45 protein-coding genes, 1 tRNA gene and 1 pseudogene (2 of these 47 cut by a window edge) are annotated in these 57,671 nt (G+C 60.0%); 20 read left to right on the top strand and 27 right to left on the bottom strand.

The annotated features are described in order from the left end of the window. Positions 1–255 carry the beginning of a DUF1013 domain-containing protein gene (locus A6U87_RS07270; RefSeq protein WP_065690588.1) on the bottom strand. It extends 453 nt beyond the left edge of the window, so the window shows 255 of its 708 coding nt (coding positions 1–255); the start codon lies at positions 253–255; its stop codon lies off the left edge, out of view. A gap of 230 nt (positions 256–485) precedes the next feature. Between A6U87_RS07270 and acs the strand changes: the two genes are divergently transcribed. Then, positions 486–2,441, top strand: a complete 1,956-nt coding sequence (gene acs, locus A6U87_RS07265) for an acetate--CoA ligase (RefSeq protein ID WP_065690587.1) — start codon at positions 486–488, stop codon at positions 2,439–2,441. Between the two features lie 35 nt (positions 2,442–2,476). Here the strand turns inward: acs and A6U87_RS07260 are convergent, their stop codons facing one another. Together A6U87_RS07260 and A6U87_RS07255 are read right to left on the bottom strand one after the other, a co-directional pair. Beyond that, entirely contained in the window at positions 2,477–2,926 is a 450-nt protein-coding gene (locus A6U87_RS07260) for a thermonuclease family protein (RefSeq protein WP_065690586.1), read from the bottom strand. A 48-nt stretch (positions 2,927–2,974) separates the two neighbouring features. Continuing rightward, entirely contained in the window at positions 2,975–3,196 is a 222-nt protein-coding gene (locus A6U87_RS07255; RefSeq protein WP_065690585.1) for a DUF1674 domain-containing protein, read from the bottom strand. A gap of 118 nt (positions 3,197–3,314) precedes the next feature. Here A6U87_RS07255 and htpX point away from each other — a divergent pair, with 118 nt between their 5' ends. The 4 genes from htpX (at position 3,315) to purH (ending at position 9,157) form a co-directional block, all read left to right on the top strand. After that, entirely contained in the window at positions 3,315–4,277 is a 963-nt protein-coding gene (gene htpX, locus A6U87_RS07250) for a zinc metalloprotease HtpX (protein ID WP_065690584.1), read from the top strand. Beyond that, entirely contained in the window at positions 4,268–5,665 is a 1,398-nt protein-coding gene (locus A6U87_RS07245) for an RsmB/NOP family class I SAM-dependent RNA methyltransferase (RefSeq protein WP_198928685.1), read from the top strand. Before htpX ends, A6U87_RS07245 begins: the two co-directional genes overlap by 10 nt. A 109-nt stretch (positions 5,666–5,774) precedes the next feature. Continuing rightward, positions 5,775–7,445, top strand: coding sequence for a heparinase II/III family protein (locus A6U87_RS07240; RefSeq protein WP_083199315.1), 1,671 nt, complete (start codon positions 5,775–5,777; stop codon positions 7,443–7,445). A gap of 95 nt (positions 7,446–7,540) precedes the next feature. Beyond that, positions 7,541–9,157, top strand: a complete 1,617-nt coding sequence (gene purH / locus A6U87_RS07235; protein WP_065690582.1) for a bifunctional phosphoribosylaminoimidazolecarboxamide formyltransferase/IMP cyclohydrolase — start codon at positions 7,541–7,543, stop codon at positions 9,155–9,157. 19 nt (positions 9,158–9,176) lie between these two features. Here purH and A6U87_RS07230 read toward each other — a convergent pair whose 3' ends face one another. Both A6U87_RS07230 and A6U87_RS07225 read right to left on the bottom strand, forming a co-directional pair. Next, entirely contained in the window at positions 9,177–10,565 is a 1,389-nt protein-coding gene (locus A6U87_RS07230) for an MFS transporter (protein WP_198928684.1), read from the bottom strand. Between the two features lie 28 nt (positions 10,566–10,593). Further along, positions 10,594–15,369, bottom strand: a complete 4,776-nt coding sequence (locus A6U87_RS07225) for an NAD-glutamate dehydrogenase (protein WP_065690581.1) — start codon at positions 15,367–15,369, stop codon at positions 10,594–10,596. 259 nt (positions 15,370–15,628) lie between these two features. On the opposite strand from A6U87_RS07225, the gene pdxY reads away from it, so the two are divergent. Beyond that, positions 15,629–16,504 carry a pyridoxal kinase PdxY gene (gene pdxY, locus A6U87_RS07220; RefSeq protein ID WP_065690580.1) on the top strand — a complete coding sequence of 292 codons (876 nt, stop codon included), beginning with the start codon at positions 15,629–15,631 and terminating at the stop codon, positions 16,502–16,504. A gap of 69 nt (positions 16,505–16,573) precedes the next feature. After that, positions 16,574–17,215, top strand: a complete 642-nt coding sequence (locus tag A6U87_RS07215; RefSeq protein WP_065690579.1) for a carbonic anhydrase — start codon at positions 16,574–16,576, stop codon at positions 17,213–17,215. 59 nt (positions 17,216–17,274) lie between these two features. Here A6U87_RS07215 and A6U87_RS07210 read toward each other — a convergent pair whose 3' ends face one another. The 14 genes and pseudogenes from A6U87_RS07210 to A6U87_RS07150 all read right to left on the bottom strand — a co-directional run bounded on the left by A6U87_RS07210 (position 17,275) and on the right by A6U87_RS07150 (position 37,085). Next, a complete protein-coding gene (locus A6U87_RS07210) occupies positions 17,275–18,096 on the bottom strand; it encodes a lytic transglycosylase domain-containing protein (RefSeq protein WP_065690578.1) in 822 nt (273 codons plus the stop codon). A gap of 175 nt (positions 18,097–18,271) precedes the next feature. After that, entirely contained in the window at positions 18,272–19,306 is a 1,035-nt protein-coding gene (locus A6U87_RS07205) for an aspartate-semialdehyde dehydrogenase (RefSeq protein ID WP_065690577.1), read from the bottom strand. A gap of 112 nt (positions 19,307–19,418) precedes the next feature. Further along, positions 19,419–19,644, bottom strand: a pseudogene (locus A6U87_RS30100) (hypothetical protein). Continuing rightward, a complete protein-coding gene (locus tag A6U87_RS07195) occupies positions 19,622–20,797 on the bottom strand; it encodes an OpgC family protein (RefSeq protein WP_244499440.1) in 1,176 nt (391 codons plus the stop codon). The pseudogene A6U87_RS30100 and the gene A6U87_RS07195 overlap by 23 nt, the downstream one beginning before the upstream one ends. Before the next feature lie 152 nt (positions 20,798–20,949). Next, entirely contained in the window at positions 20,950–29,469 is an 8,520-nt protein-coding gene (locus A6U87_RS07190; RefSeq protein WP_065690575.1) for a glucoamylase family protein, read from the bottom strand. A gap of 362 nt (positions 29,470–29,831) precedes the next feature. Then, positions 29,832–29,996: a DUF1328 domain-containing protein gene (locus A6U87_RS07185; RefSeq protein WP_065690574.1), complete on the bottom strand. Its 165-nt coding sequence runs from the start codon at positions 29,994–29,996 to the stop codon at positions 29,832–29,834. A 115-nt stretch (positions 29,997–30,111) separates the two neighbouring features. Continuing rightward, entirely contained in the window at positions 30,112–30,276 is a 165-nt protein-coding gene (locus A6U87_RS30095) for a hypothetical protein (protein WP_198928683.1), read from the bottom strand. Between the two features lie 123 nt (positions 30,277–30,399). Further along, a complete protein-coding gene (locus A6U87_RS07180) occupies positions 30,400–30,585 on the bottom strand; it encodes a hypothetical protein (RefSeq protein WP_065690573.1) in 186 nt (61 codons plus the stop codon). Between the two features lie 161 nt (positions 30,586–30,746). After that, on the bottom strand, positions 30,747–31,496 hold the full coding sequence (locus A6U87_RS07175) for an ABC transporter ATP-binding protein (RefSeq protein WP_065690572.1): 750 nt from the start codon (positions 31,494–31,496) through the stop codon (positions 30,747–30,749). Further along, entirely contained in the window at positions 31,493–32,326 is an 834-nt protein-coding gene (locus A6U87_RS07170; protein ID WP_065690571.1) for an ABC transporter ATP-binding protein, read from the bottom strand. The genes A6U87_RS07175 and A6U87_RS07170 overlap by 4 nt, the downstream gene beginning before the upstream one ends. Next, the gene (locus A6U87_RS07165; RefSeq protein ID WP_065690570.1) at positions 32,323–33,255 is read right to left on the bottom strand and encodes an ABC transporter permease; all 933 of its coding nucleotides are present in this window, start codon (positions 33,253–33,255) and stop codon (positions 32,323–32,325) included. The genes A6U87_RS07170 and A6U87_RS07165 overlap by 4 nt, the downstream gene beginning before the upstream one ends. Next, positions 33,252–34,319 (bottom strand): ABC transporter permease, encoded by a 1,068-nt coding sequence (locus A6U87_RS07160; protein WP_065690569.1) that lies wholly within the window; start codon positions 34,317–34,319, stop codon positions 33,252–33,254. The genes A6U87_RS07165 and A6U87_RS07160 overlap by 4 nt, the downstream gene beginning before the upstream one ends. A gap of 18 nt (positions 34,320–34,337) precedes the next feature. Next, positions 34,338–35,981 carry an ABC transporter substrate-binding protein gene (locus tag A6U87_RS07155; protein ID WP_065690568.1) on the bottom strand — a complete coding sequence of 548 codons (1,644 nt, stop codon included), beginning with the start codon at positions 35,979–35,981 and terminating at the stop codon, positions 34,338–34,340. 45 nt (positions 35,982–36,026) lie between these two features. Then, on the bottom strand, positions 36,027–37,085 hold the full coding sequence (locus tag A6U87_RS07150) for a dipeptidase (protein ID WP_065690567.1): 1,059 nt from the start codon (positions 37,083–37,085) through the stop codon (positions 36,027–36,029). 247 nt (positions 37,086–37,332) lie between these two features. Here A6U87_RS07150 and A6U87_RS07145 point away from each other — a divergent pair, with 247 nt between their 5' ends. Further along, positions 37,333–37,842, top strand: a complete 510-nt coding sequence (locus A6U87_RS07145; RefSeq protein ID WP_065690566.1) for a DUF1993 family protein — start codon at positions 37,333–37,335, stop codon at positions 37,840–37,842. Between the two features lie 4 nt (positions 37,843–37,846). Here the strand turns inward: A6U87_RS07145 and A6U87_RS07140 are convergent, their stop codons facing one another. Continuing rightward, the gene (locus tag A6U87_RS07140; RefSeq protein WP_065690565.1) at positions 37,847–39,367 is read right to left on the bottom strand and encodes an alkaline phosphatase family protein; all 1,521 of its coding nucleotides are present in this window, start codon (positions 39,365–39,367) and stop codon (positions 37,847–37,849) included. A 9-nt stretch (positions 39,368–39,376) separates the two neighbouring features. Further along, positions 39,377–40,360 (bottom strand): UDP-glucose 4-epimerase GalE, encoded by a 984-nt coding sequence (gene galE / locus A6U87_RS07135; RefSeq protein WP_065690564.1) that lies wholly within the window; start codon positions 40,358–40,360, stop codon positions 39,377–39,379. Positions 40,361–40,711: 351 nt separating this feature from the next. On the opposite strand from galE, the gene A6U87_RS07130 reads away from it, so the two are divergent. Next, a complete protein-coding gene (locus A6U87_RS07130) occupies positions 40,712–41,494 on the top strand; it encodes a class I SAM-dependent methyltransferase (RefSeq protein WP_065690563.1) in 783 nt (260 codons plus the stop codon). A 148-nt stretch (positions 41,495–41,642) separates the two neighbouring features. Here the strand turns inward: A6U87_RS07130 and A6U87_RS07125 are convergent, their stop codons facing one another. The 4 genes from A6U87_RS07125 to A6U87_RS07110 are packed head-to-tail and all read right to left on the bottom strand — an operon-like array spanning position 41,643 to position 44,278. Continuing rightward, positions 41,643–42,296 (bottom strand): CDP-alcohol phosphatidyltransferase family protein, encoded by a 654-nt coding sequence (locus A6U87_RS07125; protein ID WP_065690562.1) that lies wholly within the window; start codon positions 42,294–42,296, stop codon positions 41,643–41,645. Continuing rightward, positions 42,280–42,690, bottom strand: coding sequence for a hypothetical protein (locus tag A6U87_RS07120; RefSeq protein ID WP_065690561.1), 411 nt, complete (start codon positions 42,688–42,690; stop codon positions 42,280–42,282). The genes A6U87_RS07125 and A6U87_RS07120 overlap by 17 nt, the downstream gene beginning before the upstream one ends. Beyond that, the gene (locus A6U87_RS07115; RefSeq protein ID WP_065690560.1) at positions 42,687–43,637 is read right to left on the bottom strand and encodes a phosphatidate cytidylyltransferase; all 951 of its coding nucleotides are present in this window, start codon (positions 43,635–43,637) and stop codon (positions 42,687–42,689) included. Before A6U87_RS07115 ends, A6U87_RS07120 begins: the two co-directional genes overlap by 4 nt. Next, on the bottom strand, positions 43,634–44,278 hold the full coding sequence (locus A6U87_RS07110; protein WP_065690559.1) for a lysophospholipid acyltransferase family protein: 645 nt from the start codon (positions 44,276–44,278) through the stop codon (positions 43,634–43,636). The genes A6U87_RS07115 and A6U87_RS07110 overlap by 4 nt, the downstream gene beginning before the upstream one ends. 160 nt (positions 44,279–44,438) lie before the next feature. Between A6U87_RS07110 and A6U87_RS07105 the strand changes: the two genes are divergently transcribed. From A6U87_RS07105 to A6U87_RS07075, 7 genes are all read left to right on the top strand, one after another. Further along, positions 44,439–44,753: a DUF6074 family protein gene (locus A6U87_RS07105; protein WP_065690558.1), complete on the top strand. Its 315-nt coding sequence runs from the start codon at positions 44,439–44,441 to the stop codon at positions 44,751–44,753. A gap of 207 nt (positions 44,754–44,960) precedes the next feature. After that, positions 44,961–48,431 carry an indolepyruvate ferredoxin oxidoreductase family protein gene (locus A6U87_RS07100; protein ID WP_065690557.1) on the top strand — a complete coding sequence of 1,157 codons (3,471 nt, stop codon included), beginning with the start codon at positions 44,961–44,963 and terminating at the stop codon, positions 48,429–48,431. Between the two features lie 24 nt (positions 48,432–48,455). Further along, entirely contained in the window at positions 48,456–49,619 is a 1,164-nt protein-coding gene (locus A6U87_RS07095) for an isovaleryl-CoA dehydrogenase (RefSeq protein ID WP_065690556.1), read from the top strand. A gap of 37 nt (positions 49,620–49,656) precedes the next feature. Further along, positions 49,657–51,264: a carboxyl transferase domain-containing protein gene (locus A6U87_RS07090; RefSeq protein WP_065690555.1), complete on the top strand. Its 1,608-nt coding sequence runs from the start codon at positions 49,657–49,659 to the stop codon at positions 51,262–51,264. A gap of 7 nt (positions 51,265–51,271) precedes the next feature. Then, on the top strand, positions 51,272–53,257 hold the full coding sequence (locus A6U87_RS07085) for an acetyl/propionyl/methylcrotonyl-CoA carboxylase subunit alpha (RefSeq protein ID WP_065690554.1): 1,986 nt from the start codon (positions 51,272–51,274) through the stop codon (positions 53,255–53,257). After that, positions 53,257–54,138 (top strand): hydroxymethylglutaryl-CoA lyase, encoded by an 882-nt coding sequence (locus A6U87_RS07080; RefSeq protein WP_065690553.1) that lies wholly within the window; start codon positions 53,257–53,259, stop codon positions 54,136–54,138. The genes A6U87_RS07085 and A6U87_RS07080 overlap by 1 nt, the downstream gene beginning before the upstream one ends. Continuing rightward, the gene (locus tag A6U87_RS07075; RefSeq protein WP_065690552.1) at positions 54,135–54,914 is read left to right on the top strand and encodes a crotonase/enoyl-CoA hydratase family protein; all 780 of its coding nucleotides are present in this window, start codon (positions 54,135–54,137) and stop codon (positions 54,912–54,914) included. The genes A6U87_RS07080 and A6U87_RS07075 overlap by 4 nt, the downstream gene beginning before the upstream one ends. Before the next feature lie 128 nt (positions 54,915–55,042). Here A6U87_RS07075 and A6U87_RS07070 read toward each other — a convergent pair. Continuing rightward, positions 55,043–55,132: transfer RNA gene (locus A6U87_RS07070), tRNA-Ser, on the bottom strand. Between the two features lie 304 nt (positions 55,133–55,436). Between A6U87_RS07070 and rplU the strand changes: the two genes are divergently transcribed. The 4 genes from rplU to A6U87_RS07050 all read left to right on the top strand — a co-directional run bounded on the left by rplU (position 55,437) and on the right by A6U87_RS07050 (position 57,422). Beyond that, positions 55,437–55,754: a 50S ribosomal protein L21 gene (gene rplU / locus A6U87_RS07065; protein ID WP_007790977.1), complete on the top strand. Its 318-nt coding sequence runs from the start codon at positions 55,437–55,439 to the stop codon at positions 55,752–55,754. Positions 55,755–55,788: 34 nt separating this feature from the next. Then, positions 55,789–56,058, top strand: a complete 270-nt coding sequence (gene rpmA / locus A6U87_RS07060; RefSeq protein ID WP_007790980.1) for a 50S ribosomal protein L27 — start codon at positions 55,789–55,791, stop codon at positions 56,056–56,058. Positions 56,059–56,187: 129 nt separating this feature from the next. Continuing rightward, a complete protein-coding gene (locus A6U87_RS07055; RefSeq protein WP_065690551.1) occupies positions 56,188–56,841 on the top strand; it encodes a GNAT family N-acetyltransferase in 654 nt (217 codons plus the stop codon). Beyond that, the gene (locus A6U87_RS07050) at positions 56,838–57,422 is read left to right on the top strand and encodes a GNAT family N-acetyltransferase (RefSeq protein ID WP_065690550.1); all 585 of its coding nucleotides are present in this window, start codon (positions 56,838–56,840) and stop codon (positions 57,420–57,422) included. The genes A6U87_RS07055 and A6U87_RS07050 overlap by 4 nt, the downstream gene beginning before the upstream one ends. A gap of 41 nt (positions 57,423–57,463) precedes the next feature. Here A6U87_RS07050 and A6U87_RS07045 read toward each other — a convergent pair whose 3' ends face one another. Then, on the bottom strand, positions 57,464–57,671 hold the end of the coding sequence (locus A6U87_RS07045) for an endonuclease/exonuclease/phosphatase family protein (RefSeq protein ID WP_065690651.1). 659 nt of this gene lie beyond the right edge of the window; the window shows 208 of its 867 coding nt (coding positions 660–867); the start codon falls outside the window, past its right edge — the gene reads right to left on this strand; the stop codon is at positions 57,464–57,466.

Raw genomic sequence — 57,671 nt, 5'->3', positions numbered from 1 at the left:
GACGCGAACCTTCGGCTCGGAAAGCTTGAGCTTGTGGGCAGGGTTCTTTTCGCCGCGGGCGATTTCGTCGCGCGACAGCTGGCCGGTCGAGATCGGATCGAGGCCCTTGATGCCCTGCGCCGCTTCACCGTCGGCAATCGCCTTCACTTCAAGCGGATGCAGTTTGCAGAGCTGAGCGATCTGGTCGAAAGACAGAGCAGTGTTATCGACGAGCCAGATTGCCGTCGCCTTCGGCATGAGCAGTTGTTGAGCCATGGATATAGTCCTTCTGTCGTCCGCGCCGGTGTCGCGGTCCGTGGATTGTCACCACTATGTCCGGGAAATATGGCGCTATATAACCGTAGTGGCGCATAATTGCAATTGACCGCGAATGAAATGACCTTTGTCTAATTGCGGGGCGAAAGCGAACTGCTATGAATGCCGTGAATTAAAACGCGGCTGCGTCGTTTTTTCAGTCCGCTGACGTCCGGGTGAGGAGGAGTTTCATGTCGGAGAAGATCTACCCAGTTCAAAAACTGGTAAAAAACCATGCGCTTATCGACAAGGCGAAGTACGAGAAGTGGTACGAGGAAAGTGTCGAGAACCCGGACAAATTCTGGGGCAAGCATGGCAAGCGGATCGACTGGTTCAAACCCTATACCAAGGTCAAGAACACCTCCTTCACCGGCAAGGTTTCGATCAAATGGTTCGAGGACGGGCAGACCAACGTCTCATACAACTGCATTGACCGTCATCTGAAGACCAACGGGAATCAGGTTGCGATCATCTTCGAGGGCGACAACCCCTACGTCGACAAGAAGATCACATACAACGAGCTCTACGAGCACGTCTGCCGAATGGCGAACGTTCTGAAGAAGCATGGCGTCAAGAAGGGTGATCGCGTAACCATCTATATGCCGATGATCCCCGAGGCGGCTTATGCGATGCTCGCTTGTGCCCGCATCGGCGCGGTTCATTCGGTCGTGTTCGGCGGGTTTTCTCCCGAGGCGCTCGCCGGCCGCATCGTCGACTGCGAATCCACCTTCGTCATTACCTGCGACGAAGGTGTGCGCGGTGGCAAGCCCGTGCCGCTCAAGGACAACACGGATACCGCGATCCATATCGCCGCACGGCAGCATGTTATCGTGGAGAAGGTCCTGGTGGTGCGCCGCACCGGCGGCAAGACCGGCTGGGCACCGGGCCGCGACCTCTGGTATCACCAGGAAATCGCCACGGTGAAGCCGGAATGCCCACCGGTGAAGATGAAAGCCGAAGATCCGCTGTTCATCCTCTACACCTCGGGTTCGACGGGAAAGCCGAAGGGGGTTCTCCATACGACGGCGGGCTATCTCGTCTATGCGGCGATGACCCATGAGTATGTCTTCGATTACCATCCCGGCGACATCTACTGGTGCACTGCCGATGTGGGCTGGGTCACCGGACACTCCTACATTGTCTACGGGCCTCTTGCGAACTGCGCGACGACGCTGATGTTCGAAGGCGTGCCGAACTTCCCGGATCAGGGTCGATTCTGGGAGGTCATCGACAAGCACAAGGTCAACATCTTCTACACCGCACCCACCGCGATTCGGTCGCTCATGGGCGCCGGCGATGATTTCGTCACGCGTTCATCGCGGTCGAGCCTCCGTCTCTTGGGAACGGTCGGTGAGCCGATCAATCCGGAGGCTTGGGAGTGGTACTACAATGTCGTCGGCGACAAGCGTTGCCCTGTCATCGATACCTGGTGGCAGACGGAAACCGGTGGCCACATGATCACGCCACTCCCCGGCGCAACCGATCTGAAGCCCGGCTCGGCCACCGTGCCGTTCTTTGGCGTCAAGCCGCAGCTGGTCGACAATGAAGGCAAGGTGCTGGAAGGGGCTGCCGACGGCAATCTCTGCATCACCGACAGCTGGCCGGGTCAGATGCGCACGGTCTACGGCGATCATGAGCGCTTCATCCAGACCTACTTCTCGACCTACAAGGGCAAGTATTTCACCGGCGATGGCTGCCGGCGGGATGAAGACGGCTATTACTGGATCACCGGTCGAGTCGACGACGTGCTCAACGTGTCGGGCCATCGGTTGGGTACCGCCGAAGTCGAATCGGCGCTTGTCTCGCACCAGTTGGTGTCCGAAGCGGCCGTCGTCGGATATCCGCATGCAATCAAAGGTCAGGGTATCTACTGCTACGTGACTTTGATGGCTGGGAACGAAGGTTCCGACGAGCTGCGCCAGCAACTTGTGAAGCACGTTCGTTCGGAAATCGGCCCGATTGCCGCGCCGGACAAGATTCAGTTCGCTCCAGGGCTGCCGAAAACGCGGTCCGGAAAAATCATGCGCCGCATCCTGCGCAAGATCGCGGAAGACGATTTCGGCTCGCTTGGCGACATCTCAACGCTCGCTGATCCCGCTGTCGTCGACGATCTCATCGCGAACAGGCAGAACAAGGCAACAGCCTGAGTCAAAAACGAGCCGCTCCGATCTTCGGGGCGGCTTTACTCCGCGTCACGACAAGGCGTTTCCGCCTTCCGCCCGCCGTCGTAGGCCCTGACAATGCCTTCATTGAGCAAGTCTTGGGCCGGATTGCTGCCGTCCTCTAAGGTGACGTCTGCCAGGATACGTCCGAAATACTTGTCGCCGGAGATCTGCGTCAGGCTTATCCGAGGGGACGCGCCCGCTAGTTCCTCAAGGGCGTGACGCGCATCGACGCCTGCGCGCCTGACACTTGCGCACTTGGAATGCATCTCAGGTGCGTCGATTCCGCGTATGCGCACATAGACTTCGATCTTCTGTTGCGGCCATGGCCGCGCTTCCACCAGCAACGTATCGCCGTCGATAACACGGAGAATTTCAGCCGCAACGGGCCCGTCGATCTCGTCGCGTGCAATGGCGGCGGCCGGCATGACGATCAGCACTGCGAGAAAAAACGAAAATGACTTTGCCATATCAGGAATAAATTCCGTTATTGTGGCGAAGTCAATAGGAATATTTACTTAGAAATCGATGGCTCGGCCGTTGATTTCCCAATCCCCGAAGCGAGCCGGATCAGCGCCGCCTCGCCCGCCGATTTCCGTCGGCAGATCCGCGGGTTTCTCATTCCTGCGGCGTTCCTCTGCCTCGGCGAGCGCGCGCTTGGCGGCGGGCGACAGCATCTTGCGTGGTGGTTCCGAGCCTTCGGCCGGAATTTCCCTGTTGTCGTTGTCCGCTGCTTGCATCCCGCGCTTCCGCCTGAAAATATTGAAAATGGCTACCGAGTAACCAAATCATAGAGCGCCGACCGCGCGATTGAAACCCTTTCGTGTTCCCGGAATGCGGCTGGAGATGGAGAATCCGATGAATCTTGTCCGCACTGCCATGTTGCTGGCCTTCATGACCGCGCTCTTCATGGTCGTCGGCTTTATGATCGGCGGTCGCAGCGGGATGATGATCGCGTTCGTCATGGCGGCGGGAATGAATTTCTTTTCCTATTGGAATTCCGATCGGATGGTGCTCTCGGCTTATCACGCCAAGGAGATCGACGAGCGTAATGCGCCGGAGTTTTTCGCGATCATTCGAGACCTGTCCCGGAATGCCGGCCTTCCGATGCCGAAGGTCTATCTCTACGACAGCCCGCAGCCCAATGCCTTCGCGACAGGTCGCAATCCCGAGAATGCGGCGGTCGCGGCCTCAACCGGTTTGCTGAGCGTTCTTTCGCCTGAGGAAGTTGCGGCTGTGATGGCGCATGAACTTGCCCACGTGCAGAACCGGGATACCTTGACCATGACGATCACGGCAACGCTTGCAGGCGCGATCTCGATGCTGGGCAATTTCGCCTTCTTCTTCGGCGGGAACAGAGAGAACAACAACAATCCACTGGGCTTCATCGGCGTGCTGTTGGCGATGATCGTGGCGCCGCTCGCGGCCATGATGGTCCAGATGGCGATCAGCCGGACGCGTGAATATGCTGCCGACAGGCGCGGGGCGGAGATTTGCGGCAATCCGCTGTGGCTTGCATCGGCGCTCGGCAAGATTGCGCGCGGCGCTGCCCAGGTGCCCAACTACGACGCGGAGCGCAATCCGGCGACGGCTCACATGTTCATCATCAATCCCCTGACCGGCGCCGGGATGGACAATCTGTTCTCGACGCATCCAAACACCGAGAACCGTATCGCCGCGCTTCAGGAAATGGCGCGCAGCGCCACGAACGGCTCGACGTCGGGACTTCAGGCTGGTAGTTCCATGCGCAAATCGCGCTCGGTTCCCAATACGGGTGTCAGCCGCGGTGGTTCCCAACCGCCAAAAGGTCCGTGGTCTTGAATTCAGACGACAAGAAGAAGCCTATCCGGAAACACAAGAAGCCAATTGCTTCAAGACCTGCCAGTGGTCCGGCGAAACCCGGTCTGCAGGTTCGCGCCGCGGCTGCGAAGATCCTGGCTGCTGTGGTTGACCGGAAGCTTCCTCTGGATGGCGCGCTCGACAACGAGCACGGAAACCCAGCCTACAAGGCACTGAACGATGCCGATCGCGCACTCGTTCGCGCCATTCTGAATACGACGCTCCGGCATCTGCCACGCATCGAAGCGGCGCTTTCGTCTCTTCTCGACACGCCCTTGCCCGAAGGTGCTCGCGCCCTGCAGCACATCCTTTGGGTGGCTGCGGCGCAGATTTTGTACCTGGATGTACCCGATCATGCGGCCGTCGATCTTGCTGTCGAGCAGGCGAGCAACGATCCGAGAAGCAAGCGTTTTGCCAAGCTTGTGAACGCCATTCTTCGCCGCCTTGGCCGTGAAAAACAGGAAATACTGGCACGCGTCAGAGATGTGTCGCCAATGCCGGATTGGTTCCTGAAGAGGCTGGAAGCGGCCTATGGCCGGGACGTGGCAGTGGCCATTGCGGAGTCCCAGCTCGAGCCGGCGGCGATTGATCTCAGCGTGAAGTCCGATGCAGCCGGTTGGGCGGAAAAGCTCAACGGTCACGTTCTGCCGACAGGCGGCGTGCGTCTCGCGGCTTTTGAAGGCAATATACCAACGCTGGAAGGCTTTGCTGAGGGGCAATGGTGGGTGCAGGACGCCGCCGCCAGCATCCCCGCGCAGCTTTTCGGTGATCTGACCGGCAAGCGGGTGGCCGACCTTTGTGCCGCCCCGGGCGGCAAGACGGCTCAGCTGATCGTTGCCGGCGGGACTGTTGTTGCCATCGAGCAATCCGAAAATCGGATCAAACGGCTTCGCTCCAACCTGGATCGGCTGAAGCTCGAAGCGGAAACGATTGCCTGCGATCTGACGCAGTACGAGCCGGACCAGCTGTTCGATGCCATCCTTCTCGACGCGCCGTGCTCCTCGACCGGGACCACACGTCGTCATCCTGATGTCCTATGGACCAAGGGTCCGGAGGATATTGCCAAGCTCGCTGCCTTGCAGGAACGACTTCTGCGACACGCTGTGACGCTTCTGAAGGTCGGTGGCACGATCGTCTTTTCGAATTGCTCGCTCGATCCAAGCGAAGGCGAAGAGGTCGTTGCACGTATACTCGCCGACACACCGTCGATCGAACGAGTCGCCATCGAAGCAAGCCGCTGGCCGGGGCTGGACGCAGCTATCAGCGCCATAGGCGAATTCCGCACTACACCCGACATGTTGCGTGTTCCCACAGGCTTTGCATCCGGTCTTGACGGCTTCTATGCCGCTGTGCTTCGCCGTGTTGCTTGATCGAAAAGCAACTGGCATAGTTGAACCTCAATCACAATTTCATAGACGGCCTGCGCCGTTTCCGGACTTGTTCATCCATTCTTAACGACGCGGGTCAATTACGATAGGCATGTTGTCTGGACGGTTTTCGAGTCTTTACGTTGGAGAGGCTTGGCGGCGCATGCGTTGCCGCGCCGCGCTTTTGCGCTTGCGCCTGTTTCGGCACGGATCCTATGCGCCAGATCGCCTGATCGTGGCGCCCACTGACCTGCGTGCGATTGATCCGCACGTTGCCGAAGAGATCCTGAGTGGCCGCTTTCCGCTTGCCGGGCGCCTGCTTGAGACCGGCGGCAAGTCGCCCTTCACTTTCAGCCTGCCGTCGCGCTCGTTTGCATTGCGCCTTCACAGCTTTGGTTGGCTCCGGCACATGCGGACCAAGAAGAGCGACCTTCATTCGAATGTCGCACGCGCCATCGTCGGCAGTTGGCTTTCCATTCATGGCGGGCGTATTGAAGGCATCGCTTGGGAAATTGATGTTACGGCGCAGCGCGTTATAGCTTGGCTCTCGCATTCGCCGGTCGTCCTGTACAATGCCGACCGAGGCTTCTACAGGCGCTTCATGCGGTCACTTGCGTTCCAGGTCCGGTTCTTGCGACGCATGGCGCAATATGCCCCTCCTGGGGAGGTCCGGTTCCGATTGCGCATCGCGCTTGCCATGGCGTCGATCGCCATGCCGGCGCGAGCGAGTGTGCTGCGAAAGGCGGCGGACGCCCTGGACCTGGAGTTCGATAGCCAGATTCTTCCCGATGGGGGTCATATCTCGCGCAATCCGCGAGCGGGGCTGGAGCTCCTTCTCGATCTTCTCCCACTTCGTCAAACCTATGTGAATCTTGGACACGACCTGCCGCAGAAGCTGATATCGGGTATCGACCGAATGTATCCGGCCCTTCGCTTCTTCCGACATCAGGACGGCGACCTTGCGCTCTTCAACGGTGCGACGTCCACACAGGCGAACGAGCTCGTTTCGTTGCTGCGCTACGATGAGACAGCCGGCGAGCCATTCAAGGCGATGCCCCACTCGCGCTATCAGCGCCTCGCGGCGGGGCGTACTGCGGTTATTGCCGATACCGGAGCGCCGCCGCCTGGCAGGCAATCGCAAACCGCGCATGCCGGCAGCCTGTCCTTCGAAATGTCGTCGGGGCGCCATCGCTTCATCGTCAATTCGGGCTCGCCGAAGTTTGCGGCGCGGCGATACATCCAGATCGCGCGGACAACCGCCGCCCACACCACAGTGACGCTCAACGACACGTCATCCAGTCGCTTTGCTCCTTCGGAGTTCGTTGCGAATGTGATTGTCGATGGTGTGCAGAACGTCAACGTCGAGCGAGCGATTGCTGACGACGGCCGCGATGTCATCAAGGCCAGTCATGATGGTTACCTGAAGACGTTCGGCGTGTTGCATGAGCGCGAGCTCACGCTCAACGCAACAGGCTCGATTCTGACCGGATGCGATCGTCTTATCATGCCAGAGGAGCGCAAGCGCGATGAGCCGTTGCGCGCGACCGCACGCTTCCACGTTCATCCTTCGATCAACCTCAACAGGATGGATCGGGAGTCGGTGTTGATGACGGCGCCCGACGGAGAAGCCTGGCTGTTCTCCACGCCAGGCAATGAAGCCCTGATTTCGGATGATGTGTTCTTCGCCGACGCCTCCGGCGTCTGCGGTTCCGATCAGATCGAAATCAGCTTCTCCTACCCGGAAAAGCCGGAAATACGCTGGTTTTTATCCCGCAGAAGCTAGTGACTGTTTGCGTGGAAGCAAAGCTGTGGTAACGCGGCGCCATAATCCGTGCACCTTTGCCGGATGTCTCCCGAAGACCCGAACGGAGAAGCCTCATGGCCGTTGTTTCCAAAAAAATCCCCGCCCCTGACAAGGTCAAAGTCAAGACCGCTTTGCTGTCCGTGTCGGACAAGACCGGCATCGTTGAGCTTGCACGCGCGCTTGCCACACAGGGTGTCCGGTTGCTTTCGACCGGCGGCACGCACAAGGCTATTGCCGCCGCTGGCCTCGCCGTAACTGATGTGTCCGAGATCACGGAGTTTCCGGAGATCATGGACGGACGTGTGAAGACGCTGCATCCGCGCGTTCATGGCGGCGTTCTCGCCATTCGCGACGATGCCGAACACCAAGAAGCAATGAAGACCCACGGTATCGAGGGGATCGATCTCGTGGTGGTCAATCTCTACCCCTTCGAGGACGTTCGTGCTGCGGGCGGCGATTATCCGACGACGGTCGAGAACATCGATATCGGCGGCCCTGCCATGATCCGCGCTTCGGCAAAGAACCATGCCTATGTCGCGATCCTGACCGATCCCGCTGACTATGCTGAACTGCTGGAACAGCTGTCGTCGGATGGCGGACAGACCGCCTACGCCTTTCGCCAGCGCATGGCCGCAAAGGCGTTTGCTCGCACCGCGGCCTATGATGCGATGATCTCCAACTGGTTTGCCGACGCATTGTCGATCGAAACGCCGCGCCACCGCGTGATTGGCGGCGTGCTGAAGGAAGAGATGCGTTACGGCGAAAACCCGCATCAGAAGGCGGCCTTCTACGTTACCGGCGAGCGTCGCCCCGGTGTTTCGACGGCTACGCTCATTCAGGGCAAGCAGCTCTCCTACAACAACATCAACGATACCGATGCCGCGTACGAGCTGGTCGCGGAATTTTTGCCGGAGAGATCCGCCGCGTGTGCCATCATCAAGCACGCCAATCCTTGCGGCGTCGCAACTGGAGACAGTCTGCTCGAGGCCTATCAGCGCGCTCTTGCCTGCGACTCGGTCTCCGCCTTCGGTGGGATCATCGCCCTTAACCAAACGCTGGATGCTGCAACGGCAGAAGAGATTATCAAGCTCTTCACCGAAGTCATTATCGCTCCCGATGCGACCGACGAAGCCAAGGCGATCGTCGCCCGCAAAGCGAACCTGCGCCTGCTCGCGGCCGGTGGCCTTCCTGATCCTCGCGCGGCAGGGCTGACGGCGAAAACCGTTTCGGGTGGTCTGCTGGTGCAAAGCCGGGACAACGGCATGGTCGAGGATCTGGAGCTGAAGGTGGTGACAAATCGCGCGCCGTCTGCCCAGGAACTGCAAGACATGAAGTTCGCCTTCAAGGTCGCCAAGCATATCAAATCGAACGCGGTGGTCTATGCGAAGAATGGCCAGACCGCCGGCATTGGTGCCGGCCAGATGAGCCGGGTGGATTCGGCGCGTATCGCGGGCCTCAAGGCAGAGGAGGCCGCCAAGGCACTCGGTCTGGCTGTGCCGCTAACGCACGGTTCGGCTGTTGCTTCCGAAGCATTCCTGCCATTCGCTGACGGCTTGCTGTCAATGATCGCCGCCGGCGCAACGTCGGTAATCCAGCCTGGTGGCTCGATGCGTGACCAGGAAGTCATCGACGCCGCCAATGAGCACAACGTGGCGATGGTCTTTACGGGCATGCGCCATTTCCGCCACTGAGCGGACGTACGAGTTTCCGCTACGCCCTGTCCGCTGGATAGGGCGTACGGATCAGGATGATCAGGCCGCCGGCAAGAAACAGCACGAGTGTTGCCATGCCGAAGCGGGACGAGTCGGTCATATAAGTGACGATCGAGAAGATCAGGGTTGCCATGAAGCTCGTCGCGCGACCCGACAGCGCGTAAATTCCAAAATAACGCCCGGCCTCCTCGAGGCTGACGCTTCGCGCGAGATAGGATCGCGACGAGGCCTGGACCGGCCCAAACGCTAGGCCGATCAGAAGTCCGTAGCCGATATAGGCCTTTTCCGCGGCGGTCCCGAAAAGACCACCGGTATCGGCGGTCGGCAGCGCAACCAAGCCGAAGAGGGTAAAGCCAGGTCCGGTCGAAACAATCCCGGCGGTCGCAATCAGCAGCATGGTCAAGCTGACGATCACGGTCGCCTTCGAGCCCATGCGCGCATCCAGGCGACCAGCGATCAGGCAGCCGAAAATTGCGACCACGTTGAGAATGATGCCGTAAATGCCGATCTCGATCGTTGCCCAGCCAAACATGCCGGCTGCGAATGCTCCACCCAGGATCAGAAGTCCGTTGACACCGTCCTGATAGATCATGCGGGCGATGAGGAAACGAAAGATCCCGCCTCGCTGCTTGAGTTCGCCAAGAGTATTCCTCACCTCCCCCAGCCCGGAACGCACGGCCGCCACGAAGGGAAGACCGCGCTTTGCGTCAGGGGTGAAGAAGAACATTGGCAGGATGAAGATGAGGTACCAGACCCCTGAGATCGGTCCGGTAATGCGGGCGTCCTCGCCGGTGTGCGGATCGAGGCCGAAGAGCGGATCGATCCCGAGGATTGTCTTGCCGCTTTCGGGGCTGCCGGCAAGCAAGGCCACCACGGCGATCAGCACGATCATTCCGCCCAGATAGCCCAACCCCCAGGCTGTGTTCGACAGCTTTCCAACTTCCGTCTTGTCGACAAGTCGCGGCATCATCGAATCGTTGAAGACGATCGAAAACTCAGCGGCAATCGACGCCAGGATCATGAAGATCATGGGGTAAATGACAGACGACCCCGGCGCTGCACACCAGAGGCCGAAGAGGCTTGCAATCTTGACGACGGCAAAGGCACCAATCCAGGGCTTTCGCGCTCCTGACTGGTCTGCGATCGAGCCTAGAATGGGAGACAGCACAGCGATGATGATCGACGAAATCGTCGCTGTGTTACTCCACAACGTCTGAGCGGAAACGGGGTCCTCGGTCAACCGCGACACAAAATAAGGGCCGAAGATGAAGGTCGTAACGACGGTGAAGAACGGCTGCGCCGCCCAGTCGAAGAGCATCCAACCCCAGATGCCCCTTTTCGACGCCTTGGCAGGCCGCGTCCCGGTCCAGTCGATGCGATTCACCAATCAGCTCCCATTTTGGAAGCGGACTTTCTCACCTCGTCCCGTCTCGCGCAAGATCGGTCAGCAAACCGGCTGCGACGGTGATTCGTGCGAGATTGGGATCTCCGCCTTCGCTCAAGCTCGACAGCTCTTCGGCAATGCGGTTGATCCTGATCCGGTCGCCCGCATGCCAAGCCTGGACCGGAAGCTTTTCCTTGCCATGGTTGGAAAGCACCGCGGTGACGATGTCGCGTCTCGCGCTGGCGATCTGGTCCAGGCTCCGTGCAAGCGCCAGGCTCTCATAGTGATCCGAGGTCACGATGCGGGCACCGGCGGCAAGCAACCGTCCGATCCGGAAGGTTCTCGTTACCGCGAAGTAGCTCTCGGCGGCGCGAACCAGCGTTTCGCCGGTGCGTTCGGCGATCTGCATGATCTCCGGCACCAGGGCAAAACCAAGCAGATGCGCGATCTCGGACGCCAGGCCTTCCGGCAGTCCTGCCTCGCGATACTCGCTTTGACGCGCATCGAGCTCCGGCACGACCTGACCGGCAAAAACGGGCTTGAGCTTCTTGAAGGCAGCCTGCAGCCGCTCAACGGTTTCGCCAATATTGCCCCGTGCCATCTGGGTCTTCAGCAGCAGCCGGGTAAGGACAGTGAAGATGTGGCTGATCTCTTCATAGATGCGATTTTGCATCTGCCCTGAGATCTTGCCGTCCAGAGCGTCCGTCTCGGCCCACAGTCGCCCGAGATCGAAACCGTCGCGAGCAATGATGGCCGCGCGAACCACCTCAGCCGCCGAGGTCGCTGTGGCATCCATCATGCTGACGGCAAAGCCGGGACCGCCGCGGTTGATCGCTTCGTTGGCCAGTACCGTCGCGATGATTTCACGCTTCAGGCGATGTTCCGTGATATCGGTCGCATTGGTCTTTTGCATCTTCGCCGGGAAGTAGCGAGAGAGCGTTGCCGCGAAATAGGGATCGTCAGGCAGGTCGCTGGCCGCAAGGGCGTCGAAAAGCACAATCTTGGCGTAGGAGAGCAGGACGCCGATCTCCGGCCGTGTCAGCGGCTTGCCGCCCGCGTAGCGCTCGGCCAGGGTCGTGTCGTCAGGAAGTGTCTCGACCTTGCGATTGAGCTGCTTTGCGGCCTCCAGCACGGTCATGAAGCGGGCAAGTTCCAACCCGTTGGCGACACCCTTGCGTTCGGTCAGCGAGATCGCCAGCGACTGAAGGTAATTGTTGCGCAGCACGAGTGCCGCTACTTCCTCGGTCATCGACGACAGAAGCTGGTCGCGCTTCCCGCGCGTCAGGCGTCCGTCATGCATGGCGGCGGCCAACGCGATCTTGATGTTGACCTCGACGTCGGAGGTGTTCACGCCGGCCGAGTTGTCGATCGCATCCGAATTGCATCGGCCGCCCTTGAGGCTGTAGGCGATGCGACCCTTCTGCGTGACCCCGAGATTGGCCCCTTCGCCGATGACCCTGGCACGAACCTCGTCGGCACTGACACGGATCGGATCGTTCGCGCGATCGCCGACATCAGCGTCCGTCTCGGAGGCTGCCTTCACATACGTACCGATGCCGCCGAACCACAACAGGTCGATCTGGCTCTTAAGGATCGCCGTAATGATCTCGAACGGCGTGGCGACTGTCTTGTCGATGCCGATCGCCGCTGCGGCCTCTGGCGTCAGCGTCACCGATTTCACCGAACGGGAGATGATCATTGCGCCTGGGGAGAGGATGCTCTTGTCGAAGTCCTGCCAGCTTGAGCGAGCGAGATTGAATAGGCGCCGCCGCTCTTCCAGCGTCTTTGCCATATCCGGATCCGGATCGATGAAGATGTCGCGATGGTCGAACGCAGCCACCAGCCGGATCTTCGGCGACAGCAGCATGCCGTTGCCGAATACATCGCCCGACATATCGCCGACACCGGCAACGCTGAACGGCGTCGTCTGGATATCGATATCCATTTCCCGGAAATGACGCTTGACGGTTTCCCAGGCGCCGCGAGCGGTAATGCCCATCTTCTTGTGGTCGTACCCGGCCGAGCCGCCAGAGGCGAAGGCATCGTCGAGCCAGAAGCCGGCTTCCTGGGCGAGCGCATTGGCCGTGTCCGAGAATGTCGCCGTGCCTTTATCCGCCGCAACGACGAAATAGGGGTCGTCGCCATCGAGCCGCACGGTATCCTTTGGTGCTAGGATCTCCATGCCGGAAATATTGTCGGTGATCGACAAGAGCGTGCGAATGTAGGTTTTGTAGGCCTCACGTCCGGAATTGAAAATCTCGTCGCGGTTGCCGCCAACGGGAAGCTTCTTGGGGTAGAAACCACCCTTGGCACCGACCGGTACGATGACCGCGTTCTTGACCTGCTGGGCCTTGACCAGACCGAGCACTTCCGTCCGATAGTCTTCGGCGCGGTCCGACCAGCGAAGGCCCCCACGGGCGATCTTGCCGAAGCGCAGATGAACGCCTTCCACCTCGACGCCGTAGACGAATATCTCACGGAACGGTCGCGGCTCAGGAAGGCCATCCACGGCAAAGGGATCGAGTTTGAAGGCGAGCATCGCCTTCGCGGTGCCGTCCTCGTTGCGCTGGAAGTAGTTCGTCCTCAGCGTGGCGTCGACGACGTTGACGTAACGGCGCAAAATACGATCGTCATCGAGGCTCGGAACCTCCGCCAGCGCTGTCTCGATCTTTCCGTGCAGTTCGGCAGCCTTCTTGATCCTCGCTTTTTCAGCAGTTCGCGGGTCCAGCGTATCGTGGAACAACCGGAAGATCAGTGCGGCGATAGCCGGATACTTATCGAGCGTTGTCGCGATGTAGTCCTGCGAATAGGCGATGCCTGCCTGGCGCAGGTAGCGCGCATAGGCGCGAAGAACGCTGGTCTCGCGAGCCGACAGGTCGGCGGAGACGATAAGCCGGTTGAAGTTGTCGTTGTCGATAATGCCGCTGAAAGCCGACAGGAAGGCTTCTTCAAGCGCCGGACCTTGGCGCGCGAGATCGACATCAAGGCCGCCGCGGGCTTCAAGCTCCATATCGTGAAGAACGACCAGGTGTTCGGAGCCATCGTTCAGCGTCACGTCGATATCGAAGGTTCCTTCGCTGATCACGTTGAAACCGAGATTTTCGAGCAAGGGTACGCGCCGGGACAGCGCAAGCTGGCCGCCGGCGTGGAAGATCTTCAAGCATAGCAGATCCACTTCGTCCTTACGTCGCGTGTAGAAGGCGATCCGGATCTGTTCGCCTGCCGCGCAACCAGCGATGTCTTCGAGGTCACTGAAGGTTTCTTCCGGCGGAAAGAGATCCTGGAAAGCGTGACTGACCTGGATCCTTGGCGCCTTGGGGCCGGCCAAGGCTTCGAAGCGGTCGTCCCAGCGTGCGGTGATGACGCGGATCGCTTCTTCGAGGCGTGCTTGCGGCACCCGCGGCGTCTTGCCGCCGGAGCGTCCGATGATGAAGTGCACGCGGGCGACACCACCCTCCGGGAAGGCGGGGTAGTAGGCGGACACGCGACCATCGTAGATCGTCTTCAGATACGTTCCGATCTTCTCGCGCACGATGGAGTCATATTCTTCGCGCGGGACGTAGACGATCACGGAAACGAAGCGATCGAAGTGGTCGATACGTGGCAGGGCGCGGACACGGGGTCGGTCGGCCAGATCGTTGATCTGTTCGGCGAAAGTTGCCAGCAGCGTCGTGTCGATCTGGAAGAGATCGTCGCGCGGGTAGGATTCCAGCGTGTTGTCGAGCATGCGACCCGAATGGCTCATCGGATCGAAGCCGAAATGTTCTTTCACCTTTTCGATTTTCGAACGTAGCAGCGGAATATCGCTGGCCAACGAGGTGTAGGCCGTGGACGTAAACAGGCCGACGATGCGCAGTTCGCCGGTGACGTTGCCATCCGCGTCGAAGCGTTTGACGCCGACATAGTCCATATAGGCTCGCCGGTGGACGATTGATTTCACGTTCGCCTTGGTGACGATGAGGAAGTCCGGGCCATCCAGGAACGCCAGAATTTCGGGAGTCGTGGTCACGGCATCCTTGCCGGTGCGCAGCACCAGCACGTCGGGATTGGAAAGAATACCCAGACCCGTTCCCTTGTCGCGCTCGACTTTGGCGCTCGATCCCTTGCCCGAGTAAAGATATTCGCGCATGCCGAGGAAGGTGAAATTCGCATCGCGCAACCACGTCAGAAACGCGATCGCTTCGTCCCGTTCAGCCTTCCTGCGGCCGGCAGGATAAGAGGACAGCTCGTCGATCACGGTGCCAAGCCGCGCTACCATCGGTTTCCAATCGGACACCGTCAGCCTCACCTGCTCGACAACAGCTCCGATGCGCTTGATCAGATCGCTCGCCTGCGCAGCCGTGAGCGGAGAGATATGCAGCTGGATGTGGCTGACGCGATTGGCTGGTTCGCTTGGCGCGTCGGCCACATAGAGCTCTGGAACTCCTCCGTCCTTCATGACCAGAATCGGGTGCACGGCCATGAAGAGATCGCGATAGCTACTCGTGACCTCGCCCATCACCGATTCATAGAGGAAGGGCATATTGTGGTCGGTAACCGAGAGGATCGATACCGCCGTTCCGTTTGGCGCTACGTCTGCGACGGTCTCAATGCTGATGCGAGGAGTTTTGCGGCTCCATGCCCCGAGTTCACGGGCGCAATGAACCGCTGAAAGCGCCAGCATCTCCGGCGTGTAGGCCTCGAGGTCGTCGTTGCTTGCCCGACCGAAGAGAATTTCTGGATCGATGTGACTCTCGCCTATGGCAGCGGCGATCTTGCTCGCGCTTTCGAGCTGTTTTTCCCGCTTAGGATTGTTTCGAGCAGCCATCCCAGATGTTCCCTCATGTGTTGGATTTTCGGCAGGTTAGCAGAAGATTGGACGGAAAAATCTCTAAAAGAAGGCGGAAACGGACAGCTTTCGTGCGTTTTTTCCCTCGAAGACGCCTGATTCTTAAAAGAATGCGGAACTTTTTCATTTTGGTGATTGCTCCGGTTCGGAGACATCGCATGTCCGGATGAAGGACGGTTGACAGTTGCTCGTCAAAAAGGAGATCTACGGAAACGAATAGAATTCGGATCGGAAGAAGATGTCCCAGAATACAGCGGGAACTGTGATCGTGATCTCGAGCCATGTGGTACGTGGCTCAGTCGGAAACCGTGCAGCCGTATTCGCGCTGGAAACACTCGGCCATCAGGTTTGGGCATTGCCGACCATCGTTCTGCCATGGCATCCCGGCCACGGGCGATCTACGCGGCTAACCTTCGCCGAGGCCGATTTCGATGCCGCGATCGACGATCTCATCCGCGCACCCTGGATTGGCGAGGTCCGAGCGGTTCTTACGGGGTATTTTGGCAACGCTGCGCAGGCGCGTTCGGTCGCACGGCTCGTCGCCGCGCTGCGGGAACGAGATCCGGATCTCTTCTATGTTTGCGATCCCGTGATGGGAGACCTGGGCGGCCTCTATGTACCGGAGGCGACCGCCGAGGCCATCCGGGACCATCTTATTCCGCTGGCCTCGCTTGCGACACCCAACAGGTATGAGCTGGCCTGGCTCGCTGGCGCTCCGCTTGAGGACAATACCGCGATCATCGATGCCGCGCTGTCGCTTGGACCTTCGCGTATGCTCGTTACTTCCGCGGTACCGATGATGGCCGGCGGTACCGGAAATCTCTATCTTTCGGGACGGCATGCCCTGCTTGCCGAGCATCGCCTTGTCGAAAAGCCGCCGAACGGTCTCGGCGACCTGCTTGCCGCCCTGTTCCTCTCCCGGCTCCTGTCGGGAATGGAGGATGAGAAGGCGCTCCAGCTAGCAACGGCAAGCGTCTACGAGGTTCTCGCGCGCGCCGTTAAACGTGGTAGCGATGAACTGACGCTTGCAAGCGACGCGTCCAGCCTGGCAACGCCGATGGCCATGGTGCAGATGCGGCGGCTGCTGCATCCGGCGCAGAGACGAAAGAGCTAGCTTTCTTCGTGGCGGTGATTTTGCACTGCTATGGTTGATCTTGTCCGGTTCCCGCTGTAATCGAATGACATGCAGCGTTTTCCAAACACCCTTCTGGACGGCTATCGCAACTTCATGAGCGGGCGTTATGCCGATGCTCGTGACCGCTATAAGACGCTCGCCGAGAACGGCCAGAGCCCAAGCACCCTCGTCGTAGCCTGTTCAGACTCGCGCGCTGCGCCGGAGCTGATATTCGATGCGGGCCCCGGCGAGCTGTTCGTTGTTCGCAATGTCGCCAACATGGTGCCGCCCTACGAACCGGACGGCCATTTCCATGCCACCTCGGCAGCATTGGAATTCGCTGTTCAGGTGCTGAAGGTTTCAGACATCGTCGTGATGGGACACGGTCGTTGCGGCGGTATTCGCGCAGCGCTCGATCCCAACGCCGAACCGCTGTCGCCCGGCGACTTTATCGGTCGTTGGATGTCGCTTTTACGGCCGGCTGCGGAGCAGATCCAGAGTAACGACATCATGACGCCAGGCGAGCGACAGACAGCGCTTGAGCGTATTTCGATCCGAAACTCGATCGATAATCTCAGAACGTTTCCGAACATCAAGGCGCTGGAAGAAGCCGGCCAGATCCAACTTCATGGTTCCTGGTTCGATATTTCGACCGGTGAGCTCTGGGTGATGGATGCGGAGACGCGCGACTTCGTTCGCCCCGAAATCTAAGCACAAATAAAAAAGCGCCGAAGTTGCCTCCGGCGCTTTGCTAGACAGCTGTGTCCGGCTTAATTGGCGTCGATCTGCTGGCCGATGTAGGCAATTGCCTGCTGGTAGACCGTCGCGGCGTTCCAGCCTGCAATGGCCGCAAAGTTCGGCTCGCCCGGCTGATAACCGGCACCAGCCTGCCAGCCGTGGCCCTTGAGGAAGTTTGCCGTGGAGGCAAGCGCATCTGCGCGCGACCCGACCATGTCAACACGGCCATCGCCATCCCCATCGACGCCGAAATTGACGACGTTGCGAGGCAGGAACTGAGTCTGGCCGATTTCGCCGTGAGCGGCGCCGCGTGCCTGCGGATTGAGATAGCCTTCCGAGACCAGCTGAAGCGCTGCGTAGAGCTGATCGGTGAAATAATCGGAGCGGCGGCAGTCGTAAGCGAGGGTCGAAACAGCAGACATTGTGTGCTGGTTGCCCATGTAGCTGCCGAAACCTGTCTCCATGCCCCAGATGGCGATCAGCGGGCCTGCTGGCACGCCGTACTTCCGCTCGATGGATGCAAACAGGGGAGCGTTGGCACGCTTCATGCCCTTGCCGCGGGAAATGATGGCTGCGCCGCCGCGCTTCTGCATGAAGGCATCAAACGACAGCTTGAAGCTCTTTTGGCCGCGGTCGGCCGCGATCGTCGGGCGATTGTAGGCGACATTCGCGAAGGCTCGGTCGAGCACGGCGCGGTTTACGCCGCTGGCAGCCGCTTCCTGCTTGAATGCGCTGACCCAGGCGTCGAAGCCAGCACCGGTGTTACCGCACTGTGCTCCTTGAGCTGCCGCTGGAACTGCGTGAAGAATGGCGGCAGCCGCGGCTGCAGCCAGCAAGAACTTTGTCATGCGCATGGAGAGTTACCCCGATCCCGATCAACTTAACCTGCAAACGGGCTAAAACCCTGTTCTCGGCGATATTGTGACGCTTACGCTTTTGACAAGCGCGGGAGGCCAAAATTGGCATCCCGCACCTAGAATAAGCTGTCGCTTTAAAAGCGGGCTTAGCGCATCGTGGTTAAAAAATGGTTCAGGCAGCCTGCTTGCGAGGCTTCAAGAGACCACGATTGACGAGCAATTCCGCGATCTGGATCGCGTTCAGAGCAGCGCCCTTGCGAAGGTTGTCGGAAACAACCCAGATGTTCAGGCCGTTCTCGACCGTTGCGTCTTCGCGGATGCGCGAGATGTAGGTCGCATCTTCGCCGGCTGACTCGTACGGCGTGATGTAGCCACCGTTCTCGTGCTTGTCGATGACCTGGCAACCCGGTGCTTCCCGCAGGATGTCGCGCGCCTGATCGGCCGTGATCTCGCTCTCGAACTCGATGTTGACGGATTCCGAGTGACCAATGAAAACAGGTACGCGCACAGCCGTGCAGGTCACCTTGATCTTCGGATCAAGCATCTTCTTTGTTTCTGCGAGAACCTTCCACTCTTCCTTCGTGTAGCCGTCCTCCATGAAGACGTCGATGTGAGGGATGACGTTGAAGGCGATGCGCTTGGTGAACTTCTTGTTTTCGATCGGATCGGCGACGAAAACGGCGCGCGTCTGATTGAACAGCTCGTCCATACCGTCCTTGCCGGCGCCGGAAACGGACTGGTAGGTGGATACGACGACGCGCTTGATCTTGGCGAAGTCATGCAGCGGCTTAAGGGCCACGACGAGCTGGGCGGTCGAGCAATTCGGATTGGCAATGATATTGCGCTTGGTGAACTGTTCGATGGCGTCCGGGTTCACCTCCGGAACGATCAGCGGCACATCGGCGTCGTAACGCCATGCGGAAGAGTTGTCGATGACAACGCAACCCTGCGCACCGATCTTCGGAGACCACTTCTTCGAAACCTCGCCGCCGGCCGACATCAGGCAGATATCGGTGTCGGAAAAGTCGTAGTTTTCGAGGTTCGCGACCTTGAGCGTCTTGTCGCCGAAGGAGACTTCGGTGCCCTGCGAGCGCGAAGAGGCGAGCGCTACGACTTCATCGGCGGGAAAACCGCGTTCGGAAAGGATATTGAGCATTTCCCGGCCCACATTTCCGGTCGCTCCCGCAACTGCAACTTTAAAACCCATTTCTCAAGCTCTCTTTCTCTTCTCTCCTCTTGTCCGGTGAAGGGAAAGGCGCGAAACAATCGCGGCTTTCTGTCCCCAGCCGGGCCGGGGAGAGAGCGGCAGGCCAGAGACGTCAGACGGTTTTCGTCGTCGTTTTGGCCTTGGTTTTGGAAGAAACCGGAACGGCAATATCCACCCCGGCACTCCGTGCCCGGTCATTGCGTGCAGCAATGGCTTGTTCTTGGCGAACCATGGATATTCCCTTTTCCATCGCTGCTCATAAAAGGTTTTCCACAGGAGTCAAGGTTTTTGCTGCGTCGCGTCGGCTTGGCGAGGCTACCGTTTGTGCTCCATACCACGCATCCCGTCCGCGCGAACGGGGATCGGTTGCATGGGGCCATGGGCCAGTCGTGGCGGGCCGTCGCGGCCGAGCTTGCGCTTACGCTCGAGATGGTAGGCATAGGCAAACTGAACGACGACGCCGAGAACGACGAAGATCGGGCCGACAACCTGATCGCGGTTGTTGATGTAGAGCAGCACCTGTCCAGCCATTGCCAGGATCGTCCCTGCAACGAAGATGTTGAGGGAGTGGCGACCGAGGACGACCAGCGCATTGTCCTCGGAGCGGCGCAGGATCCGCGACATCACGGGGATGTTCAGCACCAGATAGGTGAGCGCCAGCACATGCAGAAGCCGCGGTAATGACAGGAATGTCTTGTCGAAGCCTGTCAGCACAGGCGGCAGCCCGAGGGCTGCAAGCGCATTGCCGAAGCTCCAAAGCTGCCCGACAACCCAGACGAACGACAGAAGCACGTAGCCGGTCGCGAGCGTCATGAGAAGCGGGTGGCTCGGCAGCGTGCCGCCCCGGCGCACATACATCATCCCGACGATGCCGATCGTGAACAAGAACTGCCAGGAGAGCGGATTGAGGAACCAATAGCCCTCGATCAATAGATTGTGAGGGGCAATCTGGTAGATGCCGGCAAGCAGCCACACGGAGCCCGACACGGCCAAAGCGAGAAGCGGGCTCCTCGCGTCGAGCAACAGGATGATCGGCACCATCAGCATCAAGGAGCCGTACATGGGCAATATGTTGTTGTAGCCTATCTGGTGTCCGAGCAGCAGCAGCGATGGGATGCCGGCTTTTAGATTGGTGAGAATTGCGAGGATGTTGATCTCGCAGAGAAGCCCCGGCCTATGAAAGACCCAGGCACCTACAATGAACATGGCAAGCGTCATGAACGTCGTGATCATATGGGCGAGGTAGAGGGTAAAGGCGCGTTTCGTTGCCTTCTTTGCGGTTTCTAGCCAGGCGCCAGGCTGAAAACGCGAACCATAGGCCAAACCGACCGCGATTCCCGAAATGAGGACGAAGGCCTCGGCAGCGTCCGAGAAGCCGAAATTCTTCGTGGTGAGATTCTCGAAAATCTGGCCGGGAACGTGATTGATGAAAATCGTGATCAGAGCCAACCCGCGCAAAACATCCAGGCGGGTATCGCGTTGGGACCGCATGGCAGTCGCAAAACTGCGACCTGCGCCGAAGGTTCTCTCGGGCGTTGCTACCATTGACCTCTCCTGCTTCCGTATTGCAAACGCGGTTGCGGCCAAAAGGTTTCCCCTTTGGCCGCAACGAATCGCCGGATCATAAGCGTCAGCTGGTGCTGTTATCCGACCGGATATCCCTCATCGGGATCGGGGACTTCGCGTCCGTTGATGGCGACATCGTAGCCCCTCTGATGGGACGATTTTGAGACCGAAATGAGGTATTTGCTACCGGCATGTTCAATCTCTGCGGAGAAGCCGTCCCAGGCGCTTGGAAGTGCCGGGCGAACATGAAGCCGCCCATTCTTCAGCCGGATACCGAGAAGGCCTTCCACCGCTGCGCGGTATAGCCAGCCGGCCGACCCGGTGTACCAGGTCCAGCCGCCACGGCCGGTCAGGGCACCTTCGCCGTACACGTCCGCGGCGATGATGTAGGGCTCGACGCGGTAGCGTTCGGCTGCCTCAAGGTCGCGTGCGTGGCTGATCGGGTTCAGCAGTTCGAAGCAACGCAGCGCGTCGTCGCCGCGGTTGAGTTCGGCAAGCGCCATTACCACCCAGGTTGCTGCGTGGGTATACTGGCCGCCGTTCTCGCGAACGCCCGGAGGATAGGCCTTGATGTAGCCGGGATCCTTGGCCGAATTGGCGAAGGGCGGCGTAAACAGGCGGATGATGCGCGCCTCGTTGTCCACCAGCTTGTCGAGCACCGATTCCATCGCCTTGGCCGAATGAGCGGGGTCACCCTCGCCCGACAGCACACTCCAGGACTGCGCGATCGAATCGATCTGGCACTCGAGGCTTTCCTTCGAACCGAGCAGGCTACCGTCGTCAAACGTTCCGCGACGATAGTAGGAGCCGTCCCAGGCGGCGGTTTCGAGCGCTGTCTTTAGCTCCTTGAGATGCTTGGTCCAGCGTTCCAGGCGGGCGGTGTCGCCGCGTTCTTCAGCATAGGCGCTGAAGGAGCGCAGTGCACCGGCGAGGAACCAGCCGAGCCAAACGCTCGTGCCCTTGCCGCCGATGCCGACCCGGTTCATGCCGTCATTCCAGTCACCGCCCAGGAAGAGTGGGAGACCGTTGCTTCCCTCGCGGGCGATCGCCAGGTCGAGTGCGATGGCGGCATGTTCGTAGACGCTGACCGTGTCTTCCGAGACTTCCGGCTTGTAGAACGAGTCGTGTTGGCCCTCGAGCAAGGCAGGACCTTCAACGAAGGCGAGCTGCTCGTCGAGGACGCTCTTGTCGCCCGTTACTGTGCAGTAGTGATGCACGGCATAAGCAAGCCAGACGACGTCGTCCGAAATCAGCGTGCGCACGCCGGCGCCCGTTCCCGGCAGCCACCAGTGCTGCACGTCGCCTTCGCGGAACTGGCGGGACGCGGCGTTCAGGATCTGCTTGCGGGCAATCGACGGCTCATGCAGCACGAAAGCCAGCGTATCCTGGAGCTGGTCACGGAAGCCGAAGGCACCGCTTGCCTGGTAGAACGCCGTGCGTGCCATAATGCGGCAGCCAAGGCTCTGGTATGGCAGCCAGGTGTTGATCAGATTGTTCATGCTCGGATCCGGCGTCGAAATTTGAAGCTTGCCGGTAAAGCCTTGCCAGAAGGCGCGGTTTGCTTCGACCACGTCGTCGAACTGGGTTGCACGAATATCCGTGATCAGCGCTCTCGCTTCTTCGCGTGTCTTCGTGTCACCCAGGAAGAGCACAACATCGCGTTCTTCGCCGGCGGCGATCTCGATATCGATCGCCAGTGCCGCTGCGGGATCGCCATCGAGCTCGGTCGCTCCGGAAAGTGCCGCAGCAGCCTGCAGGGCCTTCGGCGAGTGGATCGTACCGGTCTTGCCGATGAACTCGCGGCGGCTCGCCGTGAAGCTCGACGGTTTTTCGCTTGCGGCGAAGAACGCGACGCGGCCTGAATAGTCGATGCTGTAGTTGTTGCCGGCAAACAGAGCGCCCGTTTCCGCATCATGCTCGGAGAGAATGAACGGCGCGGTCTTCTGCGTATTGTTGCCGAGAACCCATTCGACGTAGCCGTAGAGCCGTAGCTTGCGGGCGGTCGAACCGGTGTTGCGCAGACGCAGGCGCTGGAGTTTCACTGGTCGTTCGCGATCGACCGTCTGCGTGAGTTCCAGGCTTATATCGTTCTGGTGGCTGGAGAACACCGAATAGCCAAGTCCGTGGCGCGCTTCGAACCGGATGTCCGGGCGGCGCGATAGCGCTGCGTACGGCGTCATCACGGCACCACTGTCGCGATCGACAACGTAGATGGCCTCGCCGGGACGGTTGATCACGGCGTCGTTCGACCAAAGCGTCAGCTGATAGTCACGCGAGTTGGTGCTCCACGTGAAACCAGCACCTTCCGCGGATACGTGGAAACCGAACTTCTCGTTCGAGATCACGTTAATCCAGGGCTGAGGCGTGAAATGCCCGCCCGGAAGACGCACGACGTACTCGCGGCCATCGTTGGAGAACCCGCCGAAGCCGTTCCAGAAGCTGAGATCGCCCTCGTCCTCAATCACCACCATGGGTATGGCGGGCGGTACGGCCGGCGTGGCTCGCTTGCTGTGGGCCTTTGCGCGGTCGGCACGCTCCAGCTCCTGCTGCTCTTCCTTGGACGGTGCAAGCAGCGCCGCAGCACGGTTGATCTGATCGATGATCTTGCCGTTCTTTGCATGGAAGGTCACCCGCGACGCCGAAATCAGCGCGTGGTAGGTCGCCTCCTCCATCAGGTCCTTGCGGACCGTGAAGATATGCTGGCGCAGCCCGTCGGCTTGGCCGAGACGGCGAACATTCTCTGCCAGCTGATCGACGGCGTGCTGCATGTCCTGGGCGTACGAGGACGCGCGCTCGTTCATGATGACGAGATCCGCCGTCACGCCGCGTGAACGCAGATATTCCTGGGCCAGCAGCGCCTCGCGGGCGATGTCGAGGTCCATGTCGTCGTTGATGCGCAGCGTGAAGATCGGGAAGTCACCCGAAATGGCCAACGGCCAGAGGGATGACTGGGACTGCATGCCGGCTTCGACCGCTGCTGCATCCGCGCGCAGATGCATGTCGGGGTAAACCAGATGGCGGCCGAGATGCTGGAAGGCGGCGGCCTGCTGCGAGGTCACGCCGACGTGGCGCATCTGCACCTGGGTGCGGGTCCATGCCTGGACGAGTTCGTGGTTGAACGCATCGGCATGGCGATACCGGCTGACGGCCTGATCGACCTCGTGTCGGCTGGGTGCAGCAATCGTCCAGAAGATGACGCTGACCTTCTTGCCGGCCGGGACACGCACCGTGCGGCGAAGCGAAAGAACCGGATCGAGGGTAAAGCCGTCTGTGCCCGAGAGCGTCGCGCCCGGGTCAAAGGCTGCGGCGTTTGCAAGACTGCGGCCGCGACCGAGGAACTTGCGACGGTCGGTTTCGAACTCCGTGTGACGGGTTGCGCCGGCGTTGTCCACGATGAGATGGGCGACAGCCATGTTCGGCTCGTTCGGATCACGCTTGTTGCGTTCGGCGCGAATGACGTCGCCGCGCTTGCCGATTTCCGTCTTGACGAACATCCGGGCAAAAGCGGGATGCGCGTTGTCGGCGTCGTCGGTGGCGAGCACCGGCTCCAGGTACGAGGTCACTTCGATGAAGCGATCTTCGAGGCCGGTGTTAAGCAGCGTCAGACGACGTCCTTCGGCGTCGTGCTCCGTCGCAACAATGCACTCAACTTCGCTGGTCAACTCACCGACCGTTTTGGTGAATTCGGCCTTTTCGTCCGCAAACTCCACCTTGACCTGCTCGCCTTCGATGCTCTTCGGCTCGCTGGTCGCCGACCACCATTCGTTGGTCGCGGTGTCGCGCAGGAAGATGAAGGTTCCCCACCGGTCTTCGGTCGGATCTGCCTTCCAGCGCGAAACGGACTGGCCGTTCCAGCGCGAATAGCCGGCGCCGGTCGCGGTGAGCATGAGCGAATAGTGACCGTTCGAGAGGAAGACGAGTTCGCGTTCGCGCGACGCCGGATCGTAGATCTTGCGCAGCTCCGGCCGCAGCAGGTCGTCCTGAATGCTTGCCGGCGTATCGGACTCGTGCTTGCCGCTCATGACCGGGATATCGCGCGGCGCCTTTTCCTGCAGCAGCAGTTCGGCCGCCTCGATGACAGGATCGGAGTGGAAGAGCTCGCGCAGGTGACCGTTGAAGGCCACGTTGGCAACAGCTGCGATCGACATGCCGTGGTGGTGGGCATAGTAATTGTAGACCACCGCGCAGGTCTTTCCTTCCGGCACGCGTGTCGGCGTGAAGTCGACGGCGTCATGGAAGCCATATTTCCCGAGAGCACCGAGCTTGCGCAGGCGCTCGAGGTTTTCGATCGCTGCCGGCGGATTGTATTGGCTGGCGAGGATCGATGCGTAAGGCGCGATGACGGCGTTGTGGCCAAGGCCGCGCTTCAGGCCGAGCGAAGGTACGCCGAAGTTGGTGTACTGGTAGTTCAGGTTATGGTCGCGGGCGTTGAAGGCCGCTTCGGAGATGCCCCACGGGATGCCCAGTTTGCGGGCGTAGTTCATCTGCTCGACCACTACGAGATTGTTGGTCTGGTTCAGAATGCCCCCGCCACGTTCCTGCATGACCAGAGGAGGCATGAGGTATTCGAACATGGATCCCGACCAGGACACCAGCGCGCCGCGCGAGCCGACCGGAACGACCTGGCGGCCGAGGCGATACCAATGCTCCGTCGGCAGATCGCCCTTGGCAATGCCAAAGAGGCTGGTCAGGCGGCATTCGGATGCCAGAAGGTCGTAGCAGGCCTGATCGAGCTCACCGCTTTCCACGCGGTAGCCGATCGACAGCAACCGGCGCTCCGGGCGGAAGAGGAAGCCGAAGTCCATCGAGAAGGCGAGGTCGCGTGCCTTGTCGCGAAGTGCGATGAGGCGCGGACGCAGTGCGTCGATATTCGCAAGATCGAAGGTGCTGTCGGAGATATGAGCTTCGCAGACCTTGACCAGCGATTCAGCCCAGCGGGTAACCTCGGCGCTCAGTGCGGATTTCACTTCGTGGTCGAGGTTTGCAGCGAGCTTCTGGATGTCGCGTGCCAGAACCGAGAGGTTGATGATGCGGATGGAGGCGAACTCGTGTTCGCGCTTGACGGCGGCCAGTGCGTTCTGGAAGCCGATAATGCGTTCTTCCAGGCGGCGGCGAAGCGGGCGGACCGTCTTGCGATCGTCCGGCAGCTCGGCGAGCACCTCTGCGAGGATGCCGGCCGTATCGCCAACACCGTCGAGATTGCCTTGCATGTGTGCCGAGGGCGCTTCCGCCCAGTTTCGGCAGGCGGACGAGATCGCAATCAGATGACCAGCGAGGTTGCCGCTGTCGACCGCCGACACGTAGCGCGGGCCAAGCGTCTGCAGCGTGTCCGTGTGGTACCAGTTGAACAGGTGGCCACGGAACTTCTCCATCTTGTCGATCGTCGCAATCGTCTGCTCGAGACGCTCGATCGTTTCTTCAAAGGAGAACCATCCGAAATGGCGACCGGATACGACAGAGAGGAGATAGACGCCAATATTGGTTGGCGACGTACGGGTCGCGACGATGACGTGAGGCGTTTCTTGGACGTTATCCGGCGGCAGGAAGTTCTGTTCGGCCGTGGTGAAGGTTTCGAAGTAGCGCCACGTGCGGCGCGCGATCTTGCGAAGCTCGTTCGAAACCGAGTCGGCAACTTCCAGACGGTCTTCCGTTTCGGCGGACTGGCTCACGTAATAGGCCACCACGGGTGACAGTATCCACAGGACGGCAAAGGGAATGCCGACCAGGAAGGCCTTGTCGCCGGAGAGGTAGGCAAAGGCGAGTGCCAGCACGGCCAGAACGGGTGCGTGCCACATTGCCTTGTAGTAGGAGAGGATCGTTCCCTGTCTGCCGGCCTGAACGCTGGCTGCGGTGCGCCACTGCAGCATCAGCTTATGGCTGAAGAACAGGCGATAAAGGGAGCGACCGATCGCATCGGCCATCATGCAGGCGGAGTCGGCAATGAAGACGATCCGCAGGGCCACCTGGGCGTTGGCGGCACGGATGTCGGACCAGACCGTGTATAGATGCGCGCGCGCGACGATATCGCTGGTGCGCGGGATGATGCCATTGATGAGCGAGAGGGTTGGGGCGACGAACAGGCAGAAGATCAGAAGAATCTGCCAGATCAGGGCGCCGAGCGGGTCCATGAAGTACCAGCCGAGCACTGAGGCGAAGAACCAGGCGATCGGCGTTAGCGAGCGGCGCAGATTGTCGAACATCTTCCAGCGGCCAAGGGCCGTGACGCCGTACTTCGGATTGAACATGTAAGGCAGAAGCTGCCAGTCGCCGCGCGCCCAGCGATGCTGACGCGAGGTTTCGACCTCGTATCGGGTCGGGAAGTCCTCGACGAGCTCAAGATCCGTGACCAGCGCGCAACGAGCCATGGAGCCTTCGAGAAGGTCATGGCTGAGGACAGAGTTCTCCTCAATGCGGCCCTTCAGCGATGCTTCGAAGGCATCGACATGATAGAGGCCCTTGCCGGTAAAGGTCCCCTCGCCCGCGAGGTCCTGATACACGTCGGACACTGTGAAGACGTAGGGATCGAGGCCGCGGTTGATGGAGAATACGCGCTGGAATACCGAGGCATCCTTGCCGGTTGTCAGTGATGGCGTCACGCGGGGCTGCAGCACGCCGTAGCCGCTTTCGACGCGTCCGGTCTCCGGGTTGATTACCGGGCGATTGATTGGATGGTAGAGCTTGCCGACGAGCTTGGTGACGGCATCGCGCATCAGGCGTGTGTCGGCATCGAGCGTCATAACGTACTGGACGTTCTCGGGCACGATGTTTGCGCCCGGAAGGTAGGTGGTGTCGCGGTCGCCACGCAGCAGCAGGTTCAGCTCGTGAAGCTTGCCGCGCTTGCGTTCCCAGCCCATCCATGCACCTTCCGACGGATTGTACAGGCGGCGGCGGTGCAGCAGATAGAAGCGGGTCTTGCCATCATAGGCGTAGCGTGCCGACAGATTGGCCACTTCGCGCCGCGCATAGTCCAAGACTTCCAGGTCGGCTGCGGTTTCCTCGACCTGGCTGTCGGGCCAGTCGCTGAGCAGCGCGAAATAGATCTCGCCCCGCGGGTTGGCGAGGTAGTGGACTTCGAGGTTGCGGACGAGTTCATCCACGCTATCGCGGTTGGAGATGAGGCACGGCACGACCAGCAGCGTGCGAGCGTCTTCCGGAATGCCTTCCTTGAATTCATAGCCAACGAGGCGAGCGGGCGTCACGAAGAATGACAGCACCGTATTGAAGAGGCCCGTCGCGCCTTCGGATGCCGGCAACGAGAACATGATCAGTAGAAGAACGATTTCCGCCGGTCCCATGCCCGCATTCGCCATGAAACGGCCAACGATCACCATCGCGAGAATGGTGAGCAGCAGGACCGGAACGGCGATCGACAGCCAGTTGAACTTGCGTACGGTTCGGACGAAGTGCTGCGTGATCGTCGGACGGTAGTTCGACCGCGCCTCCAGCTTCGGTCGGTGCATACCGGTCAGGAAGCCGCCGACATTGGGCTCGTGTGGTTGCTCTTCACCGGAGGTCTTGGCTTCCTCCGTCATGTCGAGCGCGAGCTGTGCGATCTCCATTTCCGTCATCGTCGAGCGCTTGGCCAGCTTCTCGATCTGCTTGCGGTACTTGTTGCGCGAGCCGGAATCGAGATCGCCGTAGTCTGAGTGGTCCCACAGCAACTTGTCGACATGGCTGACCTGCTCGACCCACACCGACCATTCGGTGTCGTCGATCTCGCGCAGGCTGCGGATGATGTTGCCCATGGTGACGTTGCCGGAGGACAGACGGCTGTGTTCAGCCATCGTGGTCTCTTCGGTGTCGCGTCCAAGGCTTCCGAGTCGTTCGTCAAGCCAGGCGATTGCGACGCTTGAGGCCTGCGAACCATCGCGCATGCGATAGAGGAACTGCGTCGAGAAGGTGTTGTCCTCGGCAAGCGGCTCCAGCGTCTTGAGATATTCGGCGGCCTTGGCAGGGTCGGTCAGCCGCACAAGTTCATCCGCAGCCTCGTTGGCGCGGCGGCGCATCCGCCGGCTGCGCTCGACGCGAATTGAGATCCGACGAAGATTTTCGACCAGAACGTAGCGTACCAGCGACGGGAGCGCCCAGAGCTCGCCAATCCGCAGTGTCTCCGTTGCCTGGAAACCGTCCACCAGTGCGGTCAGGCTTTCTTGGGAGATGGTGCTGTGGGTATGGGCGACATAGAGCCAGGCCAGTGCGAGCGTGCGCGGGATCTGGGTGCCGTTCAGGCTGATTGTCGGCAGTTCGCGATAGAAACGCTTCGGAAAGTCGCGGCGAACTTCCTGGATCGCTTCCTCGACGATGTAGTGGTTGTCCAGCAGCCATTCGGCAGCAGGCGTGATCGTCTCACCGGATTCCACATCGGCTGCGGTTGTGCGGTAGACGCGCAGAATCTCTTTTTCGTTTTCCTTGTGCCGCGCGAAAAAGTCGAATGGCGCAAAGGCTGGCAGCGAACTCACGCCGTCCGTCGCTATGGACGCGCCCATCGCCTTAATGTCTTCGATGGAAAGATAGGTCGATCGGATCGAGTCGTTGTGATCGATCTGCTTCGATTCAGACTCGCGGGACGGAGTCGCAGGCGTGGCGGATATGGACATGGTTCGGTTCTGGATCCAAACGAAGTTGTGGTAATTGTTTCGCCTTTTGCACTGCCAAGTATGACTGCCGCATGAACGACGCTGAGCTATGTCAGCGGGGGACAGCAACAAAGCCAACGGCAATCAACAGACGATGCGAATCGATTTAGACGCGGACTGTCGAGCAGATGGGGAGAGAATCTGGTTAATGGCGTGTTCTCCCCCACAGAGCCAATCCGGAAAGTTGGACACTATTGCAATAATTCAAGTCAAGAGCTTTCGCTGAGGCTGTCTCTCGAGCATCAAATTGATGAAGTGGGGGTCTGCTGGACATGAAAAATCCGGCGCCTTTCGGACGCCGGATCTGTCTGATTTTGTTGTGATCAGGCTCTGCGCATCAAGCGAGCGATCAGCGAAACGACAAACAGAATCAGGAACAGGAAGAAAAGTACCTGGGCTATCGAGGCTGATGCGCCTGCAATACCGCCGAATCCGAGGACACCAGCGATAAGCGCTACAACAAGAAACACCAGTGCGTAGTAAAGCATTGCGTTCTCCTTGGTCATTGATGACAGGATAACGGCGACCGGTGTTTTTGGTTCCACCTTGGGAAAGAGGATGTTTTTAAAGTAGAAAAGCGGGTTCCAACGGCGCGCAGCCGGTTTAGCCGATCAATCCGCAAACGACAGCCGCAACGAAAACGAACGCCGCCGCAACGAGCGTCGTGTGCAGGACGCGTTGAATTCGGCTGCCGGCCGCTGCCGGCTTCTTCGATCGCACGGAACCATACTGGTTCACATGAGTATGCGAAATACCCAAGTCTGCCATGTGTCGCCTCCGTGTTCTCCAAGCTTCCACGTGGAGCTTATTTTCTTATATTGTCTATCTAGTTGGTAGAGATAAAATTCCACCAGCCGCATTGCGATGAGAAAATCGTTTCGTGCCTGCGTTCTAGCAGAGCGTTCTCCAGGCCCAGATCAGCGAGCGTTCAACGACGTTGTCTTGATGGGCGATGTTCGATGTGTCGAGCAGGCGCCGATCGCGTTCGGCGGGGATCGATGCCGCGCTTTTCGCGTCCTTGTCGGCCTTGGCCGGAGGCGCGAGGTATCCCATGGTCATACCACCGAGAAAGAACATGCCGCATCTCCATGATCACGAAAATTAACGCTCGTTAACGGGATCATGACAGAAGTAAGGCAGCTGTCAATAGTCTAGTCGAATGGTCGTGTTTTAACGGGGCGTTATCCCTAACGCCCCGCGGTGGTTCAAGAAATTCGATGACTTGAAAACACTGGCTTTCAGGCCTTCACGAAGCCCTTGCTCGCGAGCATCAAATTTTTCGTGTAATCTTCGTGAACCGCGGCCTGCGCCAACTCCGTTGCCGTCAGTCGCTCAACGACCGCGCCATTGCGCATGACGGCAAGCCGCTCGCACATGTGCGTGATGACGCCGAGGTCGTGGCTGACCATGACGAACGTCAGCTTCCGGTCGCGGCGGACCTGTTCCAGGAGGTTCAGAACCTCTGCCTGCACGGAGGCATCGAGCGCCGATGTCGGCTCGTCCAGCAACAGAATGGACGGCTCGACAATAAGCGCACGGGCAATGGCAACACGCTGCCGCTGGCCGCCGGAGAGCTGATGCGGATAGCGAAAACGAAAGCCGTTGCCGAGCCCGACTTCGTCCAAGGCACGCGCGATGCGGGTTTCACTGTCGCTGATACCATGGATCGCCAAAGGTTCTAGAAGGAGCCGATCGATGGTCTGCCGCGGATGCAGCGAGCCATAGGGATCCTGAAAGACCATCTGCACTTGCCGATAGAAGGCCTTGCTGCGTTGCGCGCCAACCAGTTGTTCGCCGTGTATCCTGATCGCCCCGCTTCTCACCGGTGCTAGGCCGGCCACGGCACGCAGCAGGGTCGACTTTCCTGAGCCGGATTCGCCCACGAGCCCGAAGGAGTCACCGGGCTCAATATCGACGCTGACATTCTTCAGCGCGTGGAAGTGGTCGTAAACGACGCTCAATGCGTCGACGGAGAGTGCTGCGCTCATGCCGCCCACTCCGGTTTACGGTCCAGCACCGGCAGGGGATGCCTGTTCTCACCAATCTGCGGCATGCAATTCAAGAGACCTTGGGTATAGGGGTGCTGGGCGTTACGCAATTCGGACGCCTTGAGTTCCTCGACTACCTTGCCAGCATACATCACGATGACACGGTCGCAGAAGGAAGAGACGAGGCGCAGATCGTGCGACACGAAAATCAGGCCCATGCCGCGTTCGGACACCAGCCGATCCATGATCCTGAGCACGTCGAGCTGGACGGTGACGTCGAGCGCTGATGTCGGTTCGTCGGCAATCAGCAGTTCCGGATCGGCGATCAGCATCATTGCGATCATCGCGCGCTGCCCCATGCCACCCGAGACTTCGTGCGGATAGAGATCGAAGACGCGTTGCGGATCGCGGATCTGCACCGCTTCCAGCATCGTCAGCGCGCGATCACGCGCTTCGCCCTTGCCGACCTTTTCGTGTGTCCTTAGCGTTTCACAGATCTGCCTGCCGATGCTCATGACCGGATCCAACGAATACTTCGGATCCTGCAAGACCATGGCAATGCGTTTGCCGCGGAGAAGGCGCCGCTGCTTCGCCGGTGCGGACAAGAGGTCGATGCCATTGAAATCCAGCGTATCGGCGGTCACGATGCCATGCGGCGGCGTGAGGCCCATGATCGCGCGTCCGGTCTGTGATTTTCCTGAGCCGGATTCGCCGACGATGCCGAGCCGCTCCTTGCCGAGCGTGAAGGATACCCCGCGCACGGCTTCGATGACGCCGGTACGGGTGGGATAGCTGACCTTGAGGTTCTTGACTGTAAGAAGCGTGGTCATCGTCCGCTCTCCTTCGGGTCAAGCGCATCACGCAATCCGTCACCCAGCAGGTTGAAGCCAAGGCTGACGATCAGGATCGCGATACCGGGCATTGCCGCCACCCACCACTGGTCGAGGATGAAACGGCGTCCTGACGCAATCATCGCGCCCCATTCGGGCAGCGGAGGCTGGGCGCCGAGGCCGAGGAAGCCGAGGCCGGCGGCCGTAAGGATGATACCGGCCATGTCGAGCGTCACGCGAACGATCAACGAGGAAATGCAAAGCGGCATGACGTGGCGAACCACGATCCGAAGAGGAGAGGCCCCCATCAACTTGACCGCCGAGATATAATCGGAGCGGCGCACGGTCAGGGTTTCGGCGCGTGCGATACGCGCGTAAGGCGGCCATGAGGTGATCGCGATCGCGATGATGGCGTTCTGGATGCCGGGTCCCAGCGCGGCCACGAAAGCAAGCGCAAGCACCAGCTTCGGGAACGCGAGAAAGATGTCGGTGATGCGCATCAGCACGGCGTCCACCCAGCCGCCGGCGTAGCCGGATACCGTGCCGACGATCAGCCCGATGGGTGCTGATATGATGGCTACAAGGACCACGACCAGCAGGGTCAGGCGCGAGCCGTAAATCAGTCGCGAGAAGATGTCGCGTCCCTGGTCGTCTGTTCCAAGCAGATAGCCGGCGGTGCCAGGCGGGAGCAGGCGGGCGTTCTTCAGGTCTCCGACGACGGGCGAATGCGTGGCGATAAGATCGGCAAAAGCCGCGACGAGAAGCAGGGCGACGATAATCAGCAGCCCGACAACGGCCAGTCGGTTGGCGGTGAACTGCCGCCACGTGACATAGGCGCGTCCAAGGCGTGCCTGCGTGCGCGATTGCGGGCGGTCGGAAAGCAACCACTCGCGGCGGCTCAATGGCGCTGTTTGGTTTGGAACCGTCATCGGTTTCGCGTCCTTGGGTCAAGCGTCCGATAGAGAAGGTCAGACAATAGATTGATGCCGATGAAAACCGTGCCGATGACAATCGTGCCACCGAGGACTGCGTTCATGTCCGCGTTCTGGAGCGAATTGGTGATGTAGAGACCTATGCCCGGCCAGGAGAAGACCGTTTCCGTCAGGACCGATCCTTCAAGCAGACCGGCATAGGAAAGGGCAATGACGGTGACCAGCGGCACGGCGGCGTTGCGGAGCGCATGGCCCCAGATAACCCGGGTCTCGGACAGCCCCTTGGCGCGCGCGGCAACCACGTATTCCTGACTCAGTTCGTTGAGCATGAAGCTGCGGGTCATGCGGCTGATGTATGCGAGCGAGAAGTAGCCGAGCAGCGATGCCGGCAGGATGATGTGGCGGAAGACGTCGTAGAAGACGTCCCACTGGCCCTGCATGGCGCTGTCGATCAGATAGAAGCCGGTAATCGGTGTAAATGTGTATTCGAACACGATATCGATACGGCCCGGGAAAGCGACCCAGCGCAGCTGAGCGTAGAAGATGACGAGCGAGATCAACGCGAGCCAGAAAATCGGCACCGAATAGCCGACAAGACCGATCACGCGCACAATCTGGTCGACGAAACTACCGCGCTTCACAGCGGCCAGTACGCCAAGAGGCACGCCGATGACGGAGCCGATGATCGTGCCGAGCGTCGCGAGCTCGACCGTTGCCGGAAAGGCGCGGCGAATGTCGACCATCACGGGGTTGGTCGTGAGCACCGAGGTGCCGAAATCTCCCGACAGGATGCTCTTCAGATAGATGTAGAACTGCTGATAGAGCGGCAGGTCGAATCCGAGCTCGTGGCGCACACGCTCGACAACATGCGACGGTGCGCGATCGCCCAGGATCGCCAGAACCGGATCAATCGGGACAACCCGGCCGATGAAGAACGTTACGGCCAAGAGACCGAGATAAGTGGTCACGGCGGCGATGAGAAATCGCCCGACCGCCTTTGCAAATGGAAGAGCACGGCCCTGTTTGGGCCGCGCCTCCGTCGTTGTTTCGACGATGCTCAATGGATCAATCCTGCCGGATCATTCCTTGCCGATCGGACCGACATAGTTCGTGTCGAAGCTCGGTCCCAGCTTGAAGTCCTTGACGCTCTTGCGATAGCCGGCCACTTCCGTCTGCTGGAAGATGATCACGAACGGGCTGTTCGCCAGGAACTTCTTCTGGATGTCTTCGTACATGGCGGCACGCTTGGCGCTGTCACGCTCGAGAAGAGCTGCCTTCGTTTCCTTGTCGAGTTCCGGTGCTTCCCAGGTGTTGCGCCAGGCAAGGGTCTTCACCGTGCCCGCATCCGAATTGTCGGGGTTGGTGGTGAAGGTATCCGCGTTCGAGTTCGGGTCGAAATAGTCGGAGCCCCACTGACCGATGTACATGTCGTGCGTACGAGCTCGATACTTGGTCAGGGTCTGCTTGCCGTCGCCGGGGATGATTTCCATCTTGATGCCGGCCTGGGCGAGCGACTGTTGCATCGATTCAGCGATGCCGGTTACCGGCTGCGTGTTGCGAACATCCATGGTCACGGAGAAGCCATCCTTCAGGCCGGCCTTCGCCAGGAGTTCCTTCGCCTTGGCGACGTCGAACTTGTATGGGTTCTCGTTGAGCGCGCCAAGCTGGCCGGTCGGCAGGAAGGTCTGGTGGATCTCGCCGATGCCCTTGATGAGCGTCGAGCCGATCGCGTCGTAGTCGACCAGATACTTGAAGGCTTCCTGGACTTCAGGCTTCTTCAGGTTCTCGTTCTTCGAGTTGAGGCTGACGTAGTAGACAGTGCCCTTCGGCGCGCTTGCGGAGGCAAGGTCCGGGTTCTTGGCGAGCGCTTCGAGATCGCCCGGCTCGAGATTGCGGGCAATGTCGATATCACCGGCTTCGAGGGCGAGGCGCTGAGCTGAGCTTTCCTTCATGAAGCGGTAGATGACGCGGTTGAGCTTGGCCTTGTCACCATAGAAGTTGTCGTTGCGCTCGAGAACGACCACTTCGTTCGCGCGCCATTCGCGCAGCTTGTAGGCGCCAGAACCAGCATAGCCGGTCTTCAGCCAGTCGTTGCCGAAGTCGTTGTCGTACTTGTATTCAGCGGTTGGCGTAACCGGCTTGACGTGGTCGAGGACGAGCTTCTTGTCGACAACCGAGGCCACAGTCGCGGTCAGGCAGTTCAGGACGAAGCTCGGTGCGTAAGGCTTGTCGACGGTAAAGACGAAGGTGTTCTCGTCCGTTGCCTTGGCCTTTTCCGTTACGTTGTCGCCGGTGATGCCGAACTGCGTGATGATGAAGGCCGGGCTCTTGTCGAGCTTGACAGCGCGCTCGAAGGACCACGCAACGTCTTCCGCGGTGATCGGATTGCCGGAGGCGAACTTGAGGCCGGACTTCAGCTTGAAGGTATAGGTCAGGCCGTCGTCGGATACCGTCCAGCTGTCGGCGAGATCGCCCTTAATCTTCGAGGTGTCGCTCATGTCGAGGCGAACGAGCAGGCTATAGGTGTTGCTCGTGACTTCGGCGGTCGAGAGTTCGAACGCTTCGCCCGGATCCATGGTGATGATGTCATCGATCGCGAAGCCTTCAACGAGCGTGTCCTTCGGCGTTTCAGCGAAGGCAGCCGGTGCGGCAGCCATCAGGATGGCGAGCGCTGCGCTTGCGGAAAGCGCGCGGAAAGATCGGTTCATTTTATTCAGCATCATAATTTTGTTCCCCTGTTTTTCAATTTAAATACAAAGATATCAGTCCTAGGCGCCCTCTTCTCCCCACGCCGAAGCCAGAATTCGAAGCCAGTTTTCGCTGGCGATTTTTTCTAGATCGCTGCCAGAATATCCCGCGCGCTGGAGGGCTGCAATCAGCCTTTGGTTGCCGGCTGCGTCGCCGATTTCGTCGGGAATCGTCGCCCCGTCGAAGTCCGATCCGAGAGCCACGCAATCGATGCCGACGCGCTCGACGAGATAGTCGATGTGGCGGATCATGTCGCTCAGCGGCGTATCGCCATCGGAGCGGCCATCGCTGCGAAGCATTGCCGTTGCATAGTTGATCCCAACCAGGCCGCGGCTTTCCTTGATCGCGTCGAGCTGCTTGTCCGTCAGGTTGCGGGCGACCGGCGTCAGCGCGTGGGCGTTGGAATGGCTGGCGACAAGCGGTCGGTCCGTTGTCTTTGCCACATCCCAGAAGCCCTTTTCAGTTATGTGGGCGAGGTCGAGCATGATGCCGAGACGATTGCACTCGCGCACCAGCGCAAAGCCCGCATCCGTCAGGCCGGGAGCCGTATCCGGCGACATCGGGAATGCGAAAGGAACGCCGTGCCCGAAGATGTTGTGGCGGCTCCAGACGGGACCAAGCGACCGCAGACCGGCGGCATGGAAGACCTCGAGCGCGGCGAGATCGGCGCCGATCGCTTCGCAGCCTTCCATGTGCATGACGGCGGCAAATACGCCGTCCGCAATCGACCTCCTGATGTCCGTGACCCTGCGGCAGAGGCGCCAGGCGCCGGCACGGTCGAGCCGGAGCGCGATCGCGGCCATTTCGGTTGCCGTCCTGAGCGAGGGAAGCGGATCGAGCGGCGCTGCGAGCGGCGTTACATAGTGGCCGCTCTTGTCGGGATCCGCAAAGACTAGGTCGCCCGATGGCACATAGATGGCGCAAAGCCCGCCAACGAGCCCGCCTTCCCTTGCACGAGGTGCATCGATGTGGCCCGAATCCGTTCCGTTTGAAAACTCAGCGACTGGATCGCCGCCCTCTCGTTCATGTGTCCAAAGCCGGAGAAGAACGTCGTTGTGTCCGTCGAATACGAATTGCATTTGTGTTCCTGTGTGCCCGGGCGGGCGATACCAAGCGGGCAGAATAGAAAAGATGGCGGAATACGCCACCCCCCTTCTCGAAAAATTTTTCATCGGAAAGAGGGTAATCGGGGTGGTCAAACCGCTTTCGGAGGCGTGGCGCGAAGTAAAGAGATCCGATCGCGGGCGCCCGGTGAAAATGTCGTATAGGCAGCCTATATGTCAGCGCGGCAGCGGCAATCGATCGACTGCCTTTATGGAGAGACAGATGCCCATTTCGATGTATCGCTTGACCGTACCATTGTTTCAGCGGGGCCTGGACACCCTCGATGCCTATCTCGACAAGGCAGAGAAATTCGCCGGCGAAAAAGGCACGGATCCTTCCGATCTGGTCGCCGTTCGCCTCGCGCCAGATATGCTGCCGTTCTCGGGTCAATACCAGCGTGCCACCGACAGCGCGAAATTTGCGATCGCGCGCCTGACCGGAACGGACGCGCCGAAGTTAGATGATAATGAAACGACGATCGCAGCGTTGCGTGAGCGGGTGGCGAAGACTCGTGCCTATCTGGCGACCGTTGCCCCGGATGCGCTCGAGGGAACCGAGACGCATGAGGTCGTCATCTCGCCCGGCGGCAACAAGACCACGTTCCGCGGAGACGAATATCTCGCGACATTCGCGCTGCCGAACTTCTATTTCCACATTTCGATGGCGCACGCGATCCTGCGAAACAAGGGCGTCCCGGTCGGCAAGATGGACTATCTCGGTCGGTTTTCCTGACCTGTCAGGGCCGGTGTGAAACCGGCCCTCTTTCCGTCAGTTCGGTGTAGGCGAGTGTCTGATCGAGGTGGCGCGCACGAAGGGACAAGAGCTTCTCGGCGTAGGCCAGCCGGATCGCGGTATAGGCCGGATCGGCTGCGAGATTGTTCAGTTCCATGGGGTCGCTTCGAAGGTCAAAAAGCAGCGGAGGCAGCGCGGTGAAGTGGACGAACTTGAACTGTTCGTCGCGAACCACCGCAAGGCTGCATTCGTTGGAGCGAAGCCCGAAATGGCGTTCAGCCGTCTGATGGACGATGTCGCGGAAATCGAACTCCCAAAACGCGGCGTCACGCCAGCCATCGCTTCTGCCCGATTGAACGAAGGGCATCAAGGACTGCCCGTCCAGACCGTTGCGGGGCACGATATCCAGGCGGTCGCAGAGCGTCGGAAAGATATCGGCGGCGCTGGTAAACTCTTTGACTGTCGTTCCCACTATTGCCGATCGCGGATCACGGATGATCAGGGGCACGTGGTAGCTTCCGTCGAAGAAACCGCCCTTCCCGAACGTCCAGTGATCCCCAGCCATCTCGGCATGATCCGACGTGAATATGATGACGGTGTCTTCCCAGGCGCCCGAAGCTTTCAGTGCCTGCCAGATTTGTCCAAGCTGGAAATCCACTTCGGCGATCATGCCGTAGTAGATGGCGCGGATTGCCGAAAAGTCGGCGGCATTCCAATCGCTGATGGGGCCGGCGCCACCATGCATCGCGCTGCCCTTGCCGACCCTGGGCATCGCGTAAGACAGGTAAGGGTGAGATTTTTCCTCGGCCTCCCGGTTTTCGGCGCGGGCGAAGGCCGGTCCGTCGCTCGGCGCGAACATGCCGTTGAACGGGCTCGGCGCAGAAAAGGGCGGGTGCGGACGCAGGAAGGAAACGTGGGCAAACCACGGCGCTTCCTGCTCGCCAAGCCAACGTATGAACTCGCCTGTGAGAAACGCGGTTTGTGTCTCGTCCTTGGAATAGGCTGTCGGCGCGCTGGAAATCTCGCCCGGACGGGCGCCAACCGGAATATGAATGTCTCGGCTGGTTGCGTCCGCATGCCCCCGCATGCGCAGCCATGATAGCCATTGCTTCTCATGCTCTGGCAAAAGCTGCCGTGCAGTGAAGCCGGGGAGCAGGCCCTCGTAGGTCGTCAGATGCGGATCGCTATTGTCCAGCGCCCGCGGGTCGGGCGCCGTGTCGGTATAGCCGAACAATGTGGGATCATAGCCTGCGCGTCTGGCAGCCAAGGCCAGATTATCGAAGCGCGCATCCAATGGGGAGCCGTTGCGGCAGACGCGATGGTTCATTTGGTAGAGACCGGTGTAAAGCGTCGCCCTCGCCGGCGAGCAGGGCGCAGTGCCGGCATAGTGGTGGGCAAACAGCGTGCCTTGCGCCGCAAGTGTGTCCAGGTTCGGGGTTTTTACGCAGGCGTGGTCGACTGCTGAAAGGCAATCACCGCGCCATTGGTCCGCGGTGATCAGGAGAACGTTGGGTTTGCCGGACATTTGCGGCGCTCAATGCTGGTTTGATTTCGCGTGCCAGTTCCAGGCCGAGCGGATGATTTGCGACAGATCATGCTGCGGCACCCAGCCGAGAACTTCCCGGGCCTTGTCGTTGTTGGCGACCAGCGTGTGGGAATCGCCTTCGCGGCGTCCGACATACTCGACCGGGAACGGCCGTGCCGACACCTCTTCGATGGTTGAAAGCAGCTCCTTGACGGTCGTGCCGGTCCCGGTTCCCAAATTGAGCGCGACAGACTCTCCTCCCCGCAGCAGATATTCGACCGCGCGAACGTGAGCGTCCGCGAGATCAAGGACATGGATGTAGTCGCGCACGCAGGTGCCGTCACGCGTCTCATAGTCGCTGCCGAAGACCTTGAAGCCTTCGCGCCGACCGAGCGCAGCATCGATTGCCAGCGGAATGGCGTGGGTTTCCGGCTGATGCCATTCGCCGATTCGCCCCTCGAAATCTGCGCCGGCCGCGTTGAAGTAGCGCAAGACCACGGATCGAAAGCCCGTGTACCGGTCGTAGTCGGAAAGCGCCTGCTCGACGATATACTTGGTGCGTCCGTATGGATTGATCGGCACCTGTCGATGTGTCTCGTCGAGAGGGACGCTTTGCGGAAGGCCATAGGTGGCGCAGGTCGACGAGAAAACGAACGCCTTGATGCCTGCGTCTTGGGCGGCTGCCAGCAGTGTCAGCGTGCCGATGACGTTGTTTTCATAGAAGGCGACCGGATCCTTGACCGATTCGCCCACTTCGATCAGCGCCGCAAAATGCAGAATGGCCGCTGGCTTGTGCTTGGCGAGGACTTCATCGAGGCGGCTCCGATCGCGAATGTCCCCCTCCTCGGCGGGACCCCATTTGACGAACTCGCGATGTCCGTTCGAGAAATTGTCGAAAACGACCGGCTTGAAGCCCTTGTTCGCGAGATCGAGACACGTGTGCGAGCCGATATACCCAGCACCGCCGACGACCAGAACTGTTTCACCTGCCATGTACCACCTTCTGTTGCCGCATAAAAACAGACGTAGGAGTAGGGCAGCTGGATGGCGATAAAAAGAAGAAACTGCCCTGCGACGACATTCTTTTCGTCTTGTTATCGTTGGGATTAGCAAATTGCCTTTTCGGAAGAAACTCCGAACGGCGATTTTTCTGATGGTGGCGTTGCGTAACAAGAAAATTGAAGTATCGGCAACGCTCGCGATCTATTCTGTCTCTCTTCAGGTCATGAATTTTCGGTGTTTTTGGTTGAAAGGTATGTTGTTCTGCTGTTTGCTTCTTACCATTCGTTGCATTTGTCTTGAAATGCGAATTGGTTTCGCCGGTGAGATCGAAAGTACTTTCCGATGGATATCGCGCTTCGAAAATTCATATTTCGCGATCTGCGAGCGATAAAGGGCTACATAGATCCTCCGGATGCGCTTGTCTTTCTTTCGCTTTTGCGCAGCCAGGAGGCGGCTGGTCTCAACGGAGCGGTCGCCGAGATTGGCGTCTACTTTGGCCGGTCTTACTTTCTCTTCCGGAAACTATGCGGCGGCGGCGCAAAAATTGTTGCGATAGATCCGTTCGACATTCCCGGGCGCGAAAATGGGCGGGGTCAGTATGAGGCTTTTATCGAGAACGGCCGCCGATTGGGACTGCCGGTGGATGAGGAGCTGGTCATCAAGCGTGACAGCACGCAGGTAAACGCGACTGACATCACGGAGAAGGCCGGCAAGGTCCGTTTCTTTAGCATCGATGGGGGCCACATGCTTCGTCACGTGCTGTCAGATGCCCGCTTGGCAGCGGAATCGCTAGCCGACCATGGGGTCATCGCCTTTGACGATACCTGCAATCCTGCGTGGCCGGAGGTAACGGTCGGTGTTGCCGACTTTCTGAGAGAACAGCAGGGTCGCTTCGCGAGCTTCTGCATGACCAAGTACAAAACCTATGTCTGTCGGCAGTCGTTTCACGGGCTCTATTCGCAAGCAATCGCGACATCGCCGGATCTTCTCGCCTTTGGCCATGTGCAGACCGAGTTCCTGGGATCGCAGGTCACCCGACTTGAGAATCCGATGCGGCGCCGGATCATGCATGAATTTCTGGTTCGTTCGGGAATGGGCGGGCTATCCGAGCGGGCCTACCGATAGCAAGAGCAGAGCTATAAAGGGAAAAGCGCCTCGCCGAAGCGAGGCTAGTCCAAGGCCGCTTCGGGGAAAAGAAGAAGCAGCGCGGTTGTTCTATGGCGATGTCGTTTTGCTGCAAAGCGCAGTTTCGCCCATTTTGGTACGCTTCATGTCAATGCTTGGCGTTATCCGCGTTGAGCCGGCCAATGAGCGTGCGGCTGCGACGTAGGGCCGTCACCGCCGCGCCTATTGCAACCACCAAAAGGGCTATGATCAGGACTTCGTTGCGGCCTCCCCAAATCGGCTCGAGGACCGAGAGGACCGCTGCTGCGGTGATGGTCGCCATGCGATGCTGCTTTGCCATCGGCCCGGAGAAATCGCTGGACATTCCCGTCGCCCGGCCGAGTTCGCGGACATAGGCGGTTAGCACCGCGAACGCCGCCGCGGCCCATCCAAGGCCGGGCATGCCCGCGCCCATGCCTGCCCCCGCGAAGATCAGGATGTCGGCGACGCGGTCGGGAAACTCATTCCAGAACGGTCCGTCAGGCGCACCTTTGCCGCCTTCTACAGCGACCATGCCGTCGAAAAGGTTGCATAGCAATCTGAGTTGGCAGAAGGCGGCTGCGAGCAAAAGCAGGACTATGCGTGTCGGTCCGAGGCTCGTTCCGGCAAGAAAGAATGAGCAACCGGCCAACGCCGCCGCAACCATACTGGCCTGGGATATCTGGTTGGGCGTCACGGATTTCGTGACGAGCCATTGTGCGATCGAGCGCGCCCAGTGCGTGTCGCGGCTCGCCAGTGGTCTGCGGTCACCCGATTGCGTCATTGGATCCCCTCTTTCGGTATAGCGAATAATTGTAGATCGCAGCGTAGCTTGTCGACACGGTCAGCGGGAGCGCGACCGTCTTCAGTATCTCCGGTGTTCCGCTCATCGCGTGGATTGCGACCAAGGCGGCCGCGGATGCCGTGCAGGCTATCAGCGGCGGCGCCCAAAGTGCCGGAACGCCCGAGAAACGCTTTGAAAGGTGCTCGATGACGGTTTTCAGAAACAGCGTCAGGCAGGCTGACAAGGCGCCCTGCACCAACCCCGCAAGGAGAGCCTTCGGCAGAGAGTGCGCTCGGTTGGCGAAGACCGCCCAGCCGCCCATCGCAAGGAACGCAAACAGGACGTGCGTTACCGTGCTGCGCGCGATGCGATCGAAGGCCGTGTCGCCGCTCACGTGCTCGACCACCAGTATCGAACCAGATGGAAGAAGATCGGCGCGGAGAACACGACCGAATCGAGCCGATCGATGAGGCCCCCATGCCCCTCGATGAGGTTGCCCCAATCCTTGACGCCACGGTCGCGCTTGATGGCGGACATGACCAGCCCGCCAAAGAAGCCCATCATCGTGATGACAAACGCAAGCAGCCCCGCCTGGAGCGGCGTAAACGGCGTGATCCACCATAGGCCGGCACCGATCAGCGTGGCGCTGGCGACGCCACCCACGAACCCTTCGACGGTCTTTGAGGGGGATAGTTTGGGCGCAATCTTCGTCCGGCCGAAAAGCTTGCCCCAGACATATTGAAGGACGTCGCTCAGCTGAACGATGATCACCAGGAAGGCTATCAGCAGGACGTTCCGGCCCTCGTAGCCGGCTATGTTCAAGGTCAGCAGAGCCGGTACGTGCGAGGCGCAAAAGACGCAGATCATCAGCGCCCATTGCACTTCGGCGATCCGGACAAGAAATCGCTCCGTATCGCCGCGCAGGACCGAAATGATCGGCATAAGCAGGAATGCGTATACCGGGATGAAGATTGAAAAGATCCCGTACTGTCTCTCCCAAAGGAGAAAATACTGAAGCGGCAGGACCACGAAGAAAGCGGCGGCCAACGCCCAGTGATCTGCTCGCTTGGTGTTTGTCAGCGTGATGAATTCACGCAGAGCGGCAAACGAGCAGAAGCCGAACAGGAGCAACACCCCGATCCGACCGGCGAGAAAGGCAAGGCCGATCAAGGCGGCCATGATCCACCATGCCTTGATCCGGGCGTTGAGATTCTCGATCGCGGCATTCGAGCCGTTGGGCGAAAGACGGTGGTGCAGGATATAGCCAACCGTCGATGCGACACAAAGCACGCCAATAATGCCGAGCACGAGTGTCCATAGATCGGAGTTTACCTGGCTCATTCGTTATCGCCTGTATGTTTCGGACAAAGGGCAAGAAGGGCGTTTCGCGTACGCTCGAGGAAGTCCTCTTTGCTTTCGCCTGCGGCAAGGTGCATGGGGCTGCCGAAGGCGACGCTGCACATGAAGGGGATCGGCACGATCTCTCCCTTCGGCATGACGCGATTGAGGTTGTTGATCCAGACCGGCACTAAATGGACATCAGGGCGCGCGGACGCGAGATGAAAGAGGCCGCTCTTGAATGGAAGGAGGGTCGCGTCGGTCTGATTGCGCGTTCCCTCGGGGAAAAGAATCAACGAGGAGCCGGCGTCCAGCGCCGTCGCCATGACCTCGATCGGATCGTGAGTGCGTTTGTCCCGATCGCGCTCTATCAGCACCGCGTTGAAGACATCGCGGCCGATGAACCTGTTTATGGAGGATTTGAGCCAGTATTCGGCGCCGGCGACTGGCCGGGCAGACTTCCTTATGCGCGGCGGCAGGACCGTCCACACGAGAATGAAATCGCCGTGGCTGCAGTGGTTGGCAAAATACACGCACTGACCGTCGGGAATGCCCTCGCTCGGCCAGATCGCGCGGACCGCGGTAATGGCGCGCGCAAAGAGAACAATTGCCGTGGCTACAGGCTTCGCGATGACCGCGCGCATCAATCCCCCTCATTCCCTTGATGCCGCCGACGGCACGTGAAAGGTGTAATCCTCTTTGCAAGCGAGCAAAAGCCCCCGCCCCACCATTGTGCTGGCCGCGAGAGGAAAGCGTTAACCATGCTTCGGTAGGAATGAGGTCGACGCGAAACGGAACGAATCGATGCCAGTACCATCACGCAAGACCTTGGACGCAATGACAACGAGCGAAATCGTGCTTTTTCCGGTTGCCTCGCGCGCCGGCGACATCGAACGGTGTGCAGCCGAGCTGGAACATCGCCATGGCGAGGAAGCGGTTCGCTTCTGGAAATCTGAATGCCGCAGGCTTGCCGACCAGCTCGAATCGTTGGGCTTCTCCGAAGCCGAGGTGCGTGAGCAGGTGATGATATTCCAGGCTGAGGTCCAGAACGATCTGGTCCGGCGTCACGAAGCGCGGGCCATCGCTCAAAGTCGCAGCGGTCGCGCGGTCAAGCAGTAATCGATTCGGGGTCCAGGCGGGTCCCGATCGCCGTTTTTACGAAGATGTCGCGCCAGCGACCTATTCTTTTCACTTGATACGTCCAGCATTCCCTCTTGGTACGGAAATTCCGTGCTCCAAGTGGTAGCATGATGGGGCGCACCGATGATCCAGAAGATCAACCGATGCGCCTGAAAAGTCATCGCTGCTATCTTGGGAGGAGAGCAGATGCTGGCAAGAAGCGTATCGCTCGACGACAAGTATACTGCTACCGACGGTCGGGTGTTCATTACCGGGCTGCAGACGCTGGTCAGGCTGCCGATGACGCAGATGCGTCGCGACCGAGCTGCCGGCCTGAATACGGCGACTTTTATTTCAGGCTATCGCGGTTCGCCGCTTGGCGGCTATGACCAGCAATTGATCAAAGCCAAGCCCTATCTTGATCAGTACGACGTCACCTTCCAGCCGGGCATCAACGAAGATCTTGCGGCGACTGCCGTTTGGGGCACCCAGCAGGTCGGGCTTTACCCCGGCGCACGCAAGGACGGCGTGCTTGGGATGTGGTACGGTAAGGGTCCCGGCGTCGACCGATCCGGCGACGTGTTGAAACATGCCAATGCCGCGGGAACCTCGCCTCATGGCGGTGTCCTCTGCATTGCCGGCGACGATCATTCGGCAAAGTCTTCCAGCATCCCACATCAGACCGATCACGATTTCATGTCAGCGGTCATTCCTGTCCTCTATCCATCCTCCATCCATGAATTTCTCGAGTATGGCCTGTTGGGCATTGCGATGTCGCGCTACTCGGGCTGCTGGGTGGGTATGAAAGTCATCGCCGATACGATCGAGACGACAGCTGCCATCGATCTGGCCGGCGAAAGCCGCAACTTCGTCCTGCCTACGGATTTTGAAATGCCGCCCGGCGGCCTCAACCTGCGCTGGCCGGACCCGCCGCTCGTTCAGGACGACCGGCTGCAGACCTACAAGGCGTATGCCGCCATCGCTTTTGCCCGCGCAAACCGGGTCGACCAGGTGACGCATGACGTCCCGAACGCCCGCTTCGGGATCATATCGTCCGGCAAGGCCTATGAAGATGTATTGCAGGCGTTGCGGGAGCTTGAGATCGGCCAAGCCGAAATGGCGACGATCGGCCTTCGCATCCTCAAGGTCAGGATGCCTTGGCCACTGGAGCCGGAGGCGGTTCGACATTTTTCAGAGGGCCTTCAGGAGGTGCTCGTCGTCGAGGAACGGCGTGAGATCATCGAGAACCAGATCAAGCAGCAGCTGTTCAACTGGCGCCCAGACGTCCGTCCGCGGATCGTCGGCAAGTTCGATGAGCACGACAAGCCCTATCTCAGCCTGTCGGCCGCGTTGACAGTCGGTGCCGTTGCCCGTGCAATCGCTGGGCGGGTGCTGTTGCTCGACATCGATCCGAGCCTGCGGGAGAAAATTGCCGCGAAGCTTGCTTACCTCGCCGACCGTGGCCAGATTGCGCGGACACATGTTCCGCCGGTATTACGAACGCCGTTTTTCTGCTCCGGCTGTCCGCACAATACATCGACGCGCGTGCCCGAAGGCAGCCGGGCCACGGCGGGTATCGGATGCCATTACATGACGATCTGGATGGATCGGAACACCTATACCTTCACGCAGATGGGCGGCGAAGGTGTGCCGTGGACGGCTATCTCGCACTACACGGACGACAAGCATATCTTCGTCAATCTCGGCGACGGAACCTATTTTCACTCGGGTATCCTGGCGATCCGGCAATCGGTGTCCGCCAAGGTCAATGTGACCTACAAGCTGCTTTACAACGACGCGGTGGCGATGACGGGTGGCCAGCCGATCGATGGCTACATGACGCCCGAGCTGATGACGAAGCAGCTACAGAACGAGGGCGTATCGCCGATCTACCTGATTTCCGACAATCCGGATGCCTATAGCCCTTCCATGCTCGCGCCCGGTGTCAAAGTACTGCATCGCGATCACCTCGATCAGGTCATGCTGACCTTGCGGGAAACCGAGGGCTGTTCTGCCATCGTTTACGTACAGACCTGTGCCGCCGAAAAGCGGCGGCGCCGCAGCCGCGGATTGCTGGAAGATCCGCCGAAACGTGTCTTCATCAATGCTGCAGTGTGCGAAGGATGCGGAGACTGCTCCGTGCAATCGAACTGCATCTCCGTCGAGCCGCTGGAGACCGAATTCGGGCGCAAACGCCAGATCAACCAATCGAGCTGCAACAAGGATTTTTCCTGCGTCAAAGGGTTCTGTCCGTCCTTCGTGACGGTCAACGGAGGTCAACGCAAGAAGCGCAAGGGGCTGGAGATCGGCGATATCGATATTCCGCTGCCCACCCTCCCGGTTATTGGCGAGCGTCCATGGAACGTGGCGATCGCGGGTGTCGGCGGGACCGGCATCCTGACGATCGGCGCGATCCTGGGAATGGCCGCGTATGTCGACGGCTATGTTCCGATGATCCTCGACATGGCTGGCCTCGCCCAGAAGGGTGGCGCCGTGATGAGCCATTTGCGGATCGGGAGGCAGCAACAGGATGTAACCTCATCCCGCATTGTCAACGGCGGTGCCGATTTGTTGCTGGCGGCTGACGATATCGTCGGCGCGTCGAAAGAGGCGGTCACGCTTTGCAAGCCCGAACGAACCATGGCGATCGTCAATACCGGTCTGATGCCGGTTGCCGACTTTGTTCGCAATCGCGATTTCGATTTCAAGACGGGATCGGTGGTGCATACAATCGCCAAGACGGTTCATGACGGTTCTGTCTTCCTGGATTTCGGTCATGTCGCGACGGCCCTTACCGGCGATGCCATCTCTACCAACATATTGCTGACCGGTTTCGCATGGCAGCGGGGCCTGTTGCCTCTCACCCTTGAGGCAATCGACAAGGCAATTGAGCTAAACGGCGTTGCTGTCGAGCAAAGCAAGGCGGCGTTCCAATGGGGCAGGATGCTTGCTCACGATCCGCATGCCGTGGACCGGTTGATTGGCGAGAAACCTGCGGCCAAGACTTTGGCGGATATGGATCTTCGCGAGCTGGTGGCGCACCGTAACTCTCATCTCACGGCTTACCAGGGCCGGCGCCTGGCAAAGCGTTATGCCGCCTTCGTCGAGCGGGCGACGGCATTCGCGGAGAAGGCTCGCCTCTCCGACAGGGTCGCCTATGCCGTTGCCGTGACATACGCACGGGTACTTGCCTACAAGGACGAGTACGAGGTCGCGCGGCTGCTGACGGATCCGGCATTTGAAGCTGATCTTCGCGAGGAAATGGAGGGTGAGTTCAAGCTCCTCTTCAATCTCGCGCCGCCGTTCATGGCCGGCAAGGATCCGAATGGCCGCCCACGCAAGCGCGAGTTCGGGGCATGGATACTGCCCGTGCTTCGACAGCTGGCACGCTTTAAGGGCCTGAGGGGCACTCCGCTCGATCCGTTTGGCTATCTGCCCGAACGAAAACTCGAACGGCGGCTGATCCGGGAATACGAAACCGCCGCCACGAAGGTGCTGGGCGGCCTTCGCCCGGATAACGAATTGGAAGCGCTTGCCATTCTTACGCTCTTCGATGAGATTCGTGGCTTCGGTCCGGTGAAGGAGGCTGCGGCCGACAAGATCCTGGCGCAAATCGCCGAGCGCCTGACGACATACGAAAAAACGGGAGAGACTGCGCGCATGCCGGACGCCGCGTAACTGCGTCGGACAAGGGAGGTAGGCATGTATTCAGGTGGGTTGAGTTTTGCATTGGCCGACGAGATCGAAGCACTGCGCGATGGTGTTCGCCGTTTTGCGGCTGAGCGCATTGCGCCATTGGCGAACGAGATCGATACCAGCAACAGCTTTCCGCATTTCCTCTGGCGGGAAATGGGCGAGATGGGATTGCTCGGCGTGACCGCGGAGGAGTGCTACGGCGGGGCTGGTCTCGGCTACCTCGCGCATTGCGTGGCGATGGAGGAGATCAGCAGGGCATCGGCCGCGATCGGCCTCAGCTATGGCGCTCATTCCAATCTCTGCGTCAACCAGATCAGCCGCAACGGGACCGTACAGCAGAAGGAGCGCTACCTACCTAAGCTCATATCCGGCGAGCATGTCGGCGCGCTTGCGATGTCCGAACCCGGATCCGGTTCCGACGTCGTCTCGATGAGGCTGCGCGCCGAAAAACGCGGTGACCGGTATGTCCTGAACGGCAGCAAGATGTGGATCACCAATGGTCCGGATGCCGATGTACTGGTTGTCTATGCGAAGACGGACCCGGACGCCGGGCCGCGTGGCATCTCGGCGTTTCTGGTCGAGAAGGCATTCAAGGGATTCTCGACAGGACCGAAACTCGACAAGCTCGGCATGCGTGGCTCAAATACCTGCGAGCTGGTCTTTGCCGATTGCGAGGTCCCCGAGAGCAACTTGCTCGGTAGGGCGGGAGGCGGCGTCGGCGTTCTGATGTCGGGGCTCGATTATGAGCGGGTCGTGCTGTCCGGTGGTCCACTCGGCATCATGGCCAGTTGCATGGATGTTGTCATACCCTACCTTCATGAGCGAAAGCAGTTCGGCCAGCCGATCGGCGAGTTCCAGCTGATGCAGGGCAAACTTGCCGACATGTACGTGACCATGAACACGGCTCGCGCTTACGTCTATGCGGTGGCGAGGGCATGCGATCGCGGCGAGACGACGCGCAAGGATGCAGCCGGATGCATTCTCTACGCGGCCGAGAAGGCAACCCTCATGGCCCTGGAGACGATCCAGGCTCTTGGAGGAAATGGCTACACCAACGACTACCCCGCGGGGCGTTTGCTGAGGGATGCAAAGCTCTACGAAATCGGTGCGGGGACTTCGGAAATAAGGCGTATGCTGATCGGACGCGAACTCTTTGCGGAGACGGCCTGACCACGAAATTCATCGGCAAATCTGATCTTGGTGACGAATGACGGTACTGAAGTCGCAGATCTCCACGAATTCGGACAGTTTCAAGGCGAACCGAACGGCCATGGGAGAGGCTGTCCGGGTGGTGGAGGAGGCCGTTGCCGCCGTGATGCAGGGCGGCGGGGCGGCGGCGCGAGAGCGCCATCTCAGCCGAGGCAAGATGCTTCCAAGGGATCGAATTGCAACCTTGATCGACCCCGCCACGCCGTTCCTGGAAGTCGGGCTGACGGCGGCTCATGGCATGTACGGCAACGAAGCGCCCGGAGCCGGCTTGATCGCCGGCGTTGGCCGGATTGCCGGCTGCGAATGCATGATCGTCTGTAATGATGCGACCGTCAAAGGCGGTACCTATTACCCCATGACGGTGAAAAAGCATCTGCGTGCGCAGGAGATCGCGGCGCAGAACAACCTTCCCTGCGTCTATCTCGTGGACTCGGGCGGCGCCAATCTTCCGAACCAGGACGAAGTCTTTCCCGATCGGGATCACTTCGGGCGGATATTCTTCAATCAGGCAAACATGTCAGCGGCAGGCATTCCGCAGGTCGCCGTGGTCATGGGGTCGTGCACGGCAGGGGGAGCATATGTTCCCGCGATGTCGGATGAGGCGATCATTGTCGAAAGGCAGGGAACGATCTTCCTTGCGGGCCCGCCTCTGGTCAAGGCTGCGACAGGCGAGGTTGTCTCCGCCGAAGATCTCGGTGGCGGCGATGTCCATACAAGGCTGTCCGGCGTTGCCGATCACCTCGCTCGCGATGACGCTCAGGCGCTCGCGCTGGCACGACAATCGATCGCCAATCTCAATCGATCGAAGCTGGTGGCCGCCACGCAGGCGTCAAGTGAAGCGCCACTCTACGATCCGGCCGAGATTGCGGGTGTCGTCCCCTCCGACCTGCGTACCTCCTATGACGTCCGGGAGGTCATAGCGCGTATTGTCGACGGCTCGCGCTTCGATGAATTCAAGGTTCGGTACGGCGCCACGCTGGTCTGCGGATTTGCGCATGTGCACGGAATGCTGGTTGGCATCATTGCCAACAATGGCGTGTTGTTTTCCGAGTCGGCGCAGAAGGGAGCGCATTTCGTGGAGCTCTGCTCGCAGCGCAGGATTCCGCTTGTCTTCCTGCAGAACATTACAGGCTTCATGGTCGGCCGAAAATACGAAACCGAGGGCATCGCCAAGCATGGCGCCAAGCTCGTCACCGCGGTCGCGACGACGAACGTACCGAAGATCACGATGCTGATCGGCGGCTCCTTCGGGGCCGGCAACTATGGCATGGCCGGGCGCGCCTTCTCGCCACGTTTTTTATGGAGTTGGCCGAACAGCCGGGTTTCCGTGATGGGCGGGGAGCAGGCGGCAAGTGTGCTTGCAACCGTGCGCGGCGAGGCGCTTGCCCGCGCCGGCACGCCATGGTCGGCGGAGGAAGAGGCGGGTTTCAAACAGCCAGTGCTGGATCTCTTTGAACGGCAGAGCCACCCGCTCTATGCGTCGGCGCGCCTCTGGGATGATGGGGTCGTAGACCCTGCCAGGAGCCGCGATGTGCTTGGGCTATCCCTGTCGGCTACATTGAATGCGCCGATCGAAGATACGCGCTTCGGCCTGTTTCGGATGTGAGGGCGGCATGTTTCACAAGATCCTCATAGCCAACCGTGGTGAAATCGCCTGCAGAATTATCCGCACGGCCAAGCGCATGGGCATTTCGACCGTCGCGGTTTACTCGGACGCGGATGTCGATGCGTTGCATGTGGAGATGGCCGATGAGGCGGTGCGCCTTGGCCCGGCAAGCGCGCAGGAGAGCTATCTTTCTATCGAACGGATCCTGGCCGCGGCCGAGCGGACGGGCGCGGACGCCATCCACCCTGGCTACGGTTTTCTATCGGAGAACGCGGATTTTGCCGAGGCCACGGAAGCAGCCGGGATTGTCTTTATCGGGCCGCAATCCTCCTCAATCCGCGCCATGGGTCTCAAGGATTCGGCAAAGGCGATCATGGAGCAGTGCGGCGTGCCGGTTGTTCCCGGCTACTATGGGGTCGAGCAGGATAACGGCTTTCTCGCGGATCAGGCGGCAGTGATCGGTTATCCCCTCCTTATCAAGGCGCGAGCCGGGGGCGGCGGCAAGGGTATGCGGCGCGTCGATCGGGAGGAGGACTTTCTGGAGGCGCTGGAAGCGGCGCGGCGCGAGGCAAAGGCGGCCTTCGGTGACGACGGCGTTCTTCTGGAGCGCTACTTGCTGCAACCCCGCCACATCGAGTTCCAGATCTTCGGCGACCGGCACGGCAACGTCGTTCACCTGTTCGAGCGCGATTGTTCTCTTCAGCGCCGCCACCAGAAGGTGATAGAAGAGGCGCCGGCACCAGGCATGACCGATGAGATGCGGCGGGCGATGGGGGAGGCAGCCACGCGCGCGGGCCGGGCGATCTCCTATCAAGGCGCCGGTACGGTCGAGTTCATTGTCGACGTGTCGAACGGTTTGCGGCCCGATCGGTTCTATTTCATGGAAATGAATACGCGGCTGCAAGTCGAGCACCCGGTGACAGAAGCCATCGCCGGCGTTGATCTCGTGGAATGGCAGCTGCGGGTGGCAGCCGGCGAACCGTTGCCGAAAAGGCAGTCCGAGCTTGAGATCTATGGCTGGGCATTCGAGGCGCGGATCTATGCCGAAGATGCGTCCAAGGGGTTTTTGCCAGCGACGGGGATAGTCAGGCAGCTTGGCTTCCCCGATGTCAGCGTTCGTGTCGACACCGGCGTGCGCCAAGGGGATACCATATCGCCGCATTATGACCCGCTGATAGCCAAGATGGTTGCACATGGGCCGAACCGCGCGACTGCGCTGTCTCGCTTGGCGAGAGCGCTGACGGCTTCCCATATCGGCGGCGTTACAACCAATCTCGGCTTTCTCGCGCGGCTCGTCGGTGTGGACGAGTTTGTCGCCGGTCGTCCGGACACGGGCCTGATCGAGCGCGATCTTCAGTCCCTGGTGACGACCGAGCGTCCGCAAGACACCGTCGTCGCCCTTGCCGGTGTGCTGTCGCTCGGCGCTTTTACAAAGCCCGACGGGCGCGACCCCTGGCAGGCACTGGGGTATTGGCAGCTCTGGGGCGAGATGCAGCGCATCGTTATCCTGGAGCATGAGAGTGGTCATGCAAACCTGAGGATCGCGGCCAAGGGCTTCGACTTCTTCGCGGTTCATGATGGAAAAAGAGTGATCCCGGTGAAAATCGTCAGCCGCTCCGACGATGGATGTCGAGCCGAGATCGAAGGACGCCAGATCGCAGCGAATGCGAGCATGACGGGGCATCATCTCGCGTTAACGCTGGACGGCGAGACCCATGTTTTTCGCGCCGCGGATCCGCTCGATGGCGATCTCCAGAACGGTCCGGGCGGCGACAGGGTGATCGCGCCGATGCCTGGTTTTGTCAGGATCGTCCGCGTTCAATCGGGGGCGGAGGTCGCCGAAGGACAGGCCCTGATCGTCATGGAAGCGATGAAGATGGAGCTGACGCTGACGGCACCACGAAACGGCATCGTTGAGACACTGGAGGTCAGCGAAGGCCAGCAGGTCAGCGAAGGCGCAGTGTTGCTGATATTGCAGCCGGAGGAGGCGTGATGCAACCAGGCGTCTCATCCTTGCTTGCGCGTGATGTCTCCATCGTTGAAGTTTCCCCGCGCGATGGCCTGCAGAACGAAAAGGACCTCGTTCCGACCGCAGTGAAGATCGCTCTTGTCGATATGATCTCGGAATGCGGTTTCGAGCGCATCGAGGTGACGAGCTTCGTTAGTCCAAAGTGGGTGCCTCAGCTTGCCGACGCGGCGGATGTTATGGCGGGCATCAAGCGCAGACCCGGTGTGCGCTATGCCGTGTTGACACCGAACAAGAAGGGATTCGAAGCGGCGATGGCGGCGGGTGCCGACGAGGTGTCGATCTTCACGTCGGCATCGGAAAGTTTCTCGCAGCGGAACATCAATTGTTCGGTCGCCGAGAGCATCGAGCGGTTCCGCCCCGTCGCGCAGGCGAGCCGAGCGGCGGGTGTGCCGCTCCGTGGCTATGTCAGTTGCGTCGTGGAGTGCCCCTATGAGGGGGCCGTCGATCCCGAAGCGGTTGCCCAAGTTGTCGAGCAGCTTCATGCGCTCGGCTGCTATGAAATCAGTCTGGGTGACACCATCGGGCGTGGGCGGCCGGAGGCGGTCGATCGGATGTTGCTGACCGTCCTCTCCCGCGCGCCGGCGACCATGCTCGCGGGCCATTTCCACGACACAGACGGCTGGGCTCTCGACAATATCGGCGTGTCGCTGGAGCACGGTCTTCGTGTTTTCGATTCATCCGTTGGCGGTCTTGGGGGCTGCCCGTTTGCGCCGGGGGCCCAAGGCAATGTCGATACGCTGCTGGTTGCACAGTATCTTGCCCGCAAGGGATATCGGACAGGTCTTTCGACGGAAAAGCTTGAGCAAGCGGCCGCCTTTGCCCGCAAGCTGAGGAGCGCGCAGTGAACCCGGAGACCCTTCAGGTCACTATCGATGACCGCGGAGTGGCTCGCCTGATACTCGCACGCCCTGACAAGCACAACGCAATGTCAGCCAGAATGATCGCTGAGCTTACCGAGGCGGCACAAGCGCTCGGATCAGACGCAGACGTTCGGGTGGTCGTCATTCAGGCTCTCGGCAAGAGCTTTTGTGCCGGGGGAGATCTCGAGTGGATGCGCGCCCAGTTTTCCGCCGATCGTGCCGGCAGAATCGTTGAAGCTCGGCGCTTGGCAATGATGCTCAAGGCGCTGGACGAGCTTCCGAAGCCGGTGATCGGCTGTGTCCATGGAAATGCCTTCGGCGGCGGTCTTGGCTTGATAAGCGTATGCGATATGGCCGTCGCCGCCGAGACCGCGCGCTTTGGCTTGACCGAAGTTCGGCTGGGTCTCATTCCGGCAACGATCAGTCCCTATGTCATCCGACGGATCGGCGTTTCGCCGGCGCGACCGCTATTCCTGTCAGGACGAATATTCGATGCGCATCATGCGGCGGCGATCGGTCTGGTCGATGCTGTGGTTCAGGCGTCAGACCTCGAAAAGGCCGTCGAAATCGAAATCAACGAGTTCCTCGCGGCCTCGTCGCAAGCCGCGGCTCGCGCAAAAGTCCTGGCGCGCTCCTTCGCTCCACCGATTTCGGACGAGATCATCGACGCTGTTGTAGGCCAACTCGCTGACAGCTGGGAGACGGCACAGGCAAGGGAGGGCATTTCCGCGTTCTTCGAGAAGAGAAAACCGCAGTGGTAGCGGATTACCGATCGCACGCTCGACGGTTCTGCGAGGTTTTGAAACGCCTCAGTTCACCGGTCATCTGTGAGCACAAGCTCGCGCCCAGGTCCTGGCGGCGATCAAAGTGGAACGTCAATATGAGATTATGGCGGAGAGGGTGGGATTCGAACCCACGATACGGTTGCCCGTATGCCGCATTTCGAGTGCGGTGCTTTCGACCACTCAGCCACCTCTCCGCTTCGCTGGTCGGCGCTTGTTCGGCGCGGGCTGTCTCATAGCGATGAAATATCCGGCTGGCAAGACGAAATTGAAAGCTTTTCATCCTTTTGCCTTGACAGTTTTTTGGGGCTCGCGTATCTGCCCAAGCCAATAGGCGTGGATAAGTCCGTGCCTTGCCCGCCTTGCGCCCGCGCAAGGCATCACCGGCAGACAGAATTCCTGGGCGAGAGCCCCTGAAATCCCTGCTTAACATCGACTGATAAAAAGACGGCCACCTGTTTTGACGCGGGTTGAGCCGGAACGAACATGAAAGGATAAAAAATGTTCGCAGTCATCAAGACCGGCGGTAAGCAGTACCGTGTGGCAGCAAACGACGTGCTGACCATCGAGAAGCTTGAAGCAACCGCTGGCGACGCAATTGAATTCACCGAAGTCCTGGTCATCGGCGAAGGCGCCGACGCTGCGATCGGTGCTCCCTTCGTCAAGGGCGCTTCCGTCAAGGCCGAAGTGGTCGAGCACAACCGCGGCAAGAAGGTCATCGCCTTCAAGAAGCGCCGTCGTCAGAACTCGAAGCGTACGCGCGGCCATCGCCAGCATCACACTGTTGTCCGTATCACGGACATCGTGGCTGCCAAGTAAGATCACGGGACTTAAGGTTTAAAGGAGAACTCCAATGGCACACAAAAAAGCTGGCGGTTCATCGCGCAACGGTCGTGATTCCGAATCCAAGCGCCTTGGCGTGAAGAAGTTCGGCGGCGAAACCGTCATCGCAGGCAACATTATCGTGCGTCAGCGCGGTACGCAGTGGCACCCGGGTTCCAACGTCGGCCTCGGCAAGGATCACACGATCTTTGCTCTTACCGCCGGCAATGTGAACTACCGAACGAAGGCCAACGGTCGCGTATACGTGTCTGTAATGCCGAAAGCGGAAGCAGCGGAATAAGCCGGTAGCGCTTTATAGCAGCCGGTGTCTCATCGACCCGGCTGAGCGTACAAGGTTCAGTCAAGACAAAAGGGGAGATGGGGCACCACCCATCTCCCCTTTTTCTTTACCCTCAAGGAGGACTGAACCATGCAAGGCGAATTGTTACGGAGAGACCAAAGGTCTCCCCGGGAAGACCAGCGGTCTTCCTTGGAGCGGCTGAGGCCGGAGCGGTTAAGGACCGATTGCCCTGTCTTACTGTCGGAACGGCTCGTCATGCGCGCGCCGCACGAAGAAGACATCGACGCCCTTGCCCATCTCGCCAACAACGCCAAAGTCGCCACAATGGTGTCGCGCATGCCGCACCCATATACGGCCAATGATGCCGCCGACTTCGTGCGACGCACGAAAAATGGCGAGATTGGCAAGTGCGTCTATGCGATTACGAAAGCCGAAAACGGTGCCTTCATCGGTTGCTGCGGGGTCGAGCCTCATCTGGACGGGAGGACTGTCGAGATCGGTTACTGGCTCGGAGAACCGTACTGGAATCAAGGCTTTACCACGGAGGCGTGCCATGCGCTCGTCGACATGGTGTTTCGTACGCGGCAGGATGTCGACCAGATCGACGCCCGTTGCCGGGTGATGAACGTCGCCTCCAGGCGGGTGATCCAGAAGTGCGGCTTCCAGTTCCAGGGTTCGGGGCTTGCTGCCTCGCTGGCACTTGGCAGCAATGTGCCGGTCGAATGGTACAGGCTTGATCGCAAGACCTGGATGTCGTTGAGAAGCTGGGGGAGCGTCCTATGAACGCGATCAGCCTCGAGCGGCCCAAGCCCACGGTCGCAACCGCGGGATCGCAGCCGATCATCACCACGCAGCGTCTGACGCTGCGCGCACACCGGCTGAGCGATGCGGACGCGATTGCGGAATCGCTGTCCGATTTCGCAGTGACCCGCATGCTGGCCCGGGTTCCCGCACCTTATGATCGGCAGGACGCGCTGGACTGGCTGGTGCCGGTCACGGCGGGACGCCTGCCCGACTGGCAGATGGCGATCACCAACGGTGACGACGCACATATCGGCGTGGTGTCGCTCGAGTTGCGCCATGGCCGCTGGCATCTTGGTTACTGGTTGAACCGCTACTACTGGCGGCGCGGCTACATGACGGAGGCGGTTGCCGCGACGCTCGAGCGGTTCTCGCGCCGAATGCCCGAGACGATGGTGCATTCCGGCGTGTTTGCCGACAATCCGGCATCGCTCCGGCTTCAGGAGAGGCTCGGTTTCCGCATGACGGGTTGCAGCGAAATCTTCAGTTTCGCGCGCAACACGATGGTCACGCATGTCGAGACTGCGCTGAAGCCTGACACGCTGCAAAACCAGAGCGCCTGACGAAACAGGAAGCGCCCCGGCATATGATCGGGGCGCTTCGTTCAGATGTCGAGCTCTACCCAGACGGGGAAGTGGTCGGACCCCGCAGCGGTCGTGTCGACGCTTGCGGATCTTAGCTGGCTTTGAAGGCCGCAACTGACGAAGACGTAGTCGAGATGCATGCGTTTGCCGTGATCCGCAGGGTCCATCCAGCTATAGCTTTCGGGCGCGTAGGCGTTCAGCGCGGCAAGCGCGTCGATCGGCGTGCCG

This window comes from Rhizobium sp. AC44/96 (genome assembly GCF_001692185.1).
Lineage (GTDB): Bacteria > Pseudomonadota > Alphaproteobacteria > Rhizobiales > Rhizobiaceae > Rhizobium.
Note: the sequence above shows the minus strand (reverse complement) of the source record. Positions and strands in the feature narration are given on the sequence as shown.

Excerpts from the sequence above, each read along its gene's own strand:
- acs (WP_065690587.1), top strand. The coding sequence starts at position 486 with ATGTCGGAGAAGATCTACCCAGTTCAAAAACTGGTAAAAAACCATGCG.
- A6U87_RS07260 (WP_065690586.1), bottom strand. The coding sequence starts at position 2,926 with ATGGCAAAGTCATTTTCGTTTTTTCTCGCAGTGCTGATCGTCATGCCG.
- A6U87_RS07255 (WP_065690585.1), bottom strand. The coding sequence starts at position 3,196 with ATGCAAGCAGCGGACAACGACAACAGGGAAATTCCGGCCGAAGGCTCG.
- htpX (WP_065690584.1), top strand. The coding sequence starts at position 3,315 with ATGAATCTTGTCCGCACTGCCATGTTGCTGGCCTTCATGACCGCGCTC.
- A6U87_RS07240 (WP_083199315.1), top strand. The coding sequence starts at position 5,775 with ATGTTGTCTGGACGGTTTTCGAGTCTTTACGTTGGAGAGGCTTGGCGG.
- purH (WP_065690582.1), top strand. The coding sequence starts at position 7,541 with ATGGCCGTTGTTTCCAAAAAAATCCCCGCCCCTGACAAGGTCAAAGTC.
- A6U87_RS07225 (WP_065690581.1), bottom strand. The coding sequence starts at position 15,369 with ATGGCTGCTCGAAACAATCCTAAGCGGGAAAAACAGCTCGAAAGCGCG.
- pdxY (WP_065690580.1), top strand. The coding sequence starts at position 15,629 with ATGTCCCAGAATACAGCGGGAACTGTGATCGTGATCTCGAGCCATGTG.
- A6U87_RS07215 (WP_065690579.1), top strand. The coding sequence starts at position 16,574 with ATGCAGCGTTTTCCAAACACCCTTCTGGACGGCTATCGCAACTTCATG.
- A6U87_RS07210 (WP_065690578.1), bottom strand. The coding sequence starts at position 18,096 with ATGCGCATGACAAAGTTCTTGCTGGCTGCAGCCGCGGCTGCCGCCATT.
- A6U87_RS07205 (WP_065690577.1), bottom strand. The coding sequence starts at position 19,306 with ATGGGTTTTAAAGTTGCAGTTGCGGGAGCGACCGGAAATGTGGGCCGG.
- A6U87_RS07195 (WP_244499440.1), bottom strand. The coding sequence starts at position 20,797 with ATGCGGTCCCAACGCGATACCCGCCTGGATGTTTTGCGCGGGTTGGCT.
- A6U87_RS07190 (WP_065690575.1), bottom strand. The coding sequence starts at position 29,469 with ATGTCCATATCCGCCACGCCTGCGACTCCGTCCCGCGAGTCTGAATCG.
- A6U87_RS07185 (WP_065690574.1), bottom strand. The coding sequence starts at position 29,996 with ATGCTTTACTACGCACTGGTGTTTCTTGTTGTAGCGCTTATCGCTGGT.
- A6U87_RS30095 (WP_198928683.1), bottom strand. The coding sequence starts at position 30,276 with ATGGCAGACTTGGGTATTTCGCATACTCATGTGAACCAGTATGGTTCC.
- A6U87_RS07180 (WP_065690573.1), bottom strand. The coding sequence starts at position 30,585 with ATGTTCTTTCTCGGTGGTATGACCATGGGATACCTCGCGCCTCCGGCC.
- A6U87_RS07175 (WP_065690572.1), bottom strand. The coding sequence starts at position 31,496 with ATGAGCGCAGCACTCTCCGTCGACGCATTGAGCGTCGTTTACGACCAC.
- A6U87_RS07170 (WP_065690571.1), bottom strand. The coding sequence starts at position 32,326 with ATGACCACGCTTCTTACAGTCAAGAACCTCAAGGTCAGCTATCCCACC.
- A6U87_RS07165 (WP_065690570.1), bottom strand. The coding sequence starts at position 33,255 with ATGACGGTTCCAAACCAAACAGCGCCATTGAGCCGCCGCGAGTGGTTG.
- A6U87_RS07155 (WP_065690568.1), bottom strand. The coding sequence starts at position 35,981 with ATGATGCTGAATAAAATGAACCGATCTTTCCGCGCGCTTTCCGCAAGC.
- A6U87_RS07150 (WP_065690567.1), bottom strand. The coding sequence starts at position 37,085 with ATGCAATTCGTATTCGACGGACACAACGACGTTCTTCTCCGGCTTTGG.
- A6U87_RS07145 (WP_065690566.1), top strand. The coding sequence starts at position 37,333 with ATGCCCATTTCGATGTATCGCTTGACCGTACCATTGTTTCAGCGGGGC.
- A6U87_RS07140 (WP_065690565.1), bottom strand. The coding sequence starts at position 39,367 with ATGTCCGGCAAACCCAACGTTCTCCTGATCACCGCGGACCAATGGCGC.
- galE (WP_065690564.1), bottom strand. The coding sequence starts at position 40,360 with ATGGCAGGTGAAACAGTTCTGGTCGTCGGCGGTGCTGGGTATATCGGC.
- A6U87_RS07130 (WP_065690563.1), top strand. The coding sequence starts at position 40,712 with ATGGATATCGCGCTTCGAAAATTCATATTTCGCGATCTGCGAGCGATA.
- A6U87_RS07125 (WP_065690562.1), bottom strand. The coding sequence starts at position 42,296 with ATGACGCAATCGGGTGACCGCAGACCACTGGCGAGCCGCGACACGCAC.
- A6U87_RS07115 (WP_065690560.1), bottom strand. The coding sequence starts at position 43,637 with ATGAGCCAGGTAAACTCCGATCTATGGACACTCGTGCTCGGCATTATT.
- A6U87_RS07110 (WP_065690559.1), bottom strand. The coding sequence starts at position 44,278 with ATGCGCGCGGTCATCGCGAAGCCTGTAGCCACGGCAATTGTTCTCTTT.
- A6U87_RS07105 (WP_065690558.1), top strand. The coding sequence starts at position 44,439 with ATGCCAGTACCATCACGCAAGACCTTGGACGCAATGACAACGAGCGAA.
- A6U87_RS07100 (WP_065690557.1), top strand. The coding sequence starts at position 44,961 with ATGCTGGCAAGAAGCGTATCGCTCGACGACAAGTATACTGCTACCGAC.
- A6U87_RS07095 (WP_065690556.1), top strand. The coding sequence starts at position 48,456 with ATGTATTCAGGTGGGTTGAGTTTTGCATTGGCCGACGAGATCGAAGCA.
- A6U87_RS07090 (WP_065690555.1), top strand. The coding sequence starts at position 49,657 with ATGACGGTACTGAAGTCGCAGATCTCCACGAATTCGGACAGTTTCAAG.
- A6U87_RS07085 (WP_065690554.1), top strand. The coding sequence starts at position 51,272 with ATGTTTCACAAGATCCTCATAGCCAACCGTGGTGAAATCGCCTGCAGA.
- A6U87_RS07080 (WP_065690553.1), top strand. The coding sequence starts at position 53,257 with ATGCAACCAGGCGTCTCATCCTTGCTTGCGCGTGATGTCTCCATCGTT.
- rplU (WP_007790977.1), top strand. The coding sequence starts at position 55,437 with ATGTTCGCAGTCATCAAGACCGGCGGTAAGCAGTACCGTGTGGCAGCA.
- rpmA (WP_007790980.1), top strand. The coding sequence starts at position 55,789 with ATGGCACACAAAAAAGCTGGCGGTTCATCGCGCAACGGTCGTGATTCC.
- A6U87_RS07055 (WP_065690551.1), top strand. The coding sequence starts at position 56,188 with ATGCAAGGCGAATTGTTACGGAGAGACCAAAGGTCTCCCCGGGAAGAC.
- A6U87_RS07050 (WP_065690550.1), top strand. The coding sequence starts at position 56,838 with ATGAACGCGATCAGCCTCGAGCGGCCCAAGCCCACGGTCGCAACCGCG.